We start from the raw sequence: 55460 nt of genomic DNA on the forward strand, positions 1-55460 counted from the left end.
TCGCACGAGCGGGAACCGTTTGACGAGGCATACCGTCGAAACTGCGTGATCGACGACTATCTGCGTGGCCACGACGGGGTGATCACCCTGGCGCAGGCCAAGCTGGCGGGACTGAGCCAGGACGCGGTCAACCGGAGAGTCCGTTCCGGGAAATGGCTGCGCTGCTCACCAGGGGTGTACTTCGCCGACGATCGGCCATTCACCGAATCAGCCCGGGTCAGGGCTGCTGTGTGGTCGGCGGGGCCGAATGCGGCCGCAAGCGGACTGGCCGCCGCGTGGTGGCACGAGGTGACGAAGTACCCGCCAGACACGGTTGAGGTCACCATCCCGAGAACGGGGCATCATCCGCAGCGACAAGGCGTCCGTCTGCGCAGGCGCGATCTCGACCCCACTGACATCGTGGAACGCCGCGGGCTGCGGGTCACCGCACTAGCGCTGACCGTGGTCGAAGCGGCGGCCCGGCGAGGTGGCGGCGCCAAGCTCATGGACAACGCGTTGCAGCGCCACACCGAACTGCGCGACCTGTGGCGGGCGCATCTGCGCAACAAGGGCAGGCACGGCTCGCCCGCTGCCCGCAGGCTGCTCATCGCCGCGGCCGACGGAGCGCGCTCCGAGGCCGAACGTCTGCTGATCAAGCTGCTCAGAGGAGCCCAGATCACCGGATGGAAGGCCAACTACCGCCTGGGCCGATGCGTGATCGACGTGGCCTTCCCCGCCCACAAACTCGCGATCGAGGCCGACGGCTGGGCGTTCCACAGCGACCAGGAGGTTTTCCAGCACGACCGCGTCAGGCAGAACGAGATCGCGCTGATGGGCTGGCAGGTGCTGCGATTCACCTGGCTGGATCTGACCGAGTATCCGCAGCGGGTGACCGCCGAGATCCGTTTCGCTATCGAGTGCCGCTCAGGCGCTTCAGCCAGCTTCCGAACGGGTGCCGCACGGTGACCGAACCCATCCGCACGCGGCCACGCACGACGAGGTGCAGCTGATCCGACGGCGGGCTGGTGCGGACCTTGACCGTGGCGCTGCCGGCGATGGCGTTGACTGCATTCATATCGGCGGTGGCCGAAGGGGGCACGATGAGCTCCGTCGTGCTGCAGTAGTCGTCGATGACGACCTCCACCACGGGCCCGGGCAGCACCGCAGAGCTGAAGTCGAGGGTCGTGCTGCACAGCCGGGTGTTGAGGTGCAGGGCCGGCGCCACCCTCCACTGTCCGCGCCGCACGATCGAGGACATCCAGCCACGCAGCTCCTCTGGCGCCGCTGCCGGCAGGTGAGATGCCGGGACCGTCGAGGGCGGCGCAATCGGCAGGTCCGCCACCACGGCGGCCAACTCGCCGCGAGTGCGGGCGGCCAGTGCGGCGTCGTAGCGCTCGCTGAACTCGTCGAGGGTGATCATGCCCTCGGCTACCGCGCGTTCGAGCAGTTGTCCCACCTTCGCGCGCTCGGCGTCTGAGACTCGGAGATGGTCGTTCGGGCCTGAGTCCATGTCCCGAGGTTAGGCGAACGACGCCCCGGGTTCACGTCCCGAGCTCCACCACCAGATGTCGGATACCGGTGTGCCGGTTGCTGCGGGTCCATTCGACGGGCTTGACCAGACGTGCCGACGAGAACCGCTGAAGCACTTCCTCGAACAGCACTCGCAACTCCAGCCGGGCCAGGTTGGCGCCCAGGCAGTAGTGGATTCCGTAGCCGAAACCCAAGTGCGGGTTGGGCTTACGCGTGATATCGAAGATGTCGGGATCTGAGAACACCAGCGAGTCCCGGTTCGCCGAGCCTTCCCAGACCTGCACCTTCTGCCCGGCTTCGATGTCACAGCCGCCCAACGTCACCGCTCTGGTCGCGGTGCGGCGTTTGGACGGTGACGGCGAGGTCCAGCGCACCATCTCCTCGATCGCCGTGGGCAGTTCGCTGAGATCGTCACGCAACAACGCCATCTGCGAAGGGTTTTCGATCAGGGCCAGCAGCCCGCCCGCCACTGAGTTGCGTGTGGTCTCGGCACCGGCGCTGAACAGCAGGCTGAAGAACAGGTACAGCTCCAAATCAGACAGCGCCGCGGCTTCATCATCGCGGAATGCGTTGGCCACCACCGAGAGCATGTCGTCGGTCGGCTCGGCACGTTTGGCGGCGATGAGTTCCTGGCCGTAGGTGTACATCCGCGAGCCGGCCTCCTCGGCCGACATCTGCGCCATGGCCGCAGAACGCGAACCTCCGAAGTCGAACTGCGGCTCTATCGCGTGGAACAGCCAATGCCGTTCGGATTCAGGCACTCCCAGCAGTATGCAGATCATCTGCATGGGCAGCTCCGCGGCCACGTCCACCAGGAAGTCGAACGGTTCCCCGGCCACCACCCCGTCGAGCAACCGGCGCGTCCGGGCCCGCAGATCGTCTTCGACCCGCCGGATCATCCGTGGCGTCAGCCCGGAGCTGACCAGCCGGCGGATCTCGGAGTGCCGTGGGTCGTCCATCATGTTGAGCACCTGCCCGGCGATGGCCAGATCCTGCAGCAGCGTGCCGCCGTAGGGCCGGGTGCCGCCGGTCACCGAGGAGTAGGTCTCCGCATCACGCAGCACCGCAAGGGTTTCGGCGTGGGTGGCCACCGACCAGAACCCTTCGCCATCCGGCGTATGTTCGGTCGCCGAGTGCCAGTACACCGGGGCTTCGCGACGGTGCGCGGCGAACAATTCGTGCGGAAAACCGGCAGCGAAGTTGTCCAGGTCGGTGAGGTCGGCCGCCAAACTCACAAGATGGCGCCCGAGGTGTACTTGGCGGCTTCGGGGTATCGGCTGACCAGTTCATCGACGGCCGCGACGACCCCGTCGACCTGGGCGCCGGCGGCCCCGGTGAAGGCCTGCTTGTCGGCCAGCGCGGCTTCCAGGGCCGCCCGGTCCAGCGGCAGCCGCGGGTCGGCTGCCAGGCGGTCCAGCAGGTCGGGCTCCAGACCGCGCTCGCGCATGTCCAGTGCGACGGCGACGGCGTGCTCCTTGATCACCTCGTGCGCGGTTTCGCGGCCCACGCCGGCGCGCACCGCGGCGATCAGGATGCGGGTGGTGGCCAGGAACGGCAGGTAGCGGTCCAGCTCCCGCTGGATCACCGCCGGGTAGGCGCCGAATTCGTCGAGCACGGTCAGGAAGGTCTCGGTCTGCCCGTCGATGGCGAAGAACCCGTCCGGCAGCGCCACGCGGCGCACCACCGAGCAGAACACGTCACCCTCGTTCCACTGCGCACCGGCCAGCTCGGCGGCCATCGAGGCGTAGCCGCGCAGCACCACCTGCAGGCCGTTGACCCGTTCACACGACCGGGTGTTCATCTTGTGCGGCATGGCCGAGGAGCCGACCTGACCGGGCGCGAAGCCTTCGGTGACCAGCTCGTGGCCGGCCATCAGCCGGATGGTGTGCGCCAGCGAGGACGGCCCGGCACCCACCTGCACCAGCGCCGAGAGCACATCGTGGTCCAGCGAACGCGGGTACACCTGCCCGACGCTGGTGAAAACCTCTGTGAATCCCAGGAATTGGGCGACCCGCCGTTCCAGCTCGGCGAGCTTGGAGGTGTCCCCGTCGAACAGGTCGAGCATGTCCTGGGCGGTGCCCATCGGGCCTTTGATGCCGCGCAGCGGGTAGCGGTCGATCAGCTCACGCAACCGGGTCAGGGCCACCAGCGTCTCTTCGGCGGCAGAGGCGAACCGCTTGCCCAATGTGGTGGCCTGGGCCGCCACATTGTGCGACCGGCCGGCCATCACCAGATCGCGGTATACGACGGAACGTTCGGCCAGCCGGGCCACCACCGCGACGCCGTGGGCGAACACCAGCTCAAGCGAGCTGCGGATCTGCAGCTGTTCGACATTCTCGGTGAGGTCGCGGCTGGTCATGCCCTTGTGGACGTGCTCGTGTCCGGCCAGCGCATTGAACTCCTCGATGCGGGCCTTGACGTCGTGGCGGGTGACCCGCTCGCGCGCCGCGATCGAGGCGAGGTCGACGTTCTCCAGGACCCGCTCGTAGTCGTCGATCACGCCGTCGGGCACCGGGACGCCCAGCTCGGCCTGCGCGCGCAGCACGGCGAGCCAGAGTCGGCGTTCGGCGACGATCTTGGCCTCCGGCGACCAGATCGCGACCATTTCGTCGCTGGCGTAGCGGTTTGCCAGAACATTCGGGATCGTCACGAACACACAGCTTACGGCCCAGGCCGCGGTACCAATGAGACAGTGGACGGATGTACTTCGTCGGACTCGACCTCGCGTGGGGCGAGAAGAACCAGACAGGCGTGGCCGCCATCGACTCCGGTGGGCGGGTCCTTCACGTCGGTGTGGCGCAGGACGACGACGATATCGCCGCGGCCATAGAGCCTTACGTCAGCGGCGACTGCCTGGTTGCCATCGATGCGCCGCTGATCGTGAAGAACCCGACGGGCCACCGGCCGTGCGAACGGGATCTCAATCGGGACTTCCAGCGGTTCGACGCCGGGGCACGCCCGGCGTTCACCGAGCGACCCGAGTTCAAGCATCCCCGTGGCGCGCGTATCGCGTCGGCTCTGGGCCTCGACATGGATCCGTCATCGCCGTCCAACCGTCGCGCGATCGAGGTCTATCCGCACCCGGCGAGCGTCGTGCTCTTCGGACTCGACAAGACCCTGAAATACAAGCGCGGCACGTTCGGCGACCGGCAGCGCGAACTGCTGAGGCTGATGACGTTCATCGAGGAGCTCGACGGAGCGACGCCGCGGCTGCGGGCGAACCGCAATGTCAGCTGGGTGGAACTGCGCAAGCGGATCGAGGCCGCCACCCGGCCCGGGCAACTCGACCGCGACGAGGACCCCGTCGACGCCCTGCTGTGCGCCTACATCGCGCTGTACTGGTATCACCGGCCCGAGGATGTGACGATCTACGGCGACTACGACTCGGGCTACATCGTCACGCCGTCCCTGCCCGCATCTCGCCTGCCGCGGCCTCGACCCGCACCGGTCCGCGAGGCAGCGCCGTCGACGGCTGTCGCCGAATACGCTGCCCGGCGCCCGGACCTGGTGGCCGCCACCGAGCAGTACCTCAAGCTGGTCACCAGCCTGCTCGACGAGGCGGGCATCAACTACCTCAGCATCACGGCCCGCACCAAGAGCGTCGATTCGTTCGCCATGAAAGCCGACCGCCGTGCGGCCGACGGCACGCGGATGTACACCGATCCACTCGTGGAGATCACCGATCAGGTGGGCCTGCGCGTCATCACCTATCTGCGTGAGGACGTCGACGCGGTGGCCAATCTGCTGGCCGAGGAGATGCGGCTGCTCGACGACCAGGACATGGGTCTGCAGACCGCCCGTCAGGGCCGGTGGGGCTACGCGAGCCGGCACCTGCTGTTCGGGGTCGAAGGCGAACAGTATCCGGCGTCCATTCAGGTCCGTACCGTGCTGCAGCACGCGTGGGCCGAGTTCGAGCATGACGTGCGGTACAAGGGTTCGATACCGGCCGAGCACGTCAGCGAACTGGACCGCCGGTTCACGCTGGCCGCCGGACTGCTGGAGCTGGCCGACCGCGAGTTCACCGAGATCCGGGAACGGCTGCGGCAGACCATGACCGAAGGGGAGGGAGAGGACGAGTCCCCGGGGTTTTCCAGGGACGCGCGCATCGCCACCCCGGTGCTGGCCACCTACCTGGGCAACCGCTTCCCCGACGCCGGCTGGTCGCGCACGGACCACTACGGCTGGATCTCAGGGTTACTGCTCGAGCTCGGCATCACCTCACTGGACGCGCTGACGAGCGTGCTGGATTCAGTGGACACCGACGAGATAAACCGGCTGATGGACTACCGGTACCCGCCGGGCGCGGTGCGCCGCCTGGACGACGCGTTGTTGGCCGTGTTCGAAGACCGCTATATCGAACTGGACGGAAATGCGCACCGGATCGCTCTGCTGCAGAACCGGATTGAAAAGCTGCGCAAAGATTCCTAGGGCGCGTCGGCGAGGTGGGTTGGGTCGGTGATGCCTGGCCCACGGATGCCCAGTTGACGATTGATCAGCATCGTGACGCCGAACAGGACGACGCCGATGACGATGAGGGCGAGCGCCAGAATGTACTGCTCCGGCGGTCGTCCCGAGGTGGGCAGCACCAGGTACACCGAGGCGATGAAGCCGATGACGGGCAGTGCGGTCGGAGTCTTGAAGTGCCCGCCCTCTTCCCGGACATCACGCCGCAGCACCAGGACCGCGACGTTGACCACCGAGAAGACCGCGAGCAACAACAGCGACGTGGTGCCACCGAGGATCGCGACCGTATCTCCGCTCGCGAACGCCGACACGTAGAAGATCAGGCCGAACGCGATGAGCGTGGTGAACACGATTGCCACCCAGGGGGTGTGCCGCTTCGGGTGCACCGCGCCCAGCACCGGTGGCAGCACATGCTGACGGGCCATGCCGTAGATCAGCCGACTGGCCATCAGCATGTTGATCAGCGCGGTGTTCGATACCGCGAACATCGAGATGATCGGCAGGATGTTCGCGAACGGGAGCCCGGGTGCGGCCGTCTCCATGACCTTCACCAGGGGTGACGAGTCGGCCTCGGATAGTTCCCCGACCGGTACCAGCGCGACGGCGATGATGGCCACGACGACGTAGACGAGGCCGGCAATCCCGAGGCCCGTCAACAACACCTTGGGGAAGATCCGCACCGGATCCTTGGTTTCCTCGGCCATATTGACCGAATCTTCGAAGCCGACCATCGCGAAGAACGCCAGCGATGTCGCCGCGGTGACGGCGATGAAGGCGTTCTTCTCCCCGGACGTGTCGAACGCGACAACCCGGGAGAAGTCGACGTCGACACCGCTGACGATGGCCCACAGTCCGACCACGACGACGATCACCAGGCCGGTGATCTCCACGAACGTGAGAAAGACGTTGAGCTTGACGCTCTCGCTGACGCCTCGCAGATTCACCGTGGCGATCAATGCCATGAACAGCAGCGCCAGCGCGACCGTGCCGAGCCGCTGCCAGCTGAAGATATGGTCGAAGTTCACCTCGACCGCGTCGAAGAAGCTGATCGCGAAGAAGCGCGAAGCCGTTGAGGCCGAAGTGATTCCGGAGCACATCACCACGAAGGCCACCAGGAAGGTGACGAACTGGATGCCAAATGCCTTGTGCGCGTACAGCGCTGCGCCGGCAGCCTGCGGGTACTTGGTGACCAGCTCGAGATAGCTGAACGCGGTGATGGTGGCGATCAGGAACGCCGCCAGGAACGGGAGCCACGCGGCGCCGCCGACCTCCTTGGCGACCTGCCCGGTCAGCGCGTAGACACCCGTGCCGAGGATGTCACCGACGACGAACAGAAGTAACAGTCCGGGCCCCATCACCCGCTTGAGCTGTGGCGCCTCCGCGGTTGCGGGTTGCGACATTCCCCCTCCTTCAGCCGGTCAGACGCGTACCCGCCCGTTCGTCGACGGGCGCCAGCACGTCGATGACGTCGATCAATGTGGCGCGGGCACTGGCTCTGGGCCCCTCCCCTTCGTCGACTAACGATGCCACGACTGCCCCGTCGACCGCACGCACCAGGGCCGTGACCAGTTCGGCCCGCACCGAGCGGCCCGAGCGTTCCACCACCTCGACCACAGCGTCGGTGCGCTGTTGCAGTATGCGGCGCTGAACATCGCGCAGCCCGGGCTGGCGGGCGCAGGCGATGTAGCGCTCGTAGCGCGAGATCAACTCCTCCGTTCCGTGCCGCTCCGGGGACTCCCCGAGCAACAAATCGACGAGGACGTCGGCGGTCGATTCGGCCCCCCGGCGCCGCCGCGACAGCGCAGCCACACCGGCGCTGAGTTGTTCGGCTTCTCGGGTTCCGATGTACTCGACAGCCTTGGCGATGAGGTCGTCCAGTGAGGAGAAGTAGTACGTCGTCGAGGCCAGCGGGAGGCCGGCGCGGCGCGCCACGGCACGATGCCGGACGGCGTCGAAACCGCCCTCGCAAAGCAACTCAGCGGCCGCCCTGACGAGGGCGTACCGCCTACGCTCCCCTTTGGGAGTGACCGCTGCCGTCACCTTCCACATGCTGCCAGCCGGGCCCCCTGCACATCGGGCTTTCGGTCAATCATCAGGCTTTGCTCAGGTTTTTCCGGCGCGTCGGCAATGCCACGGGAATGCCACTGGCCGATGCCATTGTCGGGCGATGGCAAGATGGCCCGCATGCCCAACTTGACCCGTCGCGCAGTCCTGCGCCTCGGCGTCGGTGCGGCTGCCGGCGCCGCCGGTGCTGTAGCCCTCGCCTCCGCCCCTGTCTCACCGGCCAGCCCTGCGGCCGCCCCGACGTTCACCAGTGGCTCGTTCGTATCGGCCGCGCGTGGCGGGACGAACACCAACTGGGCGATCGCGCGCCCACCGGGCCAGACTGGCAAACTCCGCCCGGTGATCGCCCTGCACGGCAAAGGACAGGATGCGGCCGGAGTGATGGCCGGCGGGGTGGAACAGGGTCTCGCCGAGGCGGTGGCGGCCGGGCTGCCGCCGTTCGCGGTGGTCGCGGTCGACGGCGGCGGAAGTTATTGGCACAAACGCGCATCCGGTGAGGATTCGGGCGCGATGGTGCTCGACGAGCTGATTCCGATGCTCGGCGATCAGGGCCTGGACACCTCGCGGGTGGGGTTCCTGGGCTGGTCGATGGGCGGTTACGGCGCCCTGCTGCTGGGCTCGCGGCTCGGACCTGCGCGCACCGCGGCGATCTGCGCGGTCAGTCCGGCGCTCTGGACATCCTCAGGGGCCGCCGCACCCGGGGCCTTCGACAGCGCGGCGGACTACGCCGCCAACAGTGTCTGGAGTCAGCCCGCGCTGGGGTCGATCCCGATCCGGATCGATTGCGGCAACAGCGATCCGTTCTATTCGGCCACCAAGCAGTTCATCGCCGAGCTGCCCAATCCCCCGGCCGGCGGCTTCTCCCCCGGCGGGCATGACGGCAGCTTCTGGAGTTCGCAGCTGCCCGCCGAGATCACCTGGATGGCTCCACTGCTGGTCGCCTAGAGGGTGATGCGCCCTTCGGCGGCGGCCAGACCGATGTCGCTGCGGAAGTGGCTGCCCGGCAACCGGATCGACTTGACGAGCGCGTAGGCCGCCTCACGTGCGGCAGGCAGGTCCGCTCCGGTGCCGACCACCGAGAGCACGCGACCGCCCGAGGACACCACCTCACCGTCCTCGCGGCGCGCGGTGCCGGCGTGCAGCACACCATCGGCTTCCGATCCGTGAATGACGTCGCCGACGCGCGGCCGGCCCGGGTAGTTCTCCGCGGCCACCACGACCGCCACGGCGTAGCCGTCCTGCCACTGCAGGTCGCCGAATGAGGCGAGCTCGCCGGTGGCCGCGGCGTTCAGCAGTTGCCCCAGCGGTGAATCAAGCAGGGCCAGAACCGATTGCGTTTCCGGGTCACCGAAGCGGCAGTTGAACTCCACCACCGCCGGACCGTTCGAGGTGATCGCCAAACCTGCGTAGAGCAGGCCCGAGAACGAGCTGCCACGCGCAACCAGTTCCGCCGCAACGGGTTTGACCACCTCGTCGACGATCTGGTTCTTCACCGAGTCCGGCAGCCAGGGCAACGGGGCGTACGCACCCATCCCGCCGGTGTTCGGCCCGGTGTCTCCGTCGCCGACCCGCTTGAAGTCCTGCGCGGGCAGCAGCGGCACCACCGTGGCGCCGTCGACCACACAGAACAGCGACACCTCGGGACCGTCCAGGAACGACTCAAGCAGCACCGGGTGCCCGGAGTCGAGCAAGCTGGCGGCATGGGCGCGGGCGGCGTCGCGATCGGCGCTGACCACCACCCCCTTGCCTGCGGCCAGACCGTCGTCCTTGACCACCCACGCGGCCTGGCCGGCGGGCGGACCGAAACGGTCCAGCGCGGCGTCGAGGCGAGCCGGGTTGTCGACGATCTCGCTGCTCGCGGTACGCACCCCGGCCGCGGCCATGACGTCCTTGGCGAAGGCCTTCGAGCCCTCGATGCGGGCGGCGTCCTTGCTCGCGCCGAAGCAGGCGATTCCCGCGGCGCGCACGGCGTCGGCCACGCCGAGTACCAGCGGAACCTCGGGACCGATCACCACGAGGTCGCTCTGGAGGCGCTGGGCCAGCTTGACCACGGCCTCACCGGAGGTGATGTCGACGTCGTACTGATCGGCAATGGACTGGGTGCCGGCGTTGCCCGGTGCCACCGCCAACTCCTCGACCTGCGGATCGCGGCGCAGGGCCAGCAGCAGAGCGTGTTCACGGGCACCGGATCCGATAACGAGGACGCGCACGGTCGTAGCGTAGCGGGAAACCTTCGGCCATACACTTGACGCCACAGTGTATGGTCGAACCAAGGAATGTGCTCGCCGTCACACGAGGAGATGATCCGGCTTGACCACCATGAATGCCTGCCCGTTCGGCGCCGGTTACGACTTCACCGATCCCGACGTCCTGCTCCGCGGAATCCCGGTGCGTGAGTTCGCCGAACTGCGCAAAACCGCTCCGGTGTGGTGGAACGAGCAGGACGAATCGATCTTCAATGACGGCGGCTACTGGGTGATCACCCGCCACGAGGACATCAAGACCATCTCCCGCGACGGCGGCGCCGTGTGGTCGACCAACGCCAAGGGTGCCGTGATGCGCCTGCCCGAAGGGGTGACCTCCGAACAACTCGACCTCACCAAGGCACTGCTGATCAACCACGACGCCCCCGAGCACACCCGGTTGCGCAAGCTGGTGTCGCGACTGTTCACACCGCGCTCGGTGGCAGCGCTGGAGGAGAAACTGGCCGTGGCGGCCCGCGACATCGTGGCCGCGGCGGCCAAGAAGGACAGCGGCAATTTCGTCGACGACGTCGCGATGAGCCTGCCACTGCTGGCCATCGCGGACCTGATCGGCGTCCCCGAGGAAGACCGGGAGAAGCTCTTCCACTGGACCAACGCCATCATGAACACCGACGATCCGGATTTCGACGCCGATCCGACGATGGCCAACGCCGAACTGATGGGCTACGCCTACACCATGGCCGAGCGGCGGCGTCAATGTCCGGCCGACGACATCGTGACCCGACTCGTGCAGGCCGACATGGGGGATGAAGGCGGCGGCATTACGGACGTGGAGTTCGCGTTCTTCGTGATCCTGCTGGCCGTGGCCGGCAACGAGACCACCCGCAACGCCATGACCCACGGCATGAACGCATTCCTCGAAAACCCGGACCAGTGGGAGCTTTTCAAGCGCGAACGCCCGGAGACCGCGGTCGACGAGATCATCCGCTGGGCCACCCCGGTGCACTGCTTCCAGCGCACCGCCCTGGTCGACACCCAGATCGGCGATGTCACCGTGAAGGCCGGGCAGCGCGTCGGCCTGTTCTACAGCTCGGCCAACTACGACGAAGAAGTCTTCGACTCGCCGTTCACCTTCGACATCCTGCGCAACCCCAACCCGCACCTGGCGTTCGGCGGCAACGGCGCGCACTACTGCATCGGCGCCAACCTGGCGCGGATGGAGATCAAGCTGATGTTCAACGAGATCGCCGACCAGATCCCCGACATCACCAAACTGGCCGAGCCGCAACGGCTCCGGTCCGGGTGGATCAACGGCGTCAAGGATCTGCCGGTCTCCTACCACGGTTGACGGGCGGGGCGATTCGCCCGTTGTTCTAAGATTCGCCCATGCGAACGCACGGGTGGGCCGGCTCGGCGCCGGCCACCGACGAAGAGGCGATTGCCCGGATCCTGGCCGCGGCCGGCAAGGCGATCGACGAGCGGGGCGCGGACTTCTCGATCGCCGACGTAGCCCGCACCCTCGGCGTCACCCGCCAGACCGTGTACCGCTATTTCCCCAGCACCGACGCCCTGCTGGTGGAGTCGGCGGTACACGCGGCCAGCGACTTCCTGGACCGGGTGGCCGCCCATCTGCAGGGGGTTACGGACCCGGTGGAGGCGGCCGCCGAGGGCATCGCGATTGCGCTGGAGTGGCTGCCCGAGGACAAGCACATCGGTTTGCTGATCGCCCCTGGTCGCGCCGATGCACACACCGAGTCCGTGACCTCTGATGTCGCGGTCGATTTTGCCCGCGCCCTGCTGCGCAAGTTCGACGTCGATTGGGCCGGCCTCGGCTACACCGACGCCGAACTCGACGAGCTCGCCGAGCATCTGCTGCGAATCATCCAGTCCTTCGTGATCGACCCGGGGCGCCCGCCTCGCACCGGCGAAGCGTTGCGCAGCTATCTGCGACGCTGGGTGGGCTCAGCAGTGGTGAGCGGACATCTGGCGTCCGCGAGGCCGTCGGCCGGGAACTAGACCAGCATAGAACGTCAGCGTCGTTCGAAATGCTGGTAGTCGACCGGGTCACGCCAGTTCCCACCCCACTTCCAGCCATGCCCGGCGAAGGCCCGCACCACCACGTCACCGTCGCGGATCATCCCCTGATCGGTGCGGGCGCGGTCCAGATACGCCCGCGCGGTGGCGGGCTGCAAGTCACCGGAGGCCGAGATATACGGGTTGATCAACGGGTTGATGTCGACCGCACGGCCGTAGGCGTGCAGGGACCAGGCTCCACTCGGCAACTGCCGGCAATTGAAGGCCGAGGTGTTGTTGTCCTGCATCGACAGCTCGTCCTCGGCGCGCGGATAGTTGTCCACCGTGTGCATCTTCTCGATCGGGAATCGTGCCGAATACAACTCCGCGAAGATCGTGATCACGTCGCTGACCGCATCACGGTTCACCACCAACTCACCGCGGTGCGATCGGCCGTCAAAACCGAAATAGGACAGGGTGATTCGGCGAAGCGCGGCGGGAGGCACGGGGCATCCCGGCCGCCAGGTGGCGCCCAGCGCGGCCGCGTCCACGGACTGAACCTGCGCGGGTTGCTCGGGCTGCGCGCTCTGCGGTGCGGCGGAGACAGTTTCCGGTGCCCGCCCCGATTCCGGCGAACCACCGGCACACGCCGCCGTGCACCCGGTGAACAGGCCCACCACCAGGGCACATATCCGGACGGTTGCGATGCCCACCCCGCGACTGTAGATCGCGGAACTGGCAGGCCCACCGTCAGCCCGGGCGAAGAATTTGCGCCCTCGATGGGGTTTGCCGGGACATAGACTTGAGACCTCGATCCAGCCGGGGGTGAGCCGTGGGGGCACTCGACGCCTTCTATAGGACGTGGTCGCAGGCGCGCACCACGTTCGGCGATGGTGCCCCGACAACGGGTGACTCGTTCAACGGCAGTGCGCACCTGCGCCAGATGCAATCGACCATCGAGTCCGCAGCGCCCGACGAACGATGGCAGGGCACAGCCTCGCAGGCCTACGCGGCGAAGAACGCCGAGCACGCGGCCGTATACGGCAAGCTCGCCAACCTCGACCAGCGCATGGCCGCCGAAGTCAGCCGGGCCGCCGAGGTGGTCAGCGCCGGTCGGCAGGATCTCGAGCAAACCCAGAGTTGGGTGACCAGCATGGACGCGTCGATCCCGCCCGGCAAGACCGGCGAGATCATGCGGGTGATCCTCGCCAGCAAGGGCATCGGCCAGATCAACGACGTCATCACGCAATCGACCGGAGAGATGGATGACATCGGTCGACGCATCGAGGACATCCGCAAGGAATACGACGCGATTGCGGGTGAGAAGGCCGGCGCCGGTGTGCCGGAGTCGCCGGAAGGCGATCCCCCGCCGGTTGATCCGCTCGACGAGCTCAAGCGCAAGTACCAGGTCGACGAGGATCCTGACGGCGCACTCGACTGGGAGCCAGGGTGGCCGCTCAACATGGCAACCGAACCGATGCACGTCACCGCTACCGAAGCGCGGATGTTGGAGAACCTCAGCCCGGCCGCACTCTGGGATCTCAACCAAACCAAGAAAGCAGCCGAGGCTGAAGCCAAAGCCCGCTTCCCTCCGCAAAACGGCCCCAACGATACGGCCGACAATCACACCGATGCGTTCCGGCACGCGTACTGGAACGCGTTGATGACACAAAGATTTGGCGAGGCATGGACGCGCGATTTCGCAACCGCTCACGAACGGCTGCCGGGCAATCCCGCCACCGCCGAAGCAATGGACCTGTACAACAACGAGGTCGGCAGAAACATCGCCACGGCCCATCCCGAAGCCACACCGGCGGAGCTCGCAGACCTCGTCGAACGAGCAGTCAACAACGGTGACACCGTTGTCGTAGCACCGAACGCTGGCGGCGATAGGCTCGCTTGGAGCGATACAGTCCCCGAGGGTGGAGCGGGCACGACGTCGAGATCCACGGTGCCGGGGCAAGCGCCGAATCCGACTGGCGCTGGCCCCGGTGGCGTCTACGATCCTGGCGAGCCGGGAGGCTACGGAACATCTGCAGGAGGGTATTGAGTGGTCAGGCCATCAACAATCTGCGTCGCACTCAGTGCGGTGATGCTGTGCTTTTTCGTGACGAGTTGCGACGTGGTAAGGCAAGCTATGAGGCAATCGATGGACGTTGATTACAACGATCAGCGGATGAATGACGGCTTGGCCAATCTCGTAGAGACCAGTACCAAGGGCCAACTCAGCGATTACACGTCATGGAACTGGGATGAGGTCCACCTGTTTCACGAATACACAGAGCGGGGTTTCATCGAAGAAACCGTCGGAGCGCCGGTCATCAAGAGTGACTTCTTCCAGTCCAAGGCCAGCCTCTTAGTCTTCGAGGACAACGGAAAGCCGGTCAAAGCTGTCGGTATCCCCGGCGACTATCTACGCGGTGAAGATCACCGTGTCAGTTTTGCTGCGGATGCGATGTTGGATCCGCAAGGCGGCGGCTATCTGATAGTGACGGTGCCTGCGAGCTAGCAACACATGCGCGGGTTTCAACTGTAGTACCGCAGGTAGTACCACAGTTGAGACCCATACGTATCGCCAGCGACAGCCGGACACAACTCAGACCACAGTCAACGGCAACGACTTCCGCGGCTCGAACACGAACGACGCGCCACCGCTGAACTTCGTCACCGCGACCTCATCGAATTCCTTTGCCGCGGTCTCGGTTTCGATCACCCGAGCCGTCCACTCCGTGTCGGAACCGATCACCTCGACCGACAAGTGCGGGTTGACCGCAGCGACGACAGCCTCCAGAGGCCGGGTCTCGGCGGGCCCGGTCAGCGCCACCCAGGAGCCGTCCTCGTGCGCCGGCGAGCGCCGCACCGACACCGTGTCAGGGCCGAACTCGGCATCGACGTATGCCGAAGGATTGAGCAGCGGATGCAACTCGAGCACCCGCACCGCACCTTCGATGCCACCGGGCAGATCCAGTGCCCGGCGAATGCGCTCAGCACCCAACCCGGCGACGCCGATCAGCTGCTTGGTGCAGATCTCGGTGGCCAGTGCGGTGTCCGTACCGGCCCGCTTCCCCACCGCGAGAATGAACGACAGATTCAGCAGGTGCATCTGCAGACACACCTCGTCGGCGATGCGGACCAGCGCCGAGTGCGAGAACGCTGCGAAGTCGAAGTCCGACACCAGCGGCCCCGAATAGTCGGATGCCCCCTCGTCGGAGGGATCGATCGGGTCCAGAACCGTTCGCGCAGCTTGGCTCCGGCCGATCACGTCGAGCGCCGGGATGTCATCGACCTCCGGGTACGACTCGTCGATGATCACCGTCCAGGCGCAGTGCGGCTGACGGTCTGCCGGGGTCCGGGGCGGCCGGTGAATCGGACGCACCTGGCACTTACGGTTGGTGGCCAGCGCGGTGGCATCAAAGGTCGGGTCCTCGATGTCGTGGCACATACCACGCACGTAATCCTCGCCCATCGGCTCGACGTCGAGCAGCGCCCCGCAGTGATCGAGGTGGAACTCGCCGTGCCAGCGATCATGAACCGTGTAGCGGAAATCCATGAATTGGGGCGGGGCGCCGATGTCGAGCTGCAAGCCCTTGAAGATCGTGATGACGTCGACGCCCTCGTACTTGAGCGCCTTCTGCATCCGCCTGGTGTAGATCGGGCTGGACGCCGCCCACTCCTCGATGGCGATCTGCAGCATCTCAGGCCGGCCGAAATTGCTGATGCACCAGGCCATCCCGGACCGGTCGATCATCTGGCCCATGAGCAGCAGCTCGGGTACCAGCTTGACCAGCTGGTCGTGGGTCAGCGAGGCGTACCTACTTGTCATCGAGCTCGCTCCCGGTGTTCATCTTGACTGCCGCGTTCACATTGGCGCGCCGGTCCTCGTCAAGCCCCTTCTCGGCGGCCTTGCGGCGCTTGGCCACGACCTTGGACACGGTTCCGTTGAGCCCGGACCCGAGCGGGAAACCGAGGTACTGGGTGAGGAAAATGGCGATGTCCTTGAGCTCTTCCTCGGTGAACTCACCGTTGAGCAGCGCGGCGTTCACCTGGATCTCGGCGAGATCCTGCGAGCCGACGGCGGTCACCGCGGACAACGTCATCAGCCGCTTCTCACGCATCGACAGTCCGGGCTTGGTCCAGATGGTGCCGAACAGGTGGTCGACGGTGAGATCGAAGTACGGATCACCCTCGATGTTCGGCATCTCCCAGCCGTAGACCTCGTTCATCTTGGCCAGGCCCTTGGCACGCAACTCGTCCATCGAAAGCTCTCCTAATCGTTCTTGTGCGGTACGCCGAGGCCGTCAGCGAGCCGCTGCAGGGCCACCTGCGCCAACGGAAGATCCACTCCCACAACGTCGCCCAGGCCGATGGCCAGGCTCAGGTCCTTTTCACCCAGGCCGCGGGTGTGGGTGAACGCGTCGTAGAGCCAGTGATCCGGGGTCAGCTCGGCCATGTTGTCGCGGACGATGATGGCGCCCGGCCCGCTGGTCAGCGCATCGGTATGACGCACCACCCGGCCCAGCGCACCCAGGTCCAACCCGGCCGCCTCGGCCAGCTTCATCGCCTCGCACGCCGCGGCGTAGGACGTGAAGGTCAGCATGTTGCGGGCCAGCTTCATCCGGGTGCCGGCACCCGGCTCGCCGGCGTGGATCACCATCGAGCCGAACTGCTTGAGCGCCGGCTTGATCCGCTCGTAGACCGGCCGTTCGGCACCGACCATGATGGCCAGCTCACCCTTCTCGGCCGCCGCACCGCCCCCGCTGACCGGGGCGTCGACGATGTGGATGCCCTGCGGGCGGTACTGCTCGGCGAGTTCGGCCGCGGTGGTGTCGCTGATCGTCGAATGGATCACGATCACGGTGTCCGGCTTGCCTTCTTTTTCCAACGCAGGCGCAAGCTGACTGATCACCGAACGCACCTGCTCGTCGTTGAGCACCGTGATGCTGATGATGTCCGCGTCAGCGACACCTGTGACGTCGGCCGCCAGTGTCGCGCCGAGCTCCGCGAAAGGCTCCATGGATTCGGCGCGCACATCGAATACCGTGAACCCGCCCGGCCATTCGGCCAGGCGCTTGGCCATGGGGGCACCCATGTTGCCCAGGCCGATGTAGCCGTATCGCTGCTGAGTCATGACCGGATGATCTGTCCGCCGTCGACGTTGAAGATCTGGCCGGTGATCCACTTGGCCTGATCGCTCAGCAGGAACAGGCACATGCCGACCAGGTCCTCCGGCTGGCCCATGCGGGACAACGGGATTCCCTTGACGATGTCGGCGACCATCTCCTGCGGGGTGGTGGTGCGGTTGGCCTCGGTGTCGATCGGACCGGGCGCAATGGCATTGATGCGGATGTTCTGGCCGCCCAGCTCCCGCGACAGCTGCTGGGTCAGGCCGTTGATGCCGACTTTGGCCAGGCCGTAGTAGTTGGCGTAGAGCCAGGCCGCGGTCGAGGACTGGTTGACGATCGCGCCGCCGCCACGCTTGGCCATCTTGCGGTACACCGCGCGGGTGCACACCAGCGCGCCGTCGAGGTTCACGCTCATGAACTTCTTGTAGTAGTCCCAGTCGACGGTGAGCAGGAAGTCGAGCTTCATGCCACCGAAGATCGCGGCGTTGTTGACCAGGTAGTCGATGCCGCCGAACTCCGAAAGAGCCTGCGCCGCCATGTCCTTGGCCGAGTCGATGTCGGAGACGTCGACCCGCACCGCGAGCGCGTTGCCGCCCTCACCCTTGATGCCGTCGGCGACCTTCGCAGCCCCTTCGGTGTTGATGTCGGCCACCACGACCGCGGCACCCTCGCGCGCCAGCGCCTCTGCGTAGGCCTGGCCGATACCGCCACCGGCCCCGGTGACGATGGCCACCTTGTTGTCGAACTGTCCCATCGAAAATCTCCTCAGTCGTCTAGTTCGCGAGCGTCGCGACGCACTTGATTTCGGTGTATTCCTCGAAGCCGGCCACGCCCATCTCGCGGCCGATTCCGGACTGCTTGTAGCCGCCGAACGGGGCATCGGCCGAGTACCAGATGCCGCCGTTGACGTTGACGGTGCCGACGCGCATCCGCGCCGCCACCGCCTGCGCACGGGCGTCGTCGCCGGAGAACACGGTGCCGGACAGGCCGTACGGCGAGTCGTTGGCGATCCGCACTGCGTCGTCGTCACCATCGTGGGCGATGACGGTCAGCACGGGCCCGAAGATCTCCTCGCGGGACACCCGGGCGTTGTTGTCCAGGCCGGCGATCACTGTCGGCTCGATGAAGAACCCGGTGTCCAAGTCCGCGGGACGCCCACCGCCGCACGCGAACCGGCCGCCCTCCTGCAGAGCGAGGTCCAGGTAGGACTGCACCCGGTCGCGCTGACGGGCAGAGATCAGCGGGCCGCACACCGTGCGCTTGCTGTTCGGGTCGCCGGGCTTGATGCCACCCAGGGTCGCCGCGGCCGCCTCGACAGCCTCGTCGTAGCGGGCCCGCGGCACCACCAAACGGGTGGTGATCGCGCAACCCTGACCGGCGTGCATGGCAACCGTGAAGGCCGCCATCGAGCAGGCCCCGGCCAGGTCGGCGTCATCGAGTACCAGGAAGGCCGACTTGCCACCCAACTCAAGGAACACCTTCTTGAGCGTGAGCGCCGCATCGGTCATGACGGCCCGACCGGTCGCGGTCGAACCCGTGAACGAAACCATGTCCACCCGGGGGTCTTTGGACAGCAGCGCGCCCACAGCGTGGTCGTTGGAGGTGACGATGTTGATCACGCCGGCCGGGAAGTCGGTCTGCTCGGCGATGATCTGGCCGACGGCCGCAGCCACCCACGGGGTGTCCGGGGCCGGCTTGAGGATCAGCGTGTTACCCGCGGCCAGGGCCGGGCCGACCTTGGCCAGGTTGATCTGGTGGGGGAAGTTCCACGGGGTGATCGCCCCGACGACGCCGACCGCCTCCCGCGCGATCTTGCGGTTGGTCGGGATGCCCTGCGGGGTGGCGTAACCGAGATCGGTTGTCCACTCGTAGTTCTCGGCGGTGTCGGCCGAGTAGGCCAGATCGTCGATCGGGCCTTCCAGCTGCGCGCCTGCGGTCAGCATGCGCGGGGCCCCCACCTCGGCGATGGTCAATTCCCGCAGTTCCTCGATGTTTTCGCGTAATGCATCGCGCAGCTGCCGCAGGCAGCGCACCCGGAGCGCGGTGTTCGTCGACCAGTCGGTGTCATCAAATGCCCGACGCGCGGCGTTAATGGCATTGCCCATGTCCTCGGCGTCGGCGTCGGCGGCAACGCCGAGCACCTCCTCGGTGGCGGGGTTGACGGTCTCGAACACTCCGCCGCCCCCGGCGACGAGCTTGCCGTCGATAAGCAGTTGACTCTGGCGATCGGCCAGTACCGGCATTGGTGAACTCCACTTCACGAATTCTGGACAACTGTCCGGCTGTCTCGTCTCGAACGATAGCCGCAGACGACGTCGAGCCGCAAGGGCGCACCTCATCACGCCTCATTCGACGCCAGAATTCGCAGTTCATTGTGGTCTTTCGCGATCCACACTTGCCCAACCTCGACATCGTCGGATAACTTGGACATGTGTCCAGCGATGCGGTGTCCGCAGTCACAGAACCAGCTCCGGAGCCAGACAAGGAGGCCCCGCGCAACCGCCGGCAGGAAGAGACCTTCCGCAAGGTCCTGACCGCCGGAACCGAGATGTTGCGGGAGTCCTCCTACGCCGATCTGACGGTGCGTGCGGTCGCCGCACGCGCCGGGGTCGCACCTGCCACGGCCTACACGTACTTCTCGTCGAAGAACCACCTGATCGCCGAGATGTACCTGGATCTGGTCAGCCGATGCCCGTACTTCACCGACGTGAACGACTCCAGGACCACCCGCGTCGACAAGGCACTACGCGCGCTGGCCCTGGTTGTCGCCGACGAACCCGAGGTGGCGGCCGCCTGCACCACAGCCCTGCTCGGCGGCGGCACCGATCCGGCGGTGCGCAAGGTGCGTGACCGCATCGGCGCCGAGATCCACAAGCGCATCCGATCGGCCGTCGGGCCGGATGCCGATTCCCGCATCGTCTCCGCCCTCGAGATGACGTTCTTCGGCGCGCTGGTCAATGCCGGCAGCGGCGCTTTCACCTACCACCAGATCGCCGACCGATTGACCTACGTCGTCGGACTCGTCCTGGGAGAGGACAAATGACCTTGAATGCAGTCGAGCTGATCTTCGACCCGTACGACTATGACTTCCACGAGGATCCGTACCCGTACTACAAGCGGTTGCGTGACGAGGCCCCGATCTATCACAACGAAGAGCTCAAGTTCTGGGCGCTGTCCCGGCACAAGGACGTGGTCGCCGGCTTCCGCAACAGCGTCACACTGTCCAACAAGCACGGTGTGTCCCTCGACCCGATCTCGCGCAACGACGAAGCACATCGCGTCATGTCGTTCCTGGCCCTCGACGATCCGGGCCACCTGCGGCTGCGCACGCTGGTGTCCAAGGGCTTCACCCCGCGGCGCATCCGCGAACTGGAGGGCCGGGTCACCGAGATCGCCCACCAGCATCTGGACGCGGCCCTGCAGAGCACCACTTTCGACTATGTCGACGACTTCGCGGGCAAGCTGCCGATGGACGTCATCTCCGAGCTCATGGGTGTACCCGACGAGGACCGGGTCCGGATCCGCGCGCTGGCCGACGGGGTCATGCACCGCGAGGACGGCGTCGCCGACGTGCCCGAATCGGCCATCGCGGCCTCGGGTGAGCTGCTGGTCTACTACGCCGACATGGTCAAACAGCGGCGCAAGCGGCTCACCGACGATCTGACCTCGGCACTTGTCGAGGCTGAGATCGACGGCGACCGGCTCACCGACGACGAGATCATGGCGTTCCTGTTCCTGATGGTGGTCGCAGGCAACGAGACCACCACCAAACTGCTTGCCAACGCTGCCTATTGGGGCCACAAGAACCCGGGCCAGCTGGCCCCGGTCTTCGACAACCACGACCTGGTCGTGCCGTGGGTCGAGGAGACCCTGCGCTATGACGCCTCCAGCCAGATCCTGGCCCGGCTGGTCACCGAGGACCTGACGTACTACGACACCACGGTCCCCGCGGGGGATGTGCTGGTGCTGCTGATCGGCTCGGCGAACCGCGACGAACGGGTCTTCGAGAATCCCGACGAGTACCGGATCGATCGCGAGATCGGTGCCAAACTGGTGAGTTTCGGCAGTGGTGCCCACTTCTGCCTCGGCGCGCACCTGGCGCGCATGGAGGCCCGGGTGGCACTGACCGAGTTGTTCAAGCGAATCCGCGGATACGAGGTCGACGAGGCCAACGCCGTCCGCGTCCACTCCAGCAGTGTCCGTGGATTCGCACATCTTCCGATTACCGTCCAGCTCCGCTGAAAGGCCGCTGCATGCCTCGTTTTGCCCCCCTACCTGACCGTCGTCCCGCCCTGGTCGCCGGTGCCTCCTCAGGCATCGGCGAGGCCACCGCGATCAGGCTCGCCGCCAACGGGTTTCCCGTCGCACTCGGCGCCCGCCGGGTGGAGAAGCTCCAGGAGATCGTGGAGAAGATCCGCGCCAACGGCGGCGAGGCCATCGCGGTGCACCTGGACGTGACCGACCCCGACTCGGTCAAGGCCGCTGTCGAGCAGACCACCTCTGAACTCGGCGAGATCGAGGTGCTGGTCGCCGGCGCCGGCGACACGTACTTCGGCAAGCTCGACTCGATCAGCACCGAGCAGTTCGAGTCCCAGATCCAGATCCACCTGGTTGGCGCCAACCGGGTGGCCACCGCCGTACTACCCGGGATGATCGAACGGCAGCGCGGCGACCTGATCTTCGTCGGATCCGATGTGGCACTGCGTCAGCGGCCGCACATGGGCGCCTACGGCGCCGCCAAGGCCGCCCTGGTGGCGATGGTGACCAACTACCAGATGGAGCTGGAAGGGACGGGAGTGCGCGCGTCGATCGTGCATCCCGGTCCGACCAAGACCTCGATGGGCTGGAGCCTGCCGGCCGAGCTGATCGGTCCAGCGCTCGAGGACTGGGCCAAGTGGGGCCAGGCGCGCCACGACTACTTCCTGCGCGCGGACGATCTCGCGCGGGCCATCACCTTTGTCGCCGAGACACCCCGCGGCGGCTTCATCGCAAACATGGAACTCCAGCCCGAGGCTCCGCTGGCCGATGTCAAGGACCGCCAGAAGCTCGCCCTGGGCGAAGAAGGGATGCCGGAGCAGTGACGATAACCAAGGAAGTACAGCGCGTCTCCGGTGGCGAGGAGGAGCACGGCCACCTCGAGGAGTTCCGCACCGATCCGATCGGGTTGATGTGGCGAATCCGCAACGAATGCGGCGACGCCGGCTGGTTTCAGCTCGCGGACAAGCAGGTGATCCTGCTGTCCGGCGCGGAGGCCAACGAGTTCTTCTTCCGTTCCACCGACAGCGAACTCAACCAGGCCGAGGCCTACCCGTTCATGACCCCGATCTTCGGTGAGGGCGTGGTGTTCGACGCCGACCCGGAGCGACGGGCCGAGATGCTGCACAACACCGCGTTACGCGGTGAGCAGATGAAGGGCCACGCGGCGACCATCGAGAACGAGGTCCGCCGCATGATCGAGAACTGGGGCGACAGCGGAGAGATCGATCTGCTGGAGTTCTTCGCCGAGCTGACCATCTACACCTCGACGGCCTGCCTGATCGGCCTCAAGTTCCGCAACCAGCTCGACTCCCGGTTCGCGAACTACTACCACCTGCTCGAGCGCGGGACCGATCCGCTCTGCTATGTCGACCCCTACCTGCCGATCGAGAGCTTCCGCATCCGCGACGAGGCCCGGGCCAACCTGGTCGAGTTGGTGCAGGAGGTCATGAACGGCCGGATCGCCAACCCGCCCACCGACAAGAGCGATCGTGACCTGCTCGACGTCCTGGTGTCGATCAAGGACGAGGAGGGCAATCCGCGATTCTCGGCCAACGAGGTGACCGGCATGTTCATCTCGCTGATGTTCGCCGGCCACCACACCAGCTCGGGCACCTCCAGCTGGACGCTGATCGAGCTGCTGCGCAATCCCGATTTCTACGCCAAGGTGCAGAACGAGCTCGACGAGCTCTATGCCGACGGTCAGGAGGTGAGTTTCCATGCGCTGCGCCAGATTCCGAACATTGACAACGCGCTCAAGGAGACCCTGCGCTTGCACCCGCCGCTGATCATCCTGATGCGCGTGGCCCAGGACGAGTTCGAGGTCGCGGGCCACCCGATCCACAAGGGCCAGATGGTGGCGGCCTCGCCGGCGATCTCCAACCGCATCCCCGAGGACTTTCCCAACCCGGACGCCTTCGACCCCGACCGCTATGTCAAGCCCCGCCAGGAGGATCTGGTCAACCGGTGGACCTGGATCCCGTTCGGCGCGGGCCGGCACCGCTGTGTCGGTGCGGCGTTCGCCCAGATGCAGATCAAGGCGATCTTCTCGGTGCTGTTGCGCGAGTACGAGTTCGAGATGGCACAGCCGCCCGAGACCTACCAGAACGACCACTCCAAGATGGTCGTGCAGTTGGCCCGGCCCGCCAAGGTCCGCTACCGCAAGCGCGTGAAGGACTGACCCCAAATGGGTTGCTACCGTGTCGAACTCGACGAGGACCTCTGCCAGGGCCACGCCATGTGCGAGCTGGAGGCGCCCGACGTCTTCCGGGTGCCCAAGCGTGGCGTCGTCGAGATCCTCGATTCCGAACCCCCCGACGAACTCCGCGATGCCGTGGAGATGGCCGTCGATATGTGTCCCACCCGCGCTCTATCCATCACAGAGAAGGAATGACAATGGCGTCAAGAGAAGAACTGGAAGCCTGGTCGGATCGCTGGCTGAAGGCCAACCAGGAGGCAGAGAAGGCCGGGGACTGGAAGCCGCTGGCCGACTTCTACACCGAAGATGCCACCTACGGCTGGAACATCGGCCCCAAGGAAGACGTGATGTGCGTCGGCCGCGACGAGATCCGCGACGTGGCACTCGGCCTGGAGATGGAAGGCCTGGAGAACTGGGTCTACGAGTACCAGCGGGTCCTGATCGACGAGAAGCAGAACGAGATCGTCGGGTTCTGGAAGCAGATCGCCAACAAGAGCGACGGCAGCAAGGACGAGATCTACGGCATCGGCGGTAGCTGGTTCCGGCTCAACGATCAGCTGCTCATCGAGTGGCAGCGGGATTTCTTCGACTTCGGCCATGTGCAGAAGGCGTTCCTGAAGCTCATCGAGTCCGGAGACCTCACCCCCACCATGCAGAAGCGCATCGAGCGTTCGCTGGCCGGCGACAAACTGCCCGGCTACTACCCGCTCGGCGAGGCTCCGGTCAAGATCTGGTAGTTCCCGGCCAAGCAGTTGCTTGGGGGTGGGTGTGACCCACGCAACTAATGGCTCTAGTCTGTGGTCAACGGCTCTAGTGGAAGGCACACGCGATGAAGACCAAAGGCGCTCTCATCTGGGAGTTCAACCAACCGTGGACGATCGAGGAGATCGAGATCGGTGACCCCGTCAAGGACGAGGTCAAGATTCAGATGGAAGCCTCGGGCATGTGCCATTCCGACCACCACCTGGTGACCGGCGACATCCCGATGGCAGGTTTCCCGGTGCTCGGCGGCCACGAAGGCGCCGGCATCGTGACCGAGGTGGGCCCGGGTGTCGACCACATCCAGCCCGGTGATCACGTCGTGCTGTCGTTCATCCCGTCCTGCGGTGAATGTCCGGCGTGTCAGGAAGGTCTGCGCAACCTGTGCGACCTCGGAGCGGGCCTGCTGGCCGGCACCGCGGTCTCCGATGGCACGCATCGCATCCACTCCGTCAAGAACGGTCAGCCCGTCATCCCGATGACCCTGCTGGGCACGTTCAGCCCGTACATGGTGGTCCACAAGAGCTCGGTCGTGAAGATCGATCCGTCGATCCCGTTCGAGGTGGCCTGCCTCGTGGGTTGCGGTGTCACCACCGGGTACGGCTCGGCCGTGCGCAGTGGCGACGTCCGCCCGGGCGATGACGTGGTCATCGTCGGCGTCGGCGGTGTCGGCACCGGTGCGCTCCAGGGTGCGCTGGCCGCCGGTGCGCGCAACGTCTTCGCGGTGGATCCCGTTGAGTTCAAACGGGACAACGCGCTCAAGTTCGGCGCCACCCACGCCTACCCGGACATCTTCTCCGCGATGGCCGGCGTCGCCGAGGTCACCCAGGGCCGCATGGCGCATAAGACGATCGTCACGGTCGGTGAGCTCAAGGGCGAGGACATCGACCACTACATGAACATCACCGCCAAGGGCGGCACCGTGGTGGCCACCGCGGTCGCCAACATGGCCAGCAACGACGTGAAGCTCAACCTGTCGATGCTGACGCTGCTGCAGAAGCGCCTGCAGGGCACCATCTTCGGTGGCGGCAACCCGCACCACGACATCCCGCAGCTGCTGAGCATGTACAAGGCCGGCCGGCTGAACCTGGACGACATGGTCACCCGGCAGTACAAGCTCGAGCAGATCAACGACGGCTACGCCGACATGCTCGAGGGTCGCAACATCCGCGGCGTCATCCGCTACACGGATGCCGATCGGTAACCACTCTGCGTTTTGTGGAGCCGCAGCCGTACCGAGAACGGCTGCGGCTCCACAACTCACGGGTAGGGAAGGAACACATGACCGAGACATCCACTGAGACACCCGTCGTCGTCGCATCCCGGTCGTCGTGGAAATGCGTGCAATCCGGTGACCGCGAGGGCTGGCTGGCCCTCATGGCCGACGACATCCTCGTCGAGGACCCGATCGGTGAGGCCGTCACCAACCCCGACGGCACCGGGGTTCGGGGCAAGGAAGCCCTCGGCGCCTTCTACGACGCCAACATCGGGCCCAACGAGCTGACCGTCACGTGCGAGGAGACGTTCCCGTCCAGCTCGCCGAACGAGATCGCCTACATCCTGGTGCTGCGCACCAAGTTCCCCAACGGGTTCACCGCCACCGTGCGTGGCGTCTTCACCTACAAGGTGAACGACGAAGGGCTGATCACCAACCTGCGCGGCTACTGGAACCTGGAAGCCATGGTCTTCGCGCAGGAAGACGAGAACTGACCGGCGGAGCGCTTGCCGGCCGCGGCGCGATCGTGGTCGGCGGCACCCGCGGCATCGGCCTGGCGGTTGCCGAACTCCTGTCCGCCCAGGGTGCGGGTGTGGTGGTCAACGGACGCGATGCCGACGCCGCACACGCTGCCGCACAGCGGATTTCCGGTGTCCCCCACGCCGGTTCGCCCGCCGATCCGAAGGTGGCCGACGCGCTCGTCGACACGTGTGTGGCCGAGTTCGGCCGCGTCGACATCCTGGTCAACTGTGCCGGTACCGCCGAACCGGCCGGGTCATCAATTCTGAATGTAACCAGTGCCGAATTTCACGAGCTGCTCGACTCCCATCTGGGCACGGTGTTCGAGACCTGTCGTGCGGTCGCACCGAAGATGGTGGCCCAAGGGGGCGGCACCATCGTCAACACCAGTTCCTTCGCCTTCCTCGGCGACTACGGAGGCAGCGGCTATCCGGCCGGCAAGGGTGCCGTCAACGGATTGACCCTGGCCATCGCCGCCGAGCTCAAAGAACACGGAGTGCGGGCCAACGTGGTGTGCCCGGGCGCCCGCACCCGGCTGTCCACCGGATCGGATTACGAGCAGCACATCAGCGAACTCAACCGGCGCGGGCTGCTCGACGACGTCAGCATGCAGGGCGCGCTGGACGCCGCGCCGCCGGAGTACGTGGCGCCGACCTACGCCTACCTGGTCAGCGATGCCGCGCAGGACATCACCGGGCGCATCTTCATCGCCGCGGGCGGGTTCATCGGCGAATTCGCCCGGCCCTCAACAGGTTTCATCGGATACCGCGACCACAACAGCACGCCGCCGTGGACGGTCGACGAACTGCGCGAGATCATCTCCGGGGCGTAGCCCGGGTTCAGGACGCCGCGCGCTCGCGCTTGGCGGCCTCGCGAGCCAGCAGCCGATCACGCTGCTCCTCGAACTTGACCACCTTCGTCTGCAGGTCTTCCAGGAACGCGGCCAGCTGGTCGCGCCGGGCCTCACCGACGGCACTGAAGTCGTTGCGTTCGAAGATCTGCCACTTGCGCAGGTTCGGCATGACCACTTCTTCGAGGTGCTGGCGCAGGTCGTAGATCCCGTGCTTGGCCATCAGCACACCGTTGCGGCGGAAGTCCGGCATCCCCTGACCCGGCATCCGGAAGTTCTCGACGACGGCGCCGACAGCGTCCAGGGCTTGGTCGGGCGAGAGATCGAGGGCGGCCTCGCACATGTTCCGGTAGAAGATCATGTGCAGGTTCTCGTCCGCGGCGATGCGTTGCAGGAGCCGGTCGGCGATCGGATCGTCGCAGACCCTGCCGGTGTTGCGGTGGCTGACCCGGGTGGCCAACTCCTGGAAGGTCACATACGCGACCGACATCAGGAATTCGGAGTTGTGCATCGCCCGCTCTTCGTCGGTCGACGTGAAGCCGTTGGTCACATGCTCCATGCGGGCCTGCTCCAGCGCGACGAGATCCACACCGCGGGTGACCACCAGATAGTCCCTGATCGCGATGCCGTGCCGGTTCTCCTCGGCGGTCCAGCGGTTGACCCAGGCTCCCCAGGGGCCGTCCTGGGAGAAGCTCCCGGCGGCTTCACGGTGATACGAGGGCAGGTTGTCCTCGGTCAGCAGGTTGGTGATCATCGCTGCCCGGGCCACGTCGCTCAGCTGCGATTGCTCAGGATCCCAGTCCCGGCCCCCGGCGGCGGCGAAGTTGCTGCCGGACTCCCACGGGATGTAGTCGTGCGGGTACCAATCCTTGGTGGTGGCCAGATGCCGATTGAGGTTTTGCTCGGCTATCTGCTCCAGTTCAGCCTGCAAGACCGTATCGGTCAGCTCCTGCTGCATGAATCCCCTTAACGCCGATGTACAACCACATCGGACTGGTTAAAATCCCCCACCCCGCCCAGCAAAGATAGAGCACGATGGGCCGTCCCGACGACTCCACAGTCCGCGCCGAACTCTCAATCGGCCCGATTCGGGCGCTCACTATGCTTCTCACCATGGCGTCCGTCTTCACAAAGATCATCAACGGAGAACTGCCCGGGCGATTCGTCTACGAAGACGATGAGATCGTCGCGTTCCTGACCATCGCACCGATGACACAGGGCCACACGCTCGTCGTTCCCCGGGCTGAGATCGACAACTGGCAGGACGTCGAACCCGCGGTGTTCGGCCGGGTGATGGAGGTGTCACAGCTCATCGGCAAGGCTGTGTGCCAGGCCTTCGGCGCGCAACGTGCCGGCGTGATCATCGCCGGCCTCGAGGTGCCGCACCTGCATGTGCACGTGTTCCCCGCCTACAACCTCGCCGACTTCGGTTTCGCCCACGTTGATCACAACCCGTCGGCCGAATCCCTCGACGCCGCACAGGCGAAGATCAAAGCCGCGCTGGCAGATCTGCAATCCTCGGCAAGCTGACCGTGAACCGGCAGCCCTGACCGGGCGCAGTGGTGACCCGGACCGTGCCGCCGTGGGCCAGCACCAGGGAATGCACGATCGACAGGCCCAGTCCGGTACCGCCGCTCGCGCGGGTGCGTGAGGTATCCGCGCGGTAGAACCGTTCGAACACCCGCCGCGCGTCGTCCTGGCTCATGCCGGGGCCTTCGTCACACACCTCGATGATGGCGTGGTCGTCGTCGGTGCCGACCCGCACCGTGATCCCGGCGGTTTCGGGAGTGTGCTGCACCGCGTTGGCGACCAGGTTGCTCAGCACCTGGCGCAACCGGGCCTCGTCGCCGAGCACCTCCGGGGTCCCGGGTCCGTCGAACACCTCCATCCGCACCCGCCGGCTCGGGGCGATCGACTGCGTGTCGTGCACGGCGTCGGTGGCCAGGGTCAACAGATCGACCCGATGCTGATCCAGCGGCCGCTGCGCGTCGAGTCGGGCCAGCAGCAGCAGATCCTCGACCAGCAGGCCCATCCGCCGGGACTCGCTTTCGATCCGGCCCATCAGCATCTCGACGTCGCGGGCGGCTCCCTGGCGGTACAGCTCGGCGAATCCACGGATCGTTGTGAGCGGGGTGCGCAGCTCGTGGCTGGCGTCGGTGATGAACCGGCGCATCCGTTCCTCCGAGGTGCGCGCCTGCTCTGCGGAGGCGTCCGACGACGCCACCGCCCGCTGGATCTGCGCGAGCATTCCGTTGAGCGCCGACGACAACCGTCCCACCTCGGTGCGCGGATCCCGTTCGGGGACACGGCGATCCAACTGGCCGGCGGCGATGGCCGCAGCCGTGCGTTCCACCTCGACCAGCGGGCGCAGGCTGCGGTGCACGACCGCGTAGCCGACGATGCCGAGGACCACCAGCACCACCGTGCCGATGCCGACCTGGGACCAGATCAACGCGCGCACCGATGACTGCACGTCGGACAGGTCGATCGCGACGGTGGTGAGTTCACCGTTGGGACCCTCGACGGTCATGGCCCGCCACTGCACGTCGGAATCGCCGACGGATTTGACGGTCACCGGCACCGGACCGACGTTGTTGTCGTCGGGCAGTGCGGGTTCGGCCTCGCGGTCGTTGATCGCGATCCAGGTCCGGCCGTCCTGATCGACGCCGCGGACATAGAAGTTCGACGGCGGGCGTGCCGGGTTCGGCCCCTCCAGGGGCGTCGAGGGCAGTTGGCGCGGTTCCTGCGCCCAGCTGTCCGAAGCGTCCAGCAGCGTCTGATCGATGCGGCTGATCTCCGTGTGCCGCATGATCGAGGTCACCGCGACACCGGAGGCGAGCAGCCCGCACGCCACCAGAACCAGCGCGGCGGCCACCAGGCCCACGCGCAGCGGCACACCGCGCCGCTCTACCCGGTCAAACACCTCAAAAGTATGCCGCCGACGGACGGACCTCAGCGTGGCTCACGCAAAACGTAGCCAACGCCGCGCAGCGTGTGCAGCAGGCGCTTGTCGCCGGTGTCGATCTTGCGGCGCAGGTAGGACACGTAGGACTCGACGACATTGACGTCGCCGCCGAAGTCGTAGCGCCAGACGTGGTCGAGGATCTTGGGCTTCGACAGCACCGTGCCCGCGTTGATGATGAAGTAGCGCAGCAGGGTGAACTCGGTCGGTGACAGCGAGACCGGCTCGCCCGCCTTCCACACCTCGTGCGTGTCCTCGTCGAGCTCGATGTCGGCGAAGCACAGCTTGGCGCTGCGCGGTTCCTCGACGCCTCGGCCGGATCGGCGCAGGATGACCCGCAGCCGGGCCACCACCTCCTCGAGGCTGAACGGCTTGGTCACGTAGTCGTCGCCGCCCAGGGTGAGCCCGGCGATCTTGTCCTGAAGGCTGTCGCGCGCGGTGAGGAACAGCGCGGGCGCGTCGATGCCGTCGGCGCGCAGCCGGCGCAGCAGCCCGAAGCCGTCCATGCCGGGCATCATCACGTCGAGGATCACGGCGTCGGGCCGCACTTCCCTGGCCTTGTCCAGGGCACCGGCGCCGTTCGACGCGGTGTGGACTTCGAAACCCTGGAACTTCAAGCTGACAGACAGCAGCTCCACGATGTTGGCCTCGTCGTCGACGACGAGGATCCGGGCTTCGGGGACGCTCTCAGGAACTGCTGGCATGGCCATTCCCTGATGTTGATGGTGCCTCTTGAACTCAACCTGCATGCACGCTGTGCACTTCCTGTGAGTTTAGCTGTGACGCGGGTAACTACACTGACGCCCATGAACCTCGGCAAGACGCTGGTCCAGGTTGCTACCGCGCCCGTACGAATCGGGCTGGCCGTGGCCGACGCCGGACTCGGCATCGCCAACGAGACGCTCAACGCGCTGCAGCGCGGCATCACCGACTCCAACCCACTCAACGGCAGGTCATCGATGGCCTCGCTGCTCGGCATCGACGATGCGGTGGAGCGCGCGAACCGGTTGGCACGGCTGCTGGACGACGACGCGCCGCTCGGTCGGGCACTGGCGCCCGACGGGCCGATCAACCGTTTGCTGCGGCCGGGCGGTCTCGTCGATCAGCTGACCGCTAAGGGCGGCCTGCTGGACCGGCTGACCGCGGACAACGGCGCTGTGGCCCGGGCGGTGGCCCCCGGCGGCCTGGTGGATCAGGTAACCCTGGAGGGCGGCCTGCTGGACCGGCTGACCACCGAGGATGGCGCGGTGTCCCGGGTGATCGCGCCGGGCGGGCTCGCCGACCAGCTGCTGGCCAACGACGGACTGTTCGAGCGGGTGCTGCGCGAGGACGGAGTGGCCGATCGCCTGCTCGCCGAGGGCGGCCTGCTCGACACCCTGACCGATCCCGACGGCCCGCTGCTCAAGCTCGCCGATGTCGCCGACACCCTGAATCGCCTGGCGCCCGGGCTGGAAGCCCTGGCCCCCACCATCGACGCGCTGCACGACGCGGTCATCACGCTGAGCCAGGTGGTCAACCCGCTCAGCAACATCGCCGACCGCATCCCGCTGCCGCGCCGTTCGTCCCGGCGGACCTCCCCGCGGCCGGTCGCCTCGCAGCGAATTATCGACGCTGACGAGTGACCCGCTAAACTAGGCGGCGTTCGACCCGCCTCCGTAGCTCAGTGGTAGAGCGCCCGCCTTGTAAGCGGAAGGCCGTCAGTTCAATCCTGACCGGGGGCTCCATATGCACCGATGGCTGTCGGTGCATGTCAGTAGCTTCCTCACATGAGGTTCTGTCGCGCTGCGGTTCACAACTGGAGAAGCGCAGTCAGAAGGTCTACTGCAGTAATGCATGTCAGGGCTCGGCCCGCCGGAAGGCCAGCACAAAACGTTGGCTCGAATCCGGCGAGGCTTACGTTACTTCTCTACACAGTCACTACATCCGGCTTTATCTCACCGAAGCTCAATCCGGCTGTTGTGCGATCTGCGGCGCGGCCAGCACCTGGCAGGACCTCCCGCTCGTCTTGGTGTTGGACCACATCGACGGCAACCCGACAAACAACCGACGCGAAAATCTGCGCCTGGTCTGCCCGAACTGCGACTCCCAGCTGCCGACGTACAAGAGCCGCAACCGTGGCAACGGTCGCTTCTATCGCCGAGAGCGCTACGCCAACGGGCAGTCGTTCTAGCGGTCACGTCTCGTCGGCGATGTTCTCGTGACTCTCGTGCAGTCCCGGCCCCTCGGGATCCTCACCCCGACGGTCGAACTCGTCCTGCAGCTCCTCTTGCCCCTCAGTCACCTCGCGGGCGTCTTTCGGTATCGGCCGGCCACCGTCACGTCGATCCATGGCCCGTTGAGTCACCCGGATCGGCCGCGGCTAAACACCTAGACCCGGGTGGTCAGCTTTCGCAGGGTTTGGTACTCGGCATCGCGATAGGGCCGCCCATCGGGTTGCAGCAGATCGCTGAACCACACGTTCGGAACCTTGGTGTAGGGCTTGTCCCACGAATCCCACGGGAAATAGGTCTGGGTCTTGCCTGCCACCAGCCCCCAGCTGTAAGCACCGACGTTGTGCCGCTTGGCAACCGGGAGCACGCCTTCGACCGTGCTGCCCTGATCCCGGGCCAGGTACTCGGTGCACAGCATCGGCCGGCCCAGCGGGGCGAGCTCGGCGATGCGGGCCTCGAATTCGTCGGGGCCCGCGTAGGAGTGGAAGGAGATGACGTCGGAGTTGTCGAGCTGGAAACTGTCCATGGCACTTCGGCTGCCGCGATCCCAGCTGCCCTGCCACACACCACTGGTCAAGGGCTGCACGGGATTCACCGAACGCGCCCAGCCGAACACCTGCGGCAGCAGTCCTCCGACGGCGTCGATCTTGTCCTTGCGTTCGACCTTGCGGTACTGCTTGGCAGGGTTGTCGGGCTCGTTCCACAGGTCCCAGCCCAGGACCCGGTTGTCGTTGCGGAACTGGCTCATCACCCCGACGACGTAGTCACGCAGCACGGGGCGGTAGCGGGGGTCGTCGATGCGTTGCGCTCCCGGGCTCTGCACCCAGCCCGAGTTGTGCACGCCCGGCGTCGGGGCCCGCTGCGCCCCCAGCTGCGGATGCGGATCCCAGCACGAGTCGAAGAAGACGAACAGCGGCTTGATGCCCTGACGCGCCGCGATCCCGACGAATTGGGCCAGCCTGCTTTGGAATCCGGCACGGTCCTGGGCCCACAGCAGATCGTGCAGGAACACCCGGACGGTGTTGAACCCGAGTAGCCGGCACGCCCCCAGTTCGCTGTCGATGCGTCGCGCATCGTAGGTACCCGGCGAGAACATCTCGATCTGGTTGATGGCGTTCGACGTGATGAAGTTCGTACCGACCAGCCAGCCCTGGGCCTGGTACCACGCGTTGGCGCGCTCGACCGGCCACTGGCCCGCCGCTGCGCCCGCACGCGGGATCACGGGAAGAGGAGCCAGTACCTGAGGTAGAGCCGCTGCTGCTGCCAGTACCAGCGGGATCTTGAGGGCCGTTCGACGGTGCACTTAGTGAACATAGTGGCGCCCAGCAAAGACCCCGGGGTCACGTATCACATTGCAACCATTGAGGTTTCATATCGTTATCTACTCGGCACCCTCAGAGCCGGCCCACCGTGAAATCGGCGGCCTGGCCAGGCATGCCGTTGAACACGTACGCGGTGTGCGCGAAGTTGGGTACCCCGGCGGGTGTTCCGTCGCAGATGGTGTCACCGGGTTCGCACAACTCGATGGTCTTGTCCTTGTATCGCGGGCCGATCACCATCGCCGGTGCGCCGATATCGCGAATGAACTCATTGGACGGCGTTCCGAGCAGCACCACCGACGCCACGTGGTCGGCGATCTCGGGCGCCATGGGTTCGGGGATGTACTGCTTGTATTCGGGCGGTATCCCGTCGGGGACAGTGGCCGCCGTGGCGTAGGCCGCTACCGCGGCGCCCTGGGAGTAGCCACCCAGCACCATCTTGGTCTTGGGGCAGTCCTTGGCGGTCGCCTCGATGTGGTCGGTCGCATTCCGGATGCCGTCGACGACCGTCCTGGCGAACTCGATCCGGTCACCGAAGTTCCCACTGGCCGGGTAGTTCACCGGGTACACCTCGACCGAACGTTCCCCGGCACGCGCACGCAGCGCGTCGACGAAGGACTGTCCCGGTCCGCCGACCCCTGGCGGCTCGTAGGTGCCGCGAGCGAACACCACCTCGACATCCGGACACGGCTGCGCGGTCGCGGCCGGCGCGGGTGCGATCGGTATGGCGCAGGCGGCTATCAGCACCGCGCCCTGGGTGAGCTTGAGGACGTTCATATGCACTCCACGTCTGACGGACCGTGTTGAACGTTTTCAGTTCCCCATGCTGACACATCCGAAACCTGGATGACAGGGCCCGAAGATATTGCCGGGAGCTATCCCAGCGGTACGTCCAGGTAGGGCCGAGGATCGGCCGCGCCCGGACCGTCGAAGTGCCACCACTCCCCCGAGTACACGGTCAGCCCGCCGGCCTTCATGGCCTCGCGCAGCCGGGCCCGGTTGGCCTGGGCGGCAGGACTGACCCCGTCCGTCGCGTAGGCCAGGCTGCGCGGGGTGAAGTCGTCGAATCCGGTGCCCATATCCGCTCCCGCGATCGTCACATCCACCGATCGGCCGGCCTCGTGGCTGCGCGCATACGCGGACGGCCGGGCCACCCAGTTGGGGTTGGACACCACCTCGAACATCTTGACCTGCACCTCGTGCGGCCGATAGCAGTCCCAGAACACCAGCGTCTGCGGGCGCAGCGCGGCCGCGGCGGCCGCCAACCCGGGGGCCATCGACTCGTGCACCAGGCACGGCGCCCCCGGCGGATAGAGGCGTTGGCCGACGAAGTTGTCGCTGGTCGCGTACCGCAGGTCGATCACCGCGTCGGGGACGACCGAGCGCACGTCGACCAACCCGGCTTCAGCCGCCGGCCTGGCGGATGCGGCGGGCGCCCAGGCGGCAGGCGCCGCGAAGCCGAGCGCCGTCAGTGCCGTTGCCAGCAGCAGCCGCATTCCCGCGGAAATGACACTCTCTTCTTCAGGCATATCGCTTTCCGGTGTACGATAATCACACTCTTGATTCAGCGTCGGAGCCTCCGACGGCCACTGGGTTATGCGCATAAGTACTGCGCATACGTGAACCGACGGATTGGAGCGATCCTATGGCGTCAGCCGTACCGGAGACCGTCGCAACCCGCTACGCCGGCAGGCGGGTCGAGCGGGTCGAGGACACCCGCCTGCTCACCGGGCGCGGCACATACGTCGACGACATCACGCGGCCGGGCATGCTGCACGCCTGCTTCGTCCGCAGCCCCTATGCACGCGCGAAGTTCACCGGTATCGATGCCGCCGCGGCCCGGGCGCTGCCCGGCGTGCACGCGGTGCTCACCGCCGCCGACCTCAACCCCGAGGTCAAGGAGGCCTGGCACGCCGTCGCGGGCAAGGACGTCCCCGACACCCCGCGGCCACCGCTGGCCGAGGGTGAGGTGAAGTTCGTCGGCGATCCGGTGGCGCTCGTCATCGCCGAGAGCCGCTACATCGCCGAGGATGCGGCCGACCTGGTCGACGTCGACTACGAGCCGCTGCCCGCGATCGCCGATTTCCGTCAGGCACTGACCTCCGAGGTGTGCGTCCACGAGGCCTTCCCGGACAACAATGCCGGCGGGATGGCCGGCATGCCGCCCGACGAAGAGGTCTTCGGCTCCGCGGCGCATGTGGTGAAGGAACACATCTACCAGCAGATGCACGTTCCGGTGCCGATCGAGACGCGTGGCATGGTCGCGGAATGGGCGGCCACGGGTACCGCCGCGGGCGAGTTGACCATCTGGGCCTCCACCCAGACCCCGCACGAACTCAGGGCGTTCGCGGCCCGCCTGCTCGGAATCCCTGCTCAGCACGTGCGGGTCATCATGCGCGACACCGGCGGCGGATTCGGCCAGAAGGTCGTGCCGATGCGTGAGGACATGTGCATCATGCTGGCCGCACGCAAGGTTTCCACCGCGACGTCGAACGCGCGATCAGGCACCGCGCTGAAGTGGATCGAGGACCGCCGCGAGAACCTGATGTCGGCAGGTCAGTCCCGCCACGTCGACGGCGACGTGCGCATGGCATTCGACGACGATGGCGCCATCCTGGCTGCCGACATCGACTTCATCCAGGACGTGGGTTCGTACCCGACCCCGTATCCGGTGCTGACCACCGCCGCCATCGGCATGTTCTTTCCCGGACCGTACCGGGTTCCCAAGGCGAGCTTCAGCTACAAGACCGTGTTCTCCAACACCGCGGGCCTGCATGCTTACCGCGGACCGTGGCAGTACGAAACCCTCACCCGCGAAATACTTCTCGACATCGCCGCGCGGAAGATGGGCATGGATCCCGTCGAGCTGCGGCGCAAGAATCTGCTGCGCCGCGACGAGATGCCGTACTTCAACCCCAACGGCATGCCCTATGACCACGTCGCCCCGATCGAGACTTTCGAGCAGGCGGTGAAGATCCTCGACCACGAGGGCTTCCGCAAGGAGCAGGCCGAGGCACTGGCCCAGGGCCGCTATCTCGGACTGGGTTTCTCCGCCTATATCGAGCCGACCGGCGCCGCCACCGGCCACCTGGCCAGCGAGGGCTGCACGATCCGGATGGAGCCGACCGGCAAGATCAACGTGTACGTCAATGGCGGATCCACCGGAAACAGCCTGGAAACCACCGTCATTCAGCTCACCGCCGATGCTCTGGGCGCCGACATCGACGATGTCGCCACCATCCAGGGCGATACCGCGGTGACGCCGTACGGTGCAGGCACCCAGGGCAGCCGCAGTGCCCCGATGACGGCGGGTGCGGTCAACGAGGCCGGCACCATCCTGCGCAACCAGCTTGTCGCGATGGCCGCGGCCCGACTCGGGGTCGAGGAGTCCGAGATCGAGCTCGGCGGATCGAAAGCGCTCGTGCGCAGCGATCCCGAGAAGAGCGTGAGCTTCGCCGATCTGGCCTTCCGCGCGCACTACGAGCCGCAGATGCTGCCGCCGGGCATGTCGGCGAACCTGGAGGCCACCGCCCGCTACACCGCGCCGCCGACCGCCCCGATCCATTGGGCCAACGCCACCCACGCCTGCACGTGCGAGGTCGATGTGGTGACCGGACACGTCACCCTCACCCGCTACATCGTCAGCGAGGATGTCGGCCCGATGATCAACCCCAACGTGGTCGAGGGCCAGATCGCCGGGGGCACCGTCCAGGGCATCGGCGGTGCGCTGCTGGAGAAGCTGTCCTACGACGACGCCGGAAACCCATTGTCCTCGACATTTGTCGACTATCTGCTGCCCACCGCCACCGAGGTCCCGACGATCGAGTACGGCCACGTCGAGATCCCCGGTCCCGGCGTCGGCGGCTACAAGGGCGCGGGTGAGGGCGGCGCCATCGGCTCGACGCCCGCGGTCATCAACGCCGTCAACGACGCGTTGGCCCCGCTCGGCGTCACCTTGACCACGCTGCCCGCCAGCCCGGCAGCCATCGTCGAAGCCATCGAGCAGGCGCAGGAACCCCGCTCGTAGAAACCATTAGGAAGGGACCACTGATCGTGGAGCTGAACAACGAATTCCGGGTCGCGGTACCTGCGGCGAAGACCTGGGAGGTGCTCACCGACGTCGCACGCGTCGCGCCCTGCCTACCCGGTGCCACCCTGCTGAGCGTCGACGGCGACGACTTCACCGGTGCGGTCAAGGTGAAGGTCGGCCCGATCACGGTGTCCTACAAGGGCGACGCGACGTTCCAGGAAAAGGACGCGGCGGCGCAGCGGGTGGTCCTCAAGGCCAACGGCAAGGAGACCCGCGGCAACGGCACCGCGTCGGCCATCGTGACCGCCCAACTCAAGGACGAGGGCGCCGACTCCACACTGGTGGTGGTCACCACCGATCTGGCCATCTCGGGCAAGGCCGCCCAGTTCGGCCGCGGCGTGCTGGCAGATGTGGCCGGCAGCCTGATCGACCAGTTCGCCGGCAGCCTGGAGGCCGAACTGCTGGGCGGGAAGGCACCGGCGGCCGAAACCGGTTCCGCCGCAGGCTCACCCGAGCAGGCACCTCAGGAGGCCGCCCCCATCAACGCGCTCGCGCTGGCCAAGGTGATGGCGGTGCCGATGGCCAAGCGGTTCGCGCCGGCCATCGGCGCGGTCGCAGCCGCGGGTGTGCTCGGCTTCCTATTCGGCCGGGCCGGCCGCAGCAAGCGTAAGAGCAGCGGGCTGACCACCGAGGATCTGCACGCCGCGCTGCTGCGGTTGGTGTCATGAAGCCCGCACCCTTCGCGTATCACCGGCCCGCCACGGTCACCGAGGCGGTGTCCATGCTCGGCGAGTACGGCGAGGACGCCAAGATCCTGGCCGGCGGGCAGAGCCTGGTGCCGATGCTGGCCATGCGCCTGACCCACTTCGAGAACCTGATCGACATCTCGCGGCTGCCCGAGTTGAACGACATCACACTGCAGGGCAACGAAGTTCGGATCGGCGCGGCCACCCCCCACGCCATGGTCGGCCTGGACGACGAGGTCGCCGATTCGGTGCCACTGCTGACCCTGGCCACGCCGCACATCGGGCACTTCCAGATCCGCAGCCGCGGCACCCTGGGCGGCGCCATCGCACACGCCGATCCGGCAGCCGAGTACGCGGCGGTCGCGTTGGCGCTCGACGCCACGATCGAGGCCACCTCGGTTCGTGGCACCCGCCAGATCCCGGCCGCCGAGTTCTTCACCGGTCTGTGGGAGACCGCACTGGCCTCCGACGAGATCCTGACCGCGGTGCGCTTCCCGGTTGCCTCGGGGCGCAGCAGCTTCGGGATCGCCGAATTCGCCCGACGCCATGGTGATTTCGCGATCGCCGGCGCGGTGGTCGGATTCGAACTCGATGAGGACGACCGGATCACCCGCTGCGGCATCGGCCTGCTCGGGCTCGGGTCCACCCCGCTGCGGGCCAGCCCGGCCGAGACGGCCGTGATCGGCACCCCGATCGGCGGTATCACCGCTGACGAGATCGGCCGGCTGGCGATGTCCGAGCTCACCGACATTCCTTCCGATCTGCAGGGCTCGGCATCATACCGGTCCCGGGTCGGGGCCGCCATGGTGTCCAGAGCCTGGACCCAGGCGATCACACACAGCGAGGAGACCCTCAATGCATGAACTGCCGGTTGCGGTTTCGGTCAACGGGTGTGGCTACCAGGGTGTGGTCGAGCCGCGGGTGACACTCGCCGATTTCCTTCGGGACAACTGTGGTCTCACCGGGACCCATCTCGGCTGCGAGCACGGTGCCTGCGGCGCCTGCACGGTCCTGCTGGACGGGCAGGCAGTCCGGTCATGTCTGGTGTTCGCGGTTCAGGTGGACGGTCAGGAGGTGACAACGGTCGAAGGTATCGCCGCCCCGGACGGTCAACTGTCTCCGGTTCAGGCCGCCCTCAAGGAGTGCCACGGCCTTCAGTGCGGCTTCTGCACACCGGGATTCGTCACCTCGATCACCGCGATGCTGCGCGACAACCCGAATCCCAGCGACGAGGAGATCCGCGAGGGGCTCTCGGGCAACTTCTGCCGCTGCACCGGCTACCAGGGCATCGTCAACGCCGTGCACCGGGTCTGCGAGCACGCAGAGACCGACGCCGAGCTCAAGCCTCTAGCTCAGCAATGACTTTCGCGATGCGCCGGGCCCGGGTCTCTGCGGCCTTGGCGCCCTGCACCGACGTCACGTGCGCCTTCTGCTTGCTGTAGGAGAGGCTGTCCCATTTCGCCGCAGCGCCCGGTGACTCAGCCAACGCCGCCCGCAGGTCGTCGGGAGCCTCCACGGTGCGTGGTTCGGTGTCGACCGTCAGATCGACGTCAATGGCATCGCCGCCGCCCATCCCCGACTCGTTGCGACGCTCGGCGCTGAACGGAATCAGGAACTTGCCGCCCATCGGGGCGATCGTCGACCGGTATCGGTAGCCGTTCACGTCGACCACGACGGCCGGGCGCTTCCCGGCACCGAGCGCGTCCACCACCTCGGCAGGGACCTCGATACCGGTGTTGTTGCCGTCCTGGAACATCGTCGTCGAGAACTTCATACTTCCCGAATCTAAGCGGTCGAAGTGGTGCACGGATGCCCCTACCGGGCCGGAGCAGCTTTCCGCGCGGGCAGCCGTCGTTTGAGCCGCACGCTCCTGAGTATCTGGATGGCCATGTTGGTGGAGGTCAGCATCGGGAACACGCCGAGGAACGTTCGTTCCGAAGGGGTATGCCCATGCAACTGTTCGAGACTGCCGAAGACGTAGAAGCATCCGATGCAGAACAGAGTGGCCGGAACGGCGAACGCCAGGACGCTGCCACGGACGGAGAGCACCTCACGCGCCAGGCTCAACTCATCGTCCGAGAGTTCCTCTCGTTTGCGGACCTTGCGCAAAGTCGCAGGCAGGACGCCGATGTCCAGCTTCGACGTGACATGCGGTTTGCCCATCGACCGCCTCGCGAACACGAACGCGATGATCGCGAACACCCAGATCAACGAGAAGAAGACGATCGACAGCAGGCCGAAGAGAGTGGAGGTCGTCACGTCACACCCCCGCTTCCTGCTGCTGCGGCAGCTGCCGACCCGCACGCTGCCGCAGTGGACGCTGCCGGATGAAGGTGGGCCACCAGAACCACGGTCCGAGCATGCGTAACAGGCACGGCACGATGAACGACCGGACGATCAGGGTGTCGAGCAGCAGACCTATGCAGACCGTCGAACCCACCTGACCGATGGTGCGCAGATCGCTGATCAGCATCGCCAGCATCGTGAACGCGAACACCAAACCCGCGGACGTCACCACGCCACCGGTGCTGCCGAGCGCCCGGATGAGCCCGGTGTTCAACCCGGCGCCGGTTTCCTCCTTGACGCGGGAGATCAACAGCAGGTTGTAGTCCGAGCCGACCGCGACCAGGATGATGAAGGTCAGCGGCAACACCAGCCAGTGCAGATGCAAGCCGATCAGGTGCTGCCACACCAGTATCGACAGCCCGAACGCGCCGGCATACGAGAACGCCACCGTGCCGGGAATGACGAAGGCCGCCACCAGGCTTCGGGTCAGGTAGAGCATGATCAAGAAGATCAGCACGATCGCGGCGATCGCCACGATCAGCAGATCGGAAGCCGCATAGGCCTTGATGTCCTTGTTGTTCGACCCCGCGCCGCCGATGTAGATCTTGGCGCCGGCCAGCGACGTTTCCTTGAGCGCCGCCTTGATCGCGTCCGGGAACTGCTCGACATGGTCGATCCCTTCCGGGCCCATCGCGTTGCCCTCATGGGTGACGATGAAGCGGGCAGCCTTGCCGTCCGGCGACATCATCAGCTGCATACCGGTTTTGACGTCCTCGTTGTCGAACGCCTCCCTCGGGATGTAGAAGAAGTCGTCGCTTCGGGATTGGTCGAAGTCGTTGCCCACGTTGATCAGATCGAAGAACGTCTGATCGGTCTGCGTGGACTGCAGGTGCGCGGGCCCGTAGTTGTTGGTGATCACGCCCAGCAGGGACCGGCTGTCGGCCATCATCCGCTCCAGCTGCGAGATCATCTGCGGCAGCAGCCGGTCGATGGCCTCGAACGACGTGACGGCGTCGGCGATCTGCGCGTCGAGGCTGTCGATGCCGTCCAGCGAGTCGAACAGTGATCGCATCGCCCAGCACCCTGGGATGTCGAAACAGTGTGGCTCCCAGTAGAAGTAATTCTTCAACGGTCGCAAGAAGTCGTCGAGGTTGGAGATCCCGGCATTCATGTCGTCGGTGACCTGCTTGAGGTTCTCCAACGTGAGCACCGTCGAGTGGAGTTCGTCGGACATCTTCTGGGTCAGCCCGATCACCTGCTGCAGCACCGCGACCGAACGCGCCTGGATCTCGGCCTGCTTGTCGGTGTTCTCGTTCTGCTGCTCGGTGAACGGCAGCTGCTGACCGCTTCCGCTGCCCTGAGTGGTGAACAGGTAGGGAATGGTGGCGTGCTCCAACGGCCGGCCCAAGGGGCGGGTGATGCTCTGCACCATGGCGACACCTGGTAATCGGATGAGGCTCTTCGCCACCCGGTCCAGCGAGATGAAGTCCGCCGAGTTCCGCATGTCGTGATCGCTCTCGACCATCAGCATCTCGCTGAACAGCTTGCTCTGTGAGAAGTGCCGGTCCGACGCCTCGAAGCCGAGATTGGCTGAGCCGGCCGCAGGTTGGTAGGCACGGTCGTCGTAGCTGACCCGGTAGGTGGGGACGAACACCGCTCCGATCATCACGACCGCGGAGCTGGCGACGAAGACAGGCTTGGGCCACCGCACCACGCTCGTCGCGATCCGTCGGTACAGATGCCCCTTGACCGCCCGCTTCGGGTCGAACAGGCCGAACAGGCTGCCGAGGGTGAGTATCGCCGGTGCGAGCGTCAGCGCGGCGGCGATGGTGAACAGCATGCTGATGGCGACGGCCGGCCCCATGGTGTGGAAGTAGTCGAGGCGCGCCAGACTCAGGCAGTAGCAGGCGCCGGCGATCGTCAGCCCGGAGCCGATGATGATCGGGGCGACGCTGCGATAGGCGGTGTAGAACGCGGCTTCTCGGCTTTCGCCGGCCTGTCTGGCCTCCTGATAGCGGCCCAGCAGAAAGATGCCGTAATCGGTTCCGGCGCCCAGGGTCAGCGCCACCACGATGTTCACCGCGAACGACGACAGCGGAATGATGCCGAAGTGTCCGAGGGTGGCGATGACGCCCTTGGCGACGAGCATCTCGATCAGGACGCTGACGAGCGGCACCAGCAGGGTGGAGACCGAGCGGTAGACCACCAGCAGCATGATCACGATGAGGATGATCGTCAGGATCGTGATGTTGTTGAGGCTGGAGTTCGCGATCGTCAGCGTGTCGGAGGCCAGTGGTGCGGCCCCGCTGACGTAGACCTTGAGCCCCGGTGGCGGAGTGTCGTGGGCGATGAGGTCACGGACGGCGTTCACCGACTCGTTCGCCTGGAGCTGGCCGATGTTGCCCGCGAGCCGCAGCAGAACGAATGTCGCCTTCCCGTCCACACTTTGGGCCCCGGCCGCGGTGATCGGCTTCCCCCACAGGTCCATGACGTACTGCACGTGGTCGGGATCCTGCTTGAGCCGGTTCATCAGGTCGTCGTAGTAGCGGTGGTCGCCGTCGTCGAGCGGCCGGTCGGCTTCCAGCACCAGCATCGTCAGGCTGGTGGAGGTGGACTCCTGGAACTTCTCACCGATCCGCAGCATCGCGACCTGTGACGGCGCGTAGCTCGGGATCATCGAGCCGGCGAGTTGTTCGGCGACGCGTTCCACCTGCGGGATGAACGTATTGGTGCTGACGGCGAGTAGCGCCCAGAAGACGATGATCGGCACCGCCAACACGCGTACGGCACGCGCGACGGCCTGTCCGTCCGCCCGGTGTGCGCTCACGCGGACTTCACCCGGCAGGTGACGTCGGCTTCGGCATGGGTCGACGATTGTTCGTCGCGCACAACGTCGTTCACCAGCATCCGGCACCCCACGTCGCCACCGGCGACCTGCGCCGAGATGCTGCCCGACACCACGGTGAGCGTCGTCGTCTCCGTGTGCGTCCACGGCAGCTCGGTGATGTCGACCTTGTGCGGATGGCCGTTGATGTCGACGTAGCTCAGCATCCCGCCGTTGCCGACGGTCCCGAACAACTCATAGGTGAGCCGCTTGGGGGTGAACTGTTCGGGCGCCTGCGCGGTCAGCACGGACGGGACGGGTCCCGGCTCGGACATCTGATGCACCTTCCAGACGGCCACCGAACCGACACCGAGCGCGATGACGGTGACCAAGGGGAGCCAGCCCTTCTGCAGAAAGGTTCCGCCTCGTGGGCGCCGGGTCGCTCGGTCGCCTCGCCCGCTTGCGGGTCCATCCACGATCATGATGGCTAGATATATCGCATATAGGAACTATCTATCAACCCCTTCGACTACCAACTCGCAGCGTACGGCGAGTCTGTGACTTCGCTGTACGTCGCTAATTGGCAGCAGGAGTCGGCCAGTTAGTCCTTGGACCCGCCGCACAACAGGCCAGGCCCACTCTCCTCGGTTCCGCTGTATTACTTCCTATAAATGATATAAATATCTCGTGAGCGATACGCCGGACAGCAGAGTGGAAGCGATCTCGGCCATGCTCGTCTCGAGCGCTGATCTGATGTGGCGACATCTCGCTGACCGCAAAGGCCTGAGCGCGAGCGCAACACTTGTTCTGGTGCGCCTCAACCGCGAGGGGCCTATGAGGGTCACCGCCCTGGCCGAGGCGGAAGGTGCGAGCCAGTCCGGCATGACGCAGCTTGTTCAGCGACTGGAACAGCAGGGACTGGTGGAACGGTGCGACGATCCCGACGACGGACGGGCATGCCTGGTCAAGGTCGGAGAAGGCGGCCGGCGGCTGTGGGATGAGCGCGCCGATATCCGAAAGCGGCGCATCGCCACGCTCCTGGCCGGACTGCCGGATGACGACCAGGTGACCCTGTGGCTCGCCGCACAGGTCGCGGCGCGACTGCTCGACCAGATGCGCGAGATCGCCGATACGCCGGCCGACGCCGAATCCGAGGGCGTTGCCTGATCGGACGGCCGCCGAGACCTTTGCCTTCCGCCAGAGTTCGAACCAACCCGGTAAGAGTGGAGTCATGAAGATCGGATTCATCGGCCTGGGCAACATGGGTGCGGCCATGGCCGCCAACCTGCTCAAAGCGGGTCACGAGGTCACCGCGTACAACCGCTCCCCCGACAAGGTGACCGCACTGGCCGCCCAGGGGGCACGACCGGCCGCCTCGGTGGCCGACGCCTGCCAGGGCGACGTCGTCGTCACCATGCTGGCCAACGACGACGCGGTACGGGCCGTGACATTCGGCGACGACGGCATCCTCGCCTCGCTGTCCGAAGGCGCCGTCCATGTCTCGTCGTCGACAGTCAGCACCGCCCTGGCCGAACGCCTGACCGAGGCCCATGCCACGGCGGGCCAGGGTTTCGTCGCCGCCCCGGTGTTCGGCAGGCCCGAGGCCGCCGCGGCAGCCAAGTTGTTCGTCGTGGCGGCCGGCGCCCCAGCCACAGTCGAGAAGGTGTCGCCGGTTTTCGATGCCATCGGGCAGCGCACATTCGTCCTCGGCGAGGACCCTCAAGCCGCGAACCTCGTCAAGATCAGCGGCAACTTCCTGATCGCCTCGGTGATCGAATCCCTGGGTGAGGCAATGGCGCTCGTGAGCAAGGCCGGGGTGGACAAGCAGCAGTACCTGGAATTGCTGACCTCGACGTTGTTCGACGCCCCTGTGTACCGCACCTACGGCGGGCTGCTGGCCCGCGAAGAATTCACCCCGGCCGGGTTCGCCGCCACGTTGGGCCTCAAGGACGTCAAGCTGGCGCTGAGTGCGGGCGAGGAGCTACAGGTACCGCTGCCCGTCGCGAGCCTGCTGCGTGACCGTTTCCTCACGCTGCTGGCCACCGGCGGCGCCGAATTGGACTGGTCGGCGGTGGGTGCGCTCAGCGCGTGGGAGGCCGGAGCGGACCACCCCGCCTAGAAACGCGTCAGCGCCGAGGATTGCGGCCACCTGTTGACCGCAATCCTCCGCGCACCGGCTTTCCGACCTAGTCGGCGGCGACCACGCCGCGCAGCCCGTCGACGCCGTACAGCGGTTCCAGCATTCCCGAGATGTCGGGGCCGCGGCGCAGGGCGTGCCCGCCGTCGACACCGATGGCCTGACCGGTGATCCAGCCCGCCGCGTCGCTGAGGAGGAACACGGCCAGATTGGCGATGTCCTCGACCTCACCGAACCGCGGCATCGGCGTGCAGGCCTCGTAGTCGTCACGGGCCGCCGGGAGTTCGAAGACGGGACCGACCATCTCGGTGCGGGTCAAGCCGGGCCGAATGCTGTTGAACCGCACCGAGGACGGCCCGAGCTCATCGGCGGCCAGCTTGAGCAGATGGTCGAACGCCGCCTTGCTCACTCCGTATGCACCGAACCACCGGTGGGTGTTGCTCGACGCGATCGAGGAGATGCCGACGAACGAGCCGCCACCACCACGGACCATCTCCCGGCCCGCGTGCTTGATCAGGTACATCGTGCCGTTGACGTTGAGATCGACGGTCTGGCGCCACAGTTCGGAGTCGATCTGCGTGATCGGACCGATGGTCAGCGACCCACCGGCACTGTGGACCACACCGTGCAGCTGGCCGTGCCAGGCAGTGGCCGCGTCGACCGCGCGGCGAACCTCGTCCTCGTTGGTGACGTCGGCGGGTTCGTAACGCACCGATCCACCACTGGTACCGAGCCCTGCGTTCAATTCGTCGGCAGCCGCGCTCAGCTTGTCGGCATTGCGCCCGATCAGCAGGGCGTTACCGCCGGCCGCGACGATGCCGGCCGCGGCACCCTTGCCGATGCCGCTACCGCCACCGGTGACCAGGTAGGTGCGATCCTTCAACGACAGTTCCATTTGCGTCATCCTTATGGTGTATCTCGCCGGGCCGGCTTCGGGGCCCCCAGCGTCCGCCAGTCGGGAACATCAGGTGGCATACCCACCGGCCAGCGGTTCTCGTTGGCCGACGCCCAGTGCGCGTGCCCGAGTTCGTGAATGTGGAATGCATGGCGCAGCGCCTCGGTGAAGCCCATCGCGTCGCTGGCCGCGTTGACAGAATCCTTGACCAGCAAGGCCGCCATCGTCGGCCGCTCGGCGATACGCCGCGCGAATTCCAGTGTCTTGTCTTCGAGTTCATCGCGGGCGAAGACCTTGGACACCATGCCCAAGCGGTACGCCTCATCGGCATCGATCGAATCACCGGTCAGCAGTAGCTCTTTGGCCTTACGGGCGCCGAACTCCCACGGGTGGGCGTAGTACTCGACGCCCGGCATCCCCATCCGCACCCCGACCACGTCACTGAACTTGGCGTCGTCGGCGGCCACGATCAGGTCGCAGGCCCAGATCAGCATCAGGGCCGCCGAGATCGCATTGCCCTGCACCTGGGCGATGGTGATCTTGCGCAGATCACGCCAGCGCCGGGTGTTCTCGAAGTAGAAGTGCCACTCCTGCAAGTAGGTCCGCTCGGTGACGCCGGCGGCGGTGGCACCGTGGGAACGGAAGGTCGGGTGCTGGGTCGGACCGGGTGTGCGCTCGGCGAGGGCCTCTTCGGAACCGAGGTCATGGCCGGCCGAGAAGTTCTTGCCGCGCGCTGCCAGGATCACCACGCGGACCGCGTCATCGGCCTCGGCCCGGCCGAATGCCTCGTCGAGTTGCACCAGCAGGGTTCGGGACTGAGCGTTCTGCGCATTCGGACGGTTCAGCCAGATCCGGGCGATGCGTCCCTCATCGAGTGTCTCGTATTCGACCTGACGGGCCTCGTCGTCGGAACTGACCATTTCGGACCACCTCTTAGGCAGGGTAAGTAAGTAACGAACTGCACATTACGTGTATCGCGTAACCGAGCTCACACCGGGATCACAGCTACCGTTCAGCCGCTTCACAGCAGAATGCGTTACTCCGTCGGCATTGCATCGTTCACAGAGCCATTTCCCCTAGTAAAGGGTAGGATATCGATCACGGGACGACATCACCGACAACCGTCGTCAGACCACCGCGGCCGGGGTACAGCAAACCTTTTGAGGCCCTGAAGAGAAAGCATCACAATGGCCAACTCCCCGTTCATCGCGCGTCGCTTCGTCGTCGCGGCAGGCATTGCCGTGGCCATCGCTTCAGCCCCCGCCCTGACAGTCCTCGCGATGCCCGCTTCCGGCTCACTCGCCTCCTGCCCCAGTGGGGAAACCGAAGACACCTTCACCAACGTGTGCGTCCCGGATCTGGTGCCGAACTCGCCCAACGCGTTCAGCCCGACCGCCGGCAATCCGAACCTGCCCTCGGTGAACGTGCCCGACGGCGGCGGCTCGATCCCGTGCACCGGCGCCAACTCGGGTGAGTGCATCGGCCTGGCCGAGGAGCAGCAGGCCGAAGGCCCGCAACCGGTTCCGCAGTCGACGGTCGGCAGCAGCCCGACCGTGCACGGCTCCATCGGCTGATACAGCCCCACCGCAGAGACCGCACAGTAAACCTCCAGCAGTCCTAGACTGCTGACGTGAAATCACGTGTTGCGCCCGTCGTGCTGTCCGTCGCCGGCGCCGGTTGTGCACTGTCCCTGTGGCTGGGCGCACCGGTCGCACACGCGACGTGTACTTCCGGCGAGGAAGAGGACGTCTACACGACCACTTGCACGCCGTTCCTGGTGCCGAATTCACCGTCGCCGTTCAGCGGCATCCCCGGCAATCCGGATTTGCCGGCCGTGAACCTCCCCGGCGGAGGCGGAGCCATCCCTTGCACAGGCCACAATGCCGGCGAATGCATCGGACTGGCCGAGGAGGACGAGGCCGAAGGGCCACAACCAATTCCGCGGTCAACAATCAGCGCCAGTCCGTAACAGTTTGGGGCGGTTTCCCAGCCAACTCGTAGATCTGATGCAGATCTCTCACAGCATCCATAGAATCCCAGTCAACAAACAATCGAATACCTAGAGAAAGCGTGACGATGGCGACCTTCCCGATCTCGATGCGACGACTGATCTTTGCCGGCGGATTTGCACTCGCTGCGGCCGCCGCCCCAGCGATCGCCGCGTTCTCCGTACCCGTGTCTTCCGGCCCGGCGATCGCCTGCCCGACGGGCGAAGAGGAAGACCTCTACAGCGGCGCGTGCGTGCCGCACACCGTGCCGAACTCTCCCGGCCCGTTCAGCGCCACCCCGGCCAACCCCGACCTGCCCTCGGTGAACGTGCCCGGCGGCGGCGGCTCCATCCCGTGCACCGGCGCCAACTCGGGCGAGTGCATCGGCCTGGCCGAGGAACAGCAGGCTCAGGGGCCGCAGCCGGTCCCCGAGTCGACCGTCGGCAGCAGCCCGACCGTGCACGGTTCCATCGGCTGATGGCGTGAGGCGACCGGGGTTCTCCCGGTCGCCTACAGTTGTGTCATGCCTGCGAAAACTGATACCGCCGAGATCGACGACGTCGAACCGCTCGCCGACAGCACTGCCAGCCAGGCCCGTCGCGTCGTGGCGACCTACGCCACCGACGCCGACGAGTGCCGGATGTTTCTGTCCATGCTCGGCATTGGACCCTCGAAAACCGAGGCGTAAGTGAGTCCGGAGGGCGGCCCCGAGGCCGCCTCCGGTAACTCCGACTTCGTCGTGGTGGCCAATCGGCTGCCCATCGACATGGAGCGGTTGCCGGATGGCAGCACGACCTGGAAGCGCAGCCCCGGCGGACTGGTAACCGCGCTGGAACCGCTGCTGCGTAAACGGCGCGGCGCGTGGATCGGCTGGGCCGGCGTCCCCGACAGCGGCGAAGAGCCCATCGTCGAGGACGGCGTGCAGCTCTACCCCGTGGAACTGTCCGCGCAGGATGTCGCGGACTACTACGAGGGGTTCTCGAACGCCACCCTGTGGCCGCTGTACCACGACCTCATCGTCAAACCCGTCTACCACCGCAAGTGGTGGGACAGCTACGTCGACGTGAACCGGCGTTTCGCCGAGGCCACGGCGCGGGCCGCCGCACCCGGGGCCACGGTCTGGATCCAGGACTATCAGCTGCAGCTCGTCCCCAAGATGCTGCGCATGCTGCGTCCCGACGTCACCATCGGCTTCTTTCTGCACATCCCCTTCCCGCCGGTCGAGCTGTTCATGCAGATGCCGTGGCGCACCGAGATCGTCGAAGGCCTGCTCGGAGCCGATCTGGTCGGGTTCCACCTGGCCGGGGGCGCCCAGAACTTCCTGGTCTTGTCCCGCCGCCTGGTCGGGGCCAACACCTCACGCGCTTCGATCGGCGTCCGCTCCCGCTTCGGTGAGGTCTCCTACGGGTTCCGCACGGTCAAGGTCGGGGCCTTCCCCATCTCGATCGATTCGGCCGATCTGGACGCCAAGGCACGTAACCGCGCGATCCGGCAGCGGGCCCGGCAGATCCGCGCCGAGCTCGGGAATCCGCGAAAGATCCTGCTCGGCGTCGACCGGCTCGACTACACCAAGGGCATCGACGTCCGCCTGCGCGCCTTTACCGAACTGCTCGAAGAGGACCGGATCAAGCGCGACGACACCGTGCTGGTCCAGCTGGCCACACCGAGCCGCGAGCGGGTCGAGAGCTACATCGCGATGCGCGAGGACATCGAGCGCCAGGTCGGGCACATCAACGGTGAATACGGTGAGGTCGGGCATCCGCTGGTGCACTACCTGCACCGGCCGGTGCCCCGGGACGAGCTCATCGCGTTCTTCGTCGCGGCCGACGTCATGTTGGTCACCCCGCTGCGGGACGGGATGAACCTGGTGGCCAAGGAGTATGTGGCCTGCCGCAATGACCTCGGCGGCGCATTGGTCCTGTCGGAGTTCACCGGTGCTGCGGCTGAGCTGCGTCAGGCCTATCTGACCAACCCGCACGATCTCGAGGGCGTCAAGGATGCCATCGAGGCGGCACTGGAGCAGAGCCCGGAGGAGGGCAGGCGCCGGATGCGCGCGCTGCGCCGCCAGGTGCTGGCCCATGACGTGGACCGGTGGGCGCGCGCCTTCCTCACCGCGCTGGCAGGCGCGAAGTCAGACTGAGGGCTAGATCGGGTTGATCGCGTTGATCAGCCAGTTCCCGCCGATCTTGCGGTAGTCGACGCGCAGCCGGCTGCCGTCATACAGCGGTTGGCGGGACTGGTCGGTCACGGTGCGGTTCATGTACACCAGCACCGATCCCGATTCGCGTTCGGCGGTCATCACACCGACGCCGACGACGCTGATCTGGACCACCAACTGACGCTTGCGCGCCTCGGGGATCACCTTGGCGGTGGCGTCCTGTTCGAACTTCTGCCGGAAGTCCGGCGCGAGCAGCGGATAGGTTTCCGACAGGCTGCGCTCGACGGTCTGATAGTCGTAGCCGAACACCTTCGGGATCTGGTCGGCGGCCACAACGGGCAACTCGGCCCGCGTGGTCTCCTGGCCGCGTTGCGTCACGCGGTTCCAGTAGAGCGAGCCACCGATACCGGCGAAGGCGACGAAGGCCACCGCCAGCACGCCGATCAGCAGGCCAGTGAGTTTAGGGCGCATCAGTTTCCACCGTCGGGGTACTTGAGGTCGTATCCGGTCATGTGGCCGTTGTCGTCCTCGTGCACGATCACCCGCAACCGGTACGGACGGGTCGGAGAATTGACGCCGTCCATGTCGGCGACCGTGACGCGCACCGCCACCAGCACCGACGCATTCCCGGCGATCTCGTCCACCTTCTCCAGCGCCGCTCCGTTCACCACGGCTTCCGAGCTGGCCTTGGTGTCACGGAACAGTGCTTTGAGATTGTCGGCGTTGTTGCCCTGGCTCATCATGTCGCGCAGCGGGCCACTCGTGCCGTCGATGAAGCGGCTCACGCTCTCGTCGATGGTGTCCTGGGTGTAGCTGAACATGTTGATCACGGTCTGCTCGCCCGTGTCGACGAAGCGCTCGTTGCGGGCCTGCACATCGTCCACGGCCCGCTGCTGGCCGAGCATGACGTACCCGAGCACACCCAGCGCCACGGTCCCCAGGCCGAGTGCCACGGCCGCCGCCAGCGCCACCAGCCCGCCGTGGGCACGCCGCCGGGGCGGTGCCTTCAGCGGTGTCAGCTTCGGCACCCTGGGTGCCGTGGTGGTCGATGATTCGACCACCACGGTGGTTGTGGTCACCTCGCCGGCGGGCGCGGCCCCGGTCGGGCCGGCCGCCCTGGACGCGCGCCTACGCACCGGCCTCTGATTCGAGGCCGTTTCTTCCGTCATCAAGCCTGCCTTGGATCCAGCATCAGGTCTACCCAGGTCTCCGCGGGTGCCAGATTGTCGGCGCCGGCCGCATACACGCCGGTGCCTCCGTCGGCGTCAGCGAAGACCCCACTGTGCTGATCGTAGGTGCCGATCCCTGGAGCGCTGGCCAGAGGTGGTGCCTCGGCCGGCAAGGGTGCATCCGGAGCCGGTGCGGGCGCTTCCGGCGCCGGTGCCGCTTCGGGCGCTCCCGGAGGCGTCCGGCCGTACGGGGGCACGATCTGGTCCGGCGGCGCGAAGTACGGCCACGGCGGCGGCGGGGTGCCCGGCTTGTTCGGCGGCACCGGCAGCGGGAACGGCGCGTGCGGCGCCGGCCCCGGGCCCGGCTCGACACCCGGCGGCAACTGCACCACCGGCGGACCCGGATCCGGGTCGACCTGCGGCGGGATGTTCGGGAACTTGTTGGGCGGCAGGATGTTGCGCCCGTCCTCGATCGGCGTGCCGTACGGCACCGGCGGACCGCGCCACGGGTTGGAGCCCACGGGAATGTAGCCGTTGGGGTCGCGGCACAACTGGATCGTGGGTGCCCGCTTGCCCGGGAACTCCTGGCACGGGTAGTTGCGCGCGCCACGCACCACGGACGGATCGTTCTGTGCGGTCTTGCAGTACATGTCGGTCGGCAGATCCCGCAGGGTCAGATCGGCCGGGGACCGGGTCTGGGTCGGCGGGAGGAAACCCGTCAGGCACGGCGGCGCATCGCCCAGGTCGACCTTGAAGTCGAGCTTGCCGCCCTCGTCGACCGGCACACCGCCGGCGACTGTGTTCAGTGCCGCCATCAGGGCCGGGAAGATCACCAGCGCCTGCTCGAGCGACTTGCTGTAGATCACGCCGATCCGGCCGAAGTTGGCCAGGTTGGCCGCCAGCACCGGGAACGTCGGGCGGATACCGCTGAACGCGGTGTTGGCCGCCTCGGTGGTGCCAGGCACGGTCTTGAGGGTGGCGCGCAGCTGCGGGTCGGCCTTGTTCACCTCACCGGTGAACCTCGCGAGCCCGTCGGCCAGCGACCGGATGTTGTCACCGCTGCGCATCTGCGCTTCCAGGAACGGCCCGGCCTGGTCGATCAGCTGGGTGGTCTCGCCGGAACTGGCGTTGGCCTCATCGATCAGCAGGCGCGAGGACTCGATGAGCCGCGCCAGTTCGGGCCCGGATCCGTTGAACGCCTTGAACGTCTCGCGCAGCAGATCCTGCAAGCGGCTGTTTCCGATACTGCTGACCAGCGTGTCGGCCTCGTGCAGCATGCCCGCGATGTCCTGGCCGACCCGGGTGTTCTGTTGATCGATGGTCGCACCGTTGCGCAACTTGCCGGTCGACGGTGACTCCGGCGGAATCAGATCGATGTACTGCTCACCGACTGCCGAGACGCTCTTGACCGTCGCGGTGACGTTGTCCGGGATCGCCGTGCTGCTGTTCAGCTGCATCCTGGCGACCACGCCGTCGGGGGCCAGGCCCACCGAATCCACCCGGCCGACCGTCACACCGCGGTAGGTGACGTTGGCGTTCGAGTAGATCCCGCCACCGGTGAGGAAGTTGGCGTTGACGTGATACGTGCCGATACCCACGGCAGCAGGCAGATGCAGATAGAACAGCGAGATCGCGCCGACGGTGAGGACGGTGACGACCCCGAAGATCATCAACTGCATGCGGGTCAGCCGGTCGATCATTACGGCTTCTCCTCGTGCTGGGTGGCAGTTCCGGCGGGGATCTTGAACGGGTCGGCGGCCTGTCCGGACAGGTTGGCCATCTCTCCGGTCAGCCAGTCCGGCGGATTGATCACCTCGTCGAGGTGCTTCATGTTCGGGTCGAATCCGCCCGTGGTGAAGATCGACTCGCCGAACCGGCGCAGTGTCAGGTCGAACGTGACGAACACGTTCAGGTAGTCACCGCGGACCGCGTTGCGCAAGTACTTGTAGTGGAACGGGAACGTGGGCAGGAACTCCAGGTCCTTGATGAAATCGTCGGCGTTGTCGTTGAATGCCTTGATCACCGGATAGAGATCCTTGATGTCGGCCGCGAAATCGTCCTTGGTCGACGACAGGATCCGCGAGCCCACCTCGGCGAAGCCGCGCAGCGCGGTGAACGCCTCGATGATGTTGGAGCGGTTGTCGTTGAGCACCTTGAGCGCCCCGGGCAGGGTGTCCAACGTGCGGCCCAGGTTGTCCTTGCTGCGGGCCAGGATCGAAGCGAAGCGGTTCAGCCCGTCGGCCGCGGCGATGATGTCGTTGGTCTGCTGGTCCAGCGATGAGGTCAGCTCGGCCAGGCGCGGGATCAGCTCGGCGAAACTTCCGGCCCTGCCTGCCACCGCGGCGTAGGCCTCATCGGTGATGTCCTGCAGCGCACCGAGATTGCCCTTGTTCACCACCATGCCCAATGAGGACAGCACTTCCTCGGTGGTCGGGTAGCGGCTGGTCTGCGACAGCGAGATGTTGGAACCCTCGCGCAACTGCCCCTGCGCCGGTTCGTCAACCGGTTCGGACAACTGCACGTGCTGAGAACCCAGCAGCGATGTCTGGGCAACGCGCGCAACGGCATTCGCCGGGAGCTTTACGTCGCCATCCAACGACAGCTGTACCGCCGCGTAGAAGCTGCCGTCCGGACGCTGCATGGCGTCCAGACCGGACACACTGCCCACCGTGACGTCGTCGACCATCACCGGCGAGTTCTGCGGCAGGGTCGCCACATCGGGCAACTCCACGGTGACATTGTAGGACCCCGCCCCGTGCCCGGCCGTGCCGGGCATGTTGAGCGAGTTGAGCCCGCCGAACTGGCAGCCGGCCAGCAGCATCGCGCCGCTGCCGATCGCCAGCGTGCGTCCGCTGAACCGGGATGCCTTACCCCTCAATGCTTTACCCCTCATCATCCGCCGGCACCAGCCTCAGCAGGCGCGGGCGCAGGTCCGGGCGCGGGACCGACTCCTGTTCCGGGTGCGGGCGCGGGTGCATCCGGCGGCAGGATCAGCGAACTCAGCGTCGCGTCATGCGGGATCTGCGGCGGCGTCACGCCCGGGGCGTTCTGCCACTGCAGGTACGGCACCGGGGTCTCCGACTTGGCCTCGGTCGCCGGGGTGTCGTACATGATCTGACCCTTGTAGGCGGTGATGCTGTTGACCGGGTGGAACAGCACCGGCGGGTAGTTCATCGTGATGCGGCGCAGCACCGGACCCATCCGCTGCCTGCAGATCTCGGCGCGCTTGTAGTTGTCCGGGTTGGCGCCGATGTCGAAGGTGCCACCACAGATGAACTGCGTCGGGTTGGCGAAGTTGGGCAGTGACAGCAGGCCACCGACGGTGCCCTGGGCCGGGTTGTAGATGTTGTAGAAGTTCGCCAGACCATTGGGCGTGACGTGCAGGATCTGCTCGATGTCGTCACTGTGGTCGGTGAGGATCTGGGTGAAGTCCGCCAGCTTGCCCACCTGGGCGATCAACGCGTCGTTGTTCTCGTTCAGGAATCCGCGGACATCGCCCAAAGCCTGGTTCAGCGTGCCCAGGGTCTGATCGAGGCCGTTGGAGCTGTCGGCCAGTACCTG

60 protein-coding genes and 1 tRNA gene (1 of these 61 running past the window's edge) are annotated in these 55460 nt (G+C 66.3%); 31 read left to right on the plus strand and 30 right to left on the minus strand.

All coding sequences use genetic code 11. The features are described from left to right. Positions 1-45: 45 nt before the first annotated feature. Positions 46-945, plus strand: a complete 900-nt coding sequence (locus tag EH231_RS18480; RefSeq protein WP_124713033.1) for a type IV toxin-antitoxin system AbiEi family antitoxin domain-containing protein — start codon at positions 46-48, stop codon at positions 943-945. On the opposite strand, the gene EH231_RS18485 is transcribed toward EH231_RS18480, so the two are convergent. Genes EH231_RS18485 through purB form a run of 3 tightly spaced genes read right to left on the minus strand, consistent with a single transcriptional unit; the run spans position 890 to position 4159 of the window. Continuing rightward, complete coding sequence (locus tag EH231_RS18485) at positions 890-1489, minus strand: DUF1707 SHOCT-like domain-containing protein (protein ID WP_090426574.1); 600 nt, start codon at positions 1487-1489, stop codon at positions 890-892. The genes EH231_RS18480 and EH231_RS18485 overlap by 56 nt on opposite strands. Before the next feature lie 31 nt (positions 1490-1520). After that, on the minus strand, positions 1521-2738 hold the full coding sequence (locus EH231_RS18490) for a cytochrome P450 (RefSeq protein WP_124714313.1): 1218 nt from the start codon (positions 2736-2738) through the stop codon (positions 1521-1523). A gap of 2 nt (positions 2739-2740) precedes the next feature. Beyond that, complete coding sequence (gene purB / locus EH231_RS18495) at positions 2741-4159, minus strand: adenylosuccinate lyase (RefSeq protein ID WP_044521869.1); 1419 nt, start codon at positions 4157-4159, stop codon at positions 2741-2743. Between the two features lie 50 nt (positions 4160-4209). On the opposite strand from purB, the gene relZ reads away from it, so the two are divergent. Continuing rightward, positions 4210-5937, plus strand: a complete 1728-nt coding sequence (relZ, locus tag EH231_RS18500; protein WP_124713034.1) for a bifunctional ribonuclease/(p)ppGpp synthase — start codon at positions 4210-4212, stop codon at positions 5935-5937. Here the strand turns inward: relZ and EH231_RS18505 are convergent. Further along, a complete protein-coding gene (locus EH231_RS18505) occupies positions 5934-7373 on the minus strand; it encodes an APC family permease (RefSeq protein ID WP_090426568.1) in 1440 nt (479 codons plus the stop codon). The genes relZ and EH231_RS18505 overlap by 4 nt on opposite strands. Positions 7374-7383: 10 nt before the next feature. After that, a complete protein-coding gene (locus EH231_RS18510) occupies positions 7384-8022 on the minus strand; it encodes a TetR/AcrR family transcriptional regulator (protein WP_164480942.1) in 639 nt (212 codons plus the stop codon). A gap of 126 nt (positions 8023-8148) precedes the next feature. Between EH231_RS18510 and EH231_RS18515 the strand changes: the two genes are divergently transcribed. Continuing rightward, positions 8149-8982 carry an alpha/beta hydrolase gene (locus EH231_RS18515; protein ID WP_090428677.1) on the plus strand — a complete coding sequence of 278 codons (834 nt, stop codon included), beginning with the start codon at positions 8149-8151 and terminating at the stop codon, positions 8980-8982. On the opposite strand, the gene purD is transcribed toward EH231_RS18515, so the two are convergent. Then, positions 8979-10247 (minus strand): phosphoribosylamine--glycine ligase, encoded by a 1269-nt coding sequence (gene purD / locus EH231_RS18520; RefSeq protein WP_090426565.1) that lies wholly within the window; start codon positions 10245-10247, stop codon positions 8979-8981. The two genes, EH231_RS18515 and purD, sit on opposite strands and share 4 nt — an antisense overlap. Before the next feature lie 109 nt (positions 10248-10356). Between purD and EH231_RS18525 the strand changes: the two genes are divergently transcribed. After that, complete coding sequence (locus tag EH231_RS18525; protein ID WP_205266093.1) at positions 10357-11589, plus strand: cytochrome P450; 1233 nt, start codon at positions 10357-10359, stop codon at positions 11587-11589. Positions 11590-11627: 38 nt separating this feature from the next. Continuing rightward, entirely contained in the window at positions 11628-12257 is a 630-nt protein-coding gene (locus EH231_RS18530; protein WP_124713036.1) for a TetR/AcrR family transcriptional regulator, read from the plus strand. A 14-nt stretch (positions 12258-12271) separates the two neighbouring features. Here the strand turns inward: EH231_RS18530 and EH231_RS18535 are convergent, their stop codons facing one another. Next, a complete protein-coding gene (locus tag EH231_RS18535) occupies positions 12272-12967 on the minus strand; it encodes a M15 family metallopeptidase (RefSeq protein ID WP_124713037.1) in 696 nt (231 codons plus the stop codon). Between the two features lie 119 nt (positions 12968-13086). Between EH231_RS18535 and EH231_RS18540 the strand changes: the two genes are divergently transcribed. Beyond that, on the plus strand, positions 13087-14304 hold the full coding sequence (locus tag EH231_RS18540; protein ID WP_124713038.1) for a DUF6973 domain-containing protein: 1218 nt from the start codon (positions 13087-13089) through the stop codon (positions 14302-14304). Positions 14305-14403: 99 nt separating this feature from the next. Then, positions 14404-14763, plus strand: coding sequence for a hypothetical protein (locus EH231_RS18545; protein ID WP_090426551.1), 360 nt, complete (start codon positions 14404-14406; stop codon positions 14761-14763). 87 nt (positions 14764-14850) lie between these two features. Here the strand turns inward: EH231_RS18545 and EH231_RS18550 are convergent, their stop codons facing one another. From EH231_RS18550 to EH231_RS18570, 5 genes are read right to left on the minus strand one after another with little or no spacing between them, the layout of a single operon-like run. Then, positions 14851-16077, minus strand: a complete 1227-nt coding sequence (locus EH231_RS18550; protein ID WP_124713039.1) for a hypothetical protein — start codon at positions 16075-16077, stop codon at positions 14851-14853. After that, complete coding sequence (locus EH231_RS18555; RefSeq protein ID WP_039325318.1) at positions 16067-16510, minus strand: carboxymuconolactone decarboxylase family protein; 444 nt, start codon at positions 16508-16510, stop codon at positions 16067-16069. Before EH231_RS18555 ends, EH231_RS18550 begins: the two co-directional genes overlap by 11 nt. A gap of 11 nt (positions 16511-16521) precedes the next feature. Then, positions 16522-17382 carry an NAD(P)-dependent oxidoreductase gene (locus tag EH231_RS18560; protein ID WP_124713040.1) on the minus strand — a complete coding sequence of 287 codons (861 nt, stop codon included), beginning with the start codon at positions 17380-17382 and terminating at the stop codon, positions 16522-16524. Next, positions 17379-18131 (minus strand): SDR family oxidoreductase, encoded by a 753-nt coding sequence (locus tag EH231_RS18565; RefSeq protein ID WP_044520542.1) that lies wholly within the window; start codon positions 18129-18131, stop codon positions 17379-17381. The genes EH231_RS18560 and EH231_RS18565 overlap by 4 nt, the downstream gene beginning before the upstream one ends. Positions 18132-18150: 19 nt before the next feature. Continuing rightward, positions 18151-19620 (minus strand): aldehyde dehydrogenase, encoded by a 1470-nt coding sequence (locus tag EH231_RS18570; RefSeq protein WP_090426543.1) that lies wholly within the window; start codon positions 19618-19620, stop codon positions 18151-18153. Between the two features lie 188 nt (positions 19621-19808). Here EH231_RS18570 and EH231_RS18575 point away from each other — a divergent pair, with 188 nt between their 5' ends. From EH231_RS18575 to EH231_RS18615, 9 genes are all read left to right on the plus strand, one after another. Then, entirely contained in the window at positions 19809-20420 is a 612-nt protein-coding gene (locus EH231_RS18575) for a TetR family transcriptional regulator (protein WP_090426540.1), read from the plus strand. Beyond that, a complete protein-coding gene (locus EH231_RS18580; protein WP_124713041.1) occupies positions 20417-21619 on the plus strand; it encodes a cytochrome P450 in 1203 nt (400 codons plus the stop codon). Before EH231_RS18575 ends, EH231_RS18580 begins: the two co-directional genes overlap by 4 nt. Before the next feature lie 11 nt (positions 21620-21630). Then, the gene (locus EH231_RS18585) at positions 21631-22458 is read left to right on the plus strand and encodes an SDR family oxidoreductase (protein WP_090426535.1); all 828 of its coding nucleotides are present in this window, start codon (positions 21631-21633) and stop codon (positions 22456-22458) included. Further along, positions 22455-23813: a lanosterol 14-alpha demethylase gene (locus EH231_RS18590; RefSeq protein WP_090426514.1), complete on the plus strand. Its 1359-nt coding sequence runs from the start codon at positions 22455-22457 to the stop codon at positions 23811-23813. The genes EH231_RS18585 and EH231_RS18590 overlap by 4 nt, the downstream gene beginning before the upstream one ends. Positions 23814-23819: 6 nt before the next feature. Continuing rightward, positions 23820-24026 carry a ferredoxin Fdx gene (locus EH231_RS18595; RefSeq protein WP_044520550.1) on the plus strand — a complete coding sequence of 69 codons (207 nt, stop codon included), beginning with the start codon at positions 23820-23822 and terminating at the stop codon, positions 24024-24026. A gap of 2 nt (positions 24027-24028) precedes the next feature. After that, on the plus strand, positions 24029-24568 hold the full coding sequence (locus EH231_RS18600; protein WP_090426511.1) for a nuclear transport factor 2 family protein: 540 nt from the start codon (positions 24029-24031) through the stop codon (positions 24566-24568). A gap of 92 nt (positions 24569-24660) precedes the next feature. After that, entirely contained in the window at positions 24661-25794 is a 1134-nt protein-coding gene (locus EH231_RS18605) for an NDMA-dependent alcohol dehydrogenase (RefSeq protein WP_044520554.1), read from the plus strand. A gap of 77 nt (positions 25795-25871) precedes the next feature. Continuing rightward, the gene (locus EH231_RS18610) at positions 25872-26300 is read left to right on the plus strand and encodes a nuclear transport factor 2 family protein (protein WP_090428674.1); all 429 of its coding nucleotides are present in this window, start codon (positions 25872-25874) and stop codon (positions 26298-26300) included. A 29-nt stretch (positions 26301-26329) separates the two neighbouring features. Then, complete coding sequence (locus tag EH231_RS18615; protein WP_090428671.1) at positions 26330-27157, plus strand: SDR family NAD(P)-dependent oxidoreductase; 828 nt, start codon at positions 26330-26332, stop codon at positions 27155-27157. A gap of 7 nt (positions 27158-27164) precedes the next feature. On the opposite strand, the gene EH231_RS18620 is transcribed toward EH231_RS18615, so the two are convergent. Further along, positions 27165-28133: an acyl-ACP desaturase gene (locus EH231_RS18620; RefSeq protein ID WP_090426509.1), complete on the minus strand. Its 969-nt coding sequence runs from the start codon at positions 28131-28133 to the stop codon at positions 27165-27167. Between the two features lie 155 nt (positions 28134-28288). On the opposite strand from EH231_RS18620, the gene EH231_RS18625 reads away from it, so the two are divergent. Next, positions 28289-28705, plus strand: coding sequence for an HIT family protein (locus EH231_RS18625; protein ID WP_164480943.1), 417 nt, complete (start codon positions 28289-28291; stop codon positions 28703-28705). Here the strand turns inward: EH231_RS18625 and EH231_RS18630 are convergent. Together EH231_RS18630 and EH231_RS18635 are read right to left on the minus strand one after the other, a co-directional pair. Further along, positions 28665-30098: a sensor histidine kinase gene (locus tag EH231_RS18630; protein WP_090426504.1), complete on the minus strand. Its 1434-nt coding sequence runs from the start codon at positions 30096-30098 to the stop codon at positions 28665-28667. The two genes, EH231_RS18625 and EH231_RS18630, sit on opposite strands and share 41 nt — an antisense overlap. Before the next feature lie 29 nt (positions 30099-30127). Further along, the gene (locus EH231_RS18635; RefSeq protein WP_044520559.1) at positions 30128-30847 is read right to left on the minus strand and encodes a response regulator transcription factor; all 720 of its coding nucleotides are present in this window, start codon (positions 30845-30847) and stop codon (positions 30128-30130) included. 96 nt (positions 30848-30943) lie between these two features. Here EH231_RS18635 and EH231_RS18640 point away from each other — a divergent pair, with 96 nt between their 5' ends. The 3 genes from EH231_RS18640 (at position 30944) to EH231_RS18650 (ending at position 32307) form a co-directional block, all read left to right on the plus strand. Next, positions 30944-31759, plus strand: a complete 816-nt coding sequence (locus tag EH231_RS18640) for a hypothetical protein (RefSeq protein ID WP_124713043.1) — start codon at positions 30944-30946, stop codon at positions 31757-31759. A gap of 27 nt (positions 31760-31786) precedes the next feature. Continuing rightward, a tRNA-Thr gene (locus EH231_RS18645) sits at positions 31787-31861 on the plus strand. A 23-nt stretch (positions 31862-31884) separates the two neighbouring features. Next, positions 31885-32307, plus strand: a complete 423-nt coding sequence (locus EH231_RS18650; RefSeq protein WP_124713044.1) for an HNH endonuclease — start codon at positions 31885-31887, stop codon at positions 32305-32307. A 3-nt stretch (positions 32308-32310) separates the two neighbouring features. On the opposite strand, the gene EH231_RS18655 is transcribed toward EH231_RS18650, so the two are convergent. The 4 genes from EH231_RS18655 to EH231_RS18670 all read right to left on the minus strand — a co-directional run bounded on the left by EH231_RS18655 (position 32311) and on the right by EH231_RS18670 (position 35162). After that, positions 32311-32466: a hypothetical protein gene (locus EH231_RS18655; protein WP_124713045.1), complete on the minus strand. Its 156-nt coding sequence runs from the start codon at positions 32464-32466 to the stop codon at positions 32311-32313. 38 nt (positions 32467-32504) lie between these two features. Then, positions 32505-33650 carry a glycoside hydrolase 5 family protein gene (locus tag EH231_RS18660; RefSeq protein WP_164480944.1) on the minus strand — a complete coding sequence of 382 codons (1146 nt, stop codon included), beginning with the start codon at positions 33648-33650 and terminating at the stop codon, positions 32505-32507. Positions 33651-33741: 91 nt separating this feature from the next. Then, positions 33742-34443, minus strand: coding sequence for a cutinase family protein (locus EH231_RS18665; protein ID WP_090426488.1), 702 nt, complete (start codon positions 34441-34443; stop codon positions 33742-33744). A 98-nt stretch (positions 34444-34541) separates the two neighbouring features. Next, positions 34542-35162, minus strand: coding sequence for a M15 family metallopeptidase (locus tag EH231_RS18670; protein ID WP_124714315.1), 621 nt, complete (start codon positions 35160-35162; stop codon positions 34542-34544). Positions 35163-35311: 149 nt separating this feature from the next. Between EH231_RS18670 and EH231_RS18675 the strand changes: the two genes are divergently transcribed. From EH231_RS18675 to EH231_RS18690, 4 genes are read left to right on the plus strand one after another with little or no spacing between them, the layout of a single operon-like run. Beyond that, positions 35312-37693, plus strand: a complete 2382-nt coding sequence (locus tag EH231_RS18675) for a xanthine dehydrogenase family protein molybdopterin-binding subunit (protein WP_090426483.1) — start codon at positions 35312-35314, stop codon at positions 37691-37693. A 26-nt stretch (positions 37694-37719) separates the two neighbouring features. After that, positions 37720-38424 carry an SRPBCC family protein gene (locus EH231_RS18680; protein ID WP_124713046.1) on the plus strand — a complete coding sequence of 235 codons (705 nt, stop codon included), beginning with the start codon at positions 37720-37722 and terminating at the stop codon, positions 38422-38424. Next, positions 38421-39305 carry an FAD binding domain-containing protein gene (locus EH231_RS18685; protein WP_090426476.1) on the plus strand — a complete coding sequence of 295 codons (885 nt, stop codon included), beginning with the start codon at positions 38421-38423 and terminating at the stop codon, positions 39303-39305. The genes EH231_RS18680 and EH231_RS18685 overlap by 4 nt, the downstream gene beginning before the upstream one ends. Beyond that, positions 39298-39804, plus strand: a complete 507-nt coding sequence (locus EH231_RS18690) for a (2Fe-2S)-binding protein (protein WP_124713047.1) — start codon at positions 39298-39300, stop codon at positions 39802-39804. Before EH231_RS18685 ends, EH231_RS18690 begins: the two co-directional genes overlap by 8 nt. Here the strand turns inward: EH231_RS18690 and EH231_RS18695 are convergent. Genes EH231_RS18695 through EH231_RS18710 form a run of 4 tightly spaced genes read right to left on the minus strand, consistent with a single transcriptional unit; the run spans position 39782 to position 44034 of the window. Continuing rightward, complete coding sequence (locus EH231_RS18695) at positions 39782-40216, minus strand: YdeI/OmpD-associated family protein (RefSeq protein ID WP_124713048.1); 435 nt, start codon at positions 40214-40216, stop codon at positions 39782-39784. The genes EH231_RS18690 and EH231_RS18695 overlap by 23 nt on opposite strands. Positions 40217-40257: 41 nt before the next feature. After that, positions 40258-40701, minus strand: a complete 444-nt coding sequence (locus EH231_RS18700; protein ID WP_090426465.1) for a hypothetical protein — start codon at positions 40699-40701, stop codon at positions 40258-40260. 1 nt (position 40702) lies between these two features. After that, positions 40703-43555 carry an MMPL/RND family transporter gene (locus EH231_RS18705; RefSeq protein WP_241177764.1) on the minus strand — a complete coding sequence of 951 codons (2853 nt, stop codon included), beginning with the start codon at positions 43553-43555 and terminating at the stop codon, positions 40703-40705. Further along, positions 43552-44034 (minus strand): MmpS family transport accessory protein, encoded by a 483-nt coding sequence (locus tag EH231_RS18710; RefSeq protein ID WP_124713049.1) that lies wholly within the window; start codon positions 44032-44034, stop codon positions 43552-43554. Before EH231_RS18710 ends, EH231_RS18705 begins: the two co-directional genes overlap by 4 nt. A gap of 205 nt (positions 44035-44239) precedes the next feature. Between EH231_RS18710 and EH231_RS18715 the strand changes: the two genes are divergently transcribed. Both EH231_RS18715 and EH231_RS18720 read left to right on the plus strand, forming a co-directional pair. Beyond that, complete coding sequence (locus tag EH231_RS18715) at positions 44240-44719, plus strand: MarR family winged helix-turn-helix transcriptional regulator (RefSeq protein ID WP_090426459.1); 480 nt, start codon at positions 44240-44242, stop codon at positions 44717-44719. 64 nt (positions 44720-44783) lie between these two features. Then, the gene (locus EH231_RS18720; protein ID WP_124713050.1) at positions 44784-45671 is read left to right on the plus strand and encodes an NAD(P)-dependent oxidoreductase; all 888 of its coding nucleotides are present in this window, start codon (positions 44784-44786) and stop codon (positions 45669-45671) included. A gap of 67 nt (positions 45672-45738) precedes the next feature. On the opposite strand, the gene EH231_RS18725 is transcribed toward EH231_RS18720, so the two are convergent. Together EH231_RS18725 and EH231_RS18730 are read right to left on the minus strand one after the other, a co-directional pair. Further along, complete coding sequence (locus EH231_RS18725; RefSeq protein ID WP_090426454.1) at positions 45739-46584, minus strand: SDR family oxidoreductase; 846 nt, start codon at positions 46582-46584, stop codon at positions 45739-45741. Positions 46585-46595: 11 nt separating this feature from the next. Then, positions 46596-47504, minus strand: a complete 909-nt coding sequence (locus EH231_RS18730; RefSeq protein ID WP_090426452.1) for an enoyl-CoA hydratase — start codon at positions 47502-47504, stop codon at positions 46596-46598. A 267-nt stretch (positions 47505-47771) separates the two neighbouring features. Between EH231_RS18730 and EH231_RS18735 the strand changes: the two genes are divergently transcribed. The 5 genes from EH231_RS18735 to EH231_RS18755 all read left to right on the plus strand — a co-directional run bounded on the left by EH231_RS18735 (position 47772) and on the right by EH231_RS18755 (position 50712). Then, positions 47772-48158 carry an intersectin-EH binding protein Ibp1 gene (locus tag EH231_RS18735; RefSeq protein WP_090426451.1) on the plus strand — a complete coding sequence of 129 codons (387 nt, stop codon included), beginning with the start codon at positions 47772-47774 and terminating at the stop codon, positions 48156-48158. A 56-nt stretch (positions 48159-48214) separates the two neighbouring features. Then, a complete protein-coding gene (locus EH231_RS18740) occupies positions 48215-48553 on the plus strand; it encodes a hypothetical protein (RefSeq protein WP_090426449.1) in 339 nt (112 codons plus the stop codon). Between the two features lie 107 nt (positions 48554-48660). Continuing rightward, positions 48661-49050, plus strand: coding sequence for an intersectin-EH binding protein Ibp1 (locus tag EH231_RS18745; RefSeq protein WP_090426448.1), 390 nt, complete (start codon positions 48661-48663; stop codon positions 49048-49050). Positions 49051-49095: 45 nt separating this feature from the next. After that, a complete protein-coding gene (locus EH231_RS18750; RefSeq protein WP_090426445.1) occupies positions 49096-49260 on the plus strand; it encodes a hypothetical protein in 165 nt (54 codons plus the stop codon). After that, a complete protein-coding gene (locus EH231_RS18755) occupies positions 49261-50712 on the plus strand; it encodes an alpha,alpha-trehalose-phosphate synthase (UDP-forming) (RefSeq protein WP_090426443.1) in 1452 nt (483 codons plus the stop codon). A 3-nt stretch (positions 50713-50715) separates the two neighbouring features. Here the strand turns inward: EH231_RS18755 and EH231_RS18760 are convergent, their stop codons facing one another. The 5 genes in view from EH231_RS18760 to EH231_RS18780 are tightly spaced (each overlapping or abutting the next) and all read right to left on the minus strand, a layout consistent with a single transcriptional unit that may run on beyond the window. After that, entirely contained in the window at positions 50716-51201 is a 486-nt protein-coding gene (locus EH231_RS18760) for a mammalian cell entry protein (protein WP_090426441.1), read from the minus strand. After that, positions 51201-51899 (minus strand): Rv1363c family protein, encoded by a 699-nt coding sequence (locus tag EH231_RS18765; RefSeq protein ID WP_164480945.1) that lies wholly within the window; start codon positions 51897-51899, stop codon positions 51201-51203. The genes EH231_RS18760 and EH231_RS18765 overlap by 1 nt, the downstream gene beginning before the upstream one ends. Next, positions 51899-53599 (minus strand): MCE family protein, encoded by a 1701-nt coding sequence (locus EH231_RS18770; protein WP_090426439.1) that lies wholly within the window; start codon positions 53597-53599, stop codon positions 51899-51901. Before EH231_RS18770 ends, EH231_RS18765 begins: the two co-directional genes overlap by 1 nt. Continuing rightward, entirely contained in the window at positions 53599-54795 is a 1197-nt protein-coding gene (locus EH231_RS18775; RefSeq protein ID WP_273545725.1) for an MCE family protein, read from the minus strand. The genes EH231_RS18770 and EH231_RS18775 overlap by 1 nt, the downstream gene beginning before the upstream one ends. Then, positions 54792-55460: the end of a virulence factor Mce family protein gene (locus EH231_RS18780; RefSeq protein WP_124713051.1), read on the minus strand. The gene runs 705 nt beyond the window's last position; 669 of the gene's 1374 nt are visible here — the last part of the coding sequence; the start codon falls outside the window, past its right edge — the gene reads right to left on this strand; it ends in the stop codon at positions 54792-54794. Before EH231_RS18780 ends, EH231_RS18775 begins: the two co-directional genes overlap by 4 nt.

Origin of the sequence: Mycolicibacterium nivoides (assembly GCF_003855255.1) — a bacterium.
Lineage (GTDB): Bacteria > Actinomycetota > Actinomycetes > Mycobacteriales > Mycobacteriaceae > Mycobacterium > Mycobacterium nivoides.

What these genes read in the sequence shown, in the direction of transcription:
- EH231_RS18485 (WP_090426574.1), bottom strand. Translation starts at nt 1,489, where the DNA reads ATGGACTCAGGCCCGAACGACCATCTCCGAGTCTCAGACGCCGAGCGC.
- relZ (WP_124713034.1), top strand. Translation starts at nt 4,210, where the DNA reads ATGTACTTCGTCGGACTCGACCTCGCGTGGGGCGAGAAGAACCAGACA.
- EH231_RS18505 (WP_090426568.1), bottom strand. Translation starts at nt 7,373, where the DNA reads ATGTCGCAACCCGCAACCGCGGAGGCGCCACAGCTCAAGCGGGTGATG.
- EH231_RS18510 (WP_164480942.1), bottom strand. Translation starts at nt 8,022, where the DNA reads ATGTGGAAGGTGACGGCAGCGGTCACTCCCAAAGGGGAGCGTAGGCGG.
- EH231_RS18515 (WP_090428677.1), top strand. Translation starts at nt 8,149, where the DNA reads ATGGCCCGCATGCCCAACTTGACCCGTCGCGCAGTCCTGCGCCTCGGC.
- EH231_RS18525 (WP_205266093.1), top strand. Translation starts at nt 10,357, where the DNA reads ATGAATGCCTGCCCGTTCGGCGCCGGTTACGACTTCACCGATCCCGAC.
- EH231_RS18530 (WP_124713036.1), top strand. Translation starts at nt 11,628, where the DNA reads ATGCGAACGCACGGGTGGGCCGGCTCGGCGCCGGCCACCGACGAAGAG.
- EH231_RS18545 (WP_090426551.1), top strand. Translation starts at nt 14,404, where the DNA reads ATGGACGTTGATTACAACGATCAGCGGATGAATGACGGCTTGGCCAAT.
- EH231_RS18550 (WP_124713039.1), bottom strand. Translation starts at nt 16,077, where the DNA reads ATGACAAGTAGGTACGCCTCGCTGACCCACGACCAGCTGGTCAAGCTG.
- EH231_RS18555 (WP_039325318.1), bottom strand. Translation starts at nt 16,510, where the DNA reads ATGGACGAGTTGCGTGCCAAGGGCCTGGCCAAGATGAACGAGGTCTAC.
- EH231_RS18560 (WP_124713040.1), bottom strand. Translation starts at nt 17,382, where the DNA reads ATGACTCAGCAGCGATACGGCTACATCGGCCTGGGCAACATGGGTGCC.
- EH231_RS18565 (WP_044520542.1), bottom strand. Translation starts at nt 18,131, where the DNA reads ATGGGACAGTTCGACAACAAGGTGGCCATCGTCACCGGGGCCGGTGGC.
- EH231_RS18570 (WP_090426543.1), bottom strand. Translation starts at nt 19,620, where the DNA reads ATGCCGGTACTGGCCGATCGCCAGAGTCAACTGCTTATCGACGGCAAG.
- EH231_RS18580 (WP_124713041.1), top strand. Translation starts at nt 20,417, where the DNA reads ATGACCTTGAATGCAGTCGAGCTGATCTTCGACCCGTACGACTATGAC.
- EH231_RS18585 (WP_090426535.1), top strand. Translation starts at nt 21,631, where the DNA reads ATGCCTCGTTTTGCCCCCCTACCTGACCGTCGTCCCGCCCTGGTCGCC.
- EH231_RS18595 (WP_044520550.1), top strand. Translation starts at nt 23,820, where the DNA reads ATGGGTTGCTACCGTGTCGAACTCGACGAGGACCTCTGCCAGGGCCAC.
- EH231_RS18600 (WP_090426511.1), top strand. Translation starts at nt 24,029, where the DNA reads ATGGCGTCAAGAGAAGAACTGGAAGCCTGGTCGGATCGCTGGCTGAAG.
- EH231_RS18605 (WP_044520554.1), top strand. Translation starts at nt 24,661, where the DNA reads ATGAAGACCAAAGGCGCTCTCATCTGGGAGTTCAACCAACCGTGGACG.
- EH231_RS18610 (WP_090428674.1), top strand. Translation starts at nt 25,872, where the DNA reads ATGACCGAGACATCCACTGAGACACCCGTCGTCGTCGCATCCCGGTCG.
- EH231_RS18620 (WP_090426509.1), bottom strand. Translation starts at nt 28,133, where the DNA reads ATGCAGCAGGAGCTGACCGATACGGTCTTGCAGGCTGAACTGGAGCAG.
- EH231_RS18625 (WP_164480943.1), top strand. Translation starts at nt 28,289, where the DNA reads ATGGCGTCCGTCTTCACAAAGATCATCAACGGAGAACTGCCCGGGCGA.
- EH231_RS18635 (WP_044520559.1), bottom strand. Translation starts at nt 30,847, where the DNA reads ATGGCCATGCCAGCAGTTCCTGAGAGCGTCCCCGAAGCCCGGATCCTC.
- EH231_RS18640 (WP_124713043.1), top strand. Translation starts at nt 30,944, where the DNA reads ATGAACCTCGGCAAGACGCTGGTCCAGGTTGCTACCGCGCCCGTACGA.
- EH231_RS18650 (WP_124713044.1), top strand. Translation starts at nt 31,885, where the DNA reads ATGTCAGTAGCTTCCTCACATGAGGTTCTGTCGCGCTGCGGTTCACAA.
- EH231_RS18655 (WP_124713045.1), bottom strand. Translation starts at nt 32,466, where the DNA reads ATGGATCGACGTGACGGTGGCCGGCCGATACCGAAAGACGCCCGCGAG.
- EH231_RS18665 (WP_090426488.1), bottom strand. Translation starts at nt 34,443, where the DNA reads ATGAACGTCCTCAAGCTCACCCAGGGCGCGGTGCTGATAGCCGCCTGC.
- EH231_RS18670 (WP_124714315.1), bottom strand. Translation starts at nt 35,162, where the DNA reads ATGCGGCTGCTGCTGGCAACGGCACTGACGGCGCTCGGCTTCGCGGCG.
- EH231_RS18675 (WP_090426483.1), top strand. Translation starts at nt 35,312, where the DNA reads ATGGCGTCAGCCGTACCGGAGACCGTCGCAACCCGCTACGCCGGCAGG.
- EH231_RS18685 (WP_090426476.1), top strand. Translation starts at nt 38,421, where the DNA reads ATGAAGCCCGCACCCTTCGCGTATCACCGGCCCGCCACGGTCACCGAG.
- EH231_RS18690 (WP_124713047.1), top strand. Translation starts at nt 39,298, where the DNA reads ATGCATGAACTGCCGGTTGCGGTTTCGGTCAACGGGTGTGGCTACCAG.
- EH231_RS18695 (WP_124713048.1), bottom strand. Translation starts at nt 40,216, where the DNA reads ATGAAGTTCTCGACGACGATGTTCCAGGACGGCAACAACACCGGTATC.
- EH231_RS18710 (WP_124713049.1), bottom strand. Translation starts at nt 44,034, where the DNA reads ATGATCGTGGATGGACCCGCAAGCGGGCGAGGCGACCGAGCGACCCGG.
- EH231_RS18720 (WP_124713050.1), top strand. Translation starts at nt 44,784, where the DNA reads ATGAAGATCGGATTCATCGGCCTGGGCAACATGGGTGCGGCCATGGCC.
- EH231_RS18725 (WP_090426454.1), bottom strand. Translation starts at nt 46,584, where the DNA reads ATGGAACTGTCGTTGAAGGATCGCACCTACCTGGTCACCGGTGGCGGT.
- EH231_RS18730 (WP_090426452.1), bottom strand. Translation starts at nt 47,504, where the DNA reads ATGGTCAGTTCCGACGACGAGGCCCGTCAGGTCGAATACGAGACACTC.
- EH231_RS18735 (WP_090426451.1), top strand. Translation starts at nt 47,772, where the DNA reads ATGGCCAACTCCCCGTTCATCGCGCGTCGCTTCGTCGTCGCGGCAGGC.
- EH231_RS18745 (WP_090426448.1), top strand. Translation starts at nt 48,661, where the DNA reads ATGGCGACCTTCCCGATCTCGATGCGACGACTGATCTTTGCCGGCGGA.
- EH231_RS18750 (WP_090426445.1), top strand. Translation starts at nt 49,096, where the DNA reads ATGCCTGCGAAAACTGATACCGCCGAGATCGACGACGTCGAACCGCTC.
- EH231_RS18760 (WP_090426441.1), bottom strand. Translation starts at nt 51,201, where the DNA reads ATGCGCCCTAAACTCACTGGCCTGCTGATCGGCGTGCTGGCGGTGGCC.
- EH231_RS18765 (WP_164480945.1), bottom strand. Translation starts at nt 51,899, where the DNA reads ATGACGGAAGAAACGGCCTCGAATCAGAGGCCGGTGCGTAGGCGCGCG.
- EH231_RS18770 (WP_090426439.1), bottom strand. Translation starts at nt 53,599, where the DNA reads ATGATCGACCGGCTGACCCGCATGCAGTTGATGATCTTCGGGGTCGTC.
- EH231_RS18775 (WP_273545725.1), bottom strand. Translation starts at nt 54,795, where the DNA reads ATGATGAGGGGTAAAGCATTGAGGGGTAAGGCATCCCGGTTCAGCGGA.